Here is a 54,888-nt window from a genome sequence, read left to right as displayed (position 1 = left end):
AGTGCCAGTTCAGCGCTTCGCCGTCGCGGTAGCCCATGACATTAACGCGGGCCAGCGGGTCCTTCATCATGTGCAACGAAGGCTTGCCCATGACCGCCGCGATAAAGCGCAGCAACGGCGGGTATTCGTAGATGGCCAGCACGATGCTCTTTTCGATCTGGTCTGCGCACAAGGTGTGGTTGGTCGACTCCACCTCGCGCAGCGCCGGATGGCTCGCCTCCACACCCTTGAAGTCCGGCAGGAAATAGATGTTGTGCCGGCGCGAGTGCGTGTGCGACTGGTTGTCCATCTTCGGCTGCAGCTCGGCCACGGCCTGCTCGATGGCCTGCGGCCTCATCAGCTGCTTGAGGTTGAACATGCCCGTCTCTTGCAGCTCTGCCGCCGCCAGATCGACGGCGGCCTGCCATTCGGGGCTGCCCTCCCGATCCAGCGGATAGCGGTCCAAATCCAGGATGTCTTTCATCAGTGCCTCCCTAGTGGTTGAGGCATGAACGTACCCGGAGAAAAACTTTGTCACAACGGCATTAATTGTTAGCTTACCCTTAGAAAATCTTTCGAAGGAGTCACACATGGATCGGCTTCCTCCCCTCAATGCCGTCAAGGCTTTCGAGGTCGCCGCGCGGATGGGCAGCTTCGTGCTGGCCGCCGCGGAGCTGGGCGTGTCCGCAGCGGCGGTCAGCCAGCAGGTCAGGCTCCTGGAGCAGTTCCTGGAGCGCAAACTCTTCGTCCGCACGGGCAACCGGATCACGCTCACCGATGCCGGGCATGCGATCTTTCCGCAGACCTCCCGCGCGCTGAACGACATCGCCGCCATGACCACGCGGATCATCGAGGGCGACCTGCACTCGCGCCGGCTGGTGGTCAGCGTACCCTTCTCCCTCGCCGAACCCTGGCTGGCCCCGAAGCTGTCGGCCCTGCAGGAGATCTATCCGCACCTCTCGATCGACATACGGGTGGAAGACGACCCGGTGGACCTCGCCCGGCATGACATCGACATCAGGGTCAGCTACGGCGACTACCACTACCCCGGGGTGGAAGCCGTTCATCTGGTGCGCGACGAAGTGCTTCCGGTCTGTACGCCCGAGCTATGGGCGAAGCACGGCAACGACGCATTCAACCTCACGCAGATTCCGCAGAACCTGTTCATCCACACCCACTGGGGCGCGAGCTATGCGTCCGGGCCCACCTGGCACGACTGGTTCTCGCTGATCGCCACCAACTACTACCCCGACCCGAAACAAGGCGTGCGCTGCGGCCTCTCGAGCCTGTCGGTTTCGCTGGCACGCCTGGGGCTCGGCATTGCCCTGGGGCACCGGCTCATCGCCCAGACCGACCTCGACGCCGGACGCCTGATCGCCCTCTCCCCGGTATCACTCCCCTTGGGCCATCCTTACTGCGCCTTCGTCCCGACGACCAAGAAGGGACGCAAGGACATCGTCCAGATGATGGGACTGCTGAAGCAGTAGCGGCAGAAGAGGGGCGCGAAACACCGCTCAGAGCAGCTCGATCCCGAACCGCCGCACGAACAGGGCGAACAGGCCGAAGCACGTCATGGTGATGACGATGCAGGCGATCAGCGTCGGCCAGAAGCCCAGGCGCGGCAGTAGCAGCGGGAAGGCCAGGAACATCGGCAGCGTGGGCACCACGTACCAGAAGGTGTACCAGGCGTGGTTGGCGATCTTCTCCTGGCTCTGCTGTTCGACGTACAGCCAGATCAGCGTCAGCACGGTCACCAGCGGCAGTGCGGCCACCAGGCCGCCGAGCTTGTCGCTGCGCTTGGCCAGTTCGGACACCAGCACCACGATGCCGGCGGTCAGGAAGTATTTGGTGATGATCCAGGCCATGGCTGCTCCAGGGCGCTCGCCGGGTGGCGGCGCGTTGCGGTCTGGCTGGCATCCTATCCAGTCTTGGCGCCGCACAGAAGTCGTCTGCTCATCGACATTGGGTCGAACAGGGCGTGCCCTGCCCGACCCGTTGCCAAGGGAGGTCAGTGGCCGCCGTGCGGCGTACCACTCTCCATCAGGCGCACCGCATCGACGAAGCGCAGCCACTGTTTGCCCTGCCACTCCAGCACCGACAGCATGTGCCCCTGGATATCCCGCTGCTGGTAGCGGGGCGCGCCGGGGGTGTCGTAGTGGGCGTCGCGCAGCGCGGGCACCACCTCGTGGCACAGCCACTGCCGCAGGCTGCGGTTTTCCGGGTGGAAGAAGTACACCAGAAACAGCGCGTAGACGCCGCTTTCGCTGACCAGCAGTTCATCCTCCTGGGCGCCGGCCAGCCGCTCCCAGCGGAGCTGGTCGGCGTCGAGTTTCTGGGTGATGCGCGGGGTGACGTGGCTGTTGGTCAGCCGGGCCACGTCGCGCAGGACGAACCACGGCTGCTGTTCGATCATCAGGCCGCGCAGCCGGCGATTGTGGCGTTGGAAGGTGTGGGGCGTGAGGCCGTCATCGGCCGGGAAGGTTATCGAGGTAGTCATCTGGAGCTTCCTGCTTGATCCAAGAAGCCGCCCCCCGAAACATCCGAAAAAGGGAGGCGGACCGTGCAAGGGTGGAAAACCGGAATCTCACGCAAGACCGGTCGGGCCCAAGCCCGCCTTACACGGTCCGCCATAGACAGCCAAAGCTGACCCGGCCTTGATAACGGACGAGCTGACTTTGCTATGGCGTTAAGCGCGAGATTCACAGGTTTCCACACCTGACCACAGCTGTACTGCGGCGAAGGGAACGCTACGCAGCCGCCTTGTAGGACCGCAACGCCAAGGCTGCGTAGGGCATTTCCCGAATTAACTCCCCCCCGCCACTCCCCCGCACCGCACCTGACAGATTTGTCACCTGCGCCTCATCCAGCCGTTATCCGCGCTCCTGCACGATGCCCGTGGCCCTCGCCACGCCTGGGCGAAAACAACAACAGCAGGCGGTAACAACCACCCTGCCCTTAGGAGCAACAACATGTACCGACGCAAACTCCCCCTGGCCGCATCGCTGCTGGCCCTGGGCGTCGCCACGCCAACCGTCCACGCCGAGGCTCAACCCGAAGAGAAAGCCGAAGGCTTCCTCGAAGGCGCCAGCCTCGACATCCTCGCCCGCAACCTCTACTTCAACCGCGACGCCCGCAAAGGCCAGTCCATGCCGCCGCGCGGCAACGGCTACTCGGAAGTCTGGGCGCAAGGGATCATGGGCAAGTTCGAGTCCGGCTTCACCCAGGGCACGGTCGGCGTGGGCGTGGATGCCTTCGCCATGCTCGGCTTCCAGCTCGATACCGGCGGCGGCCGCAACGGCGCCGGCAGTTCGGTGGACGTGCTGCCCACCGACAACGAAGGCAACACCGAGAGCGACTACGCCAAGGCCGGTGGCGCCGCCAAGGTGCGCCTGTGGGACACGGTGCTGAAGGTCGGCGACGTATTCCCGGAGACGCCCGTGGTGCACTACGGCGACTCGCGCCTGCTGCCGGAAAGCTTCCGTGGCTTCACCCTGCAGAACACCAGCCTCGACGGCCTGACCCTGCAAGGCGGCCGCCTGCACTCGATGAGCCAACCGCAATCGCGGCAGATGGACGACGGCTTCGAGACCTTCTACGCAGGCCCGGTGGATTCGCCCTGGCTCGCCTACGGCGGCGGCGACTACGCCATCAACGACCACGCCAGCGTCAGCCTCTACAGCAGCCGCCTGAAGGATGCCTGGAACCAGTACTACTTCGGCACCGCGCTGAACTTCCCGCTGACCGAGTCGGTGGAGCTGTTCGGCGGCTTCAACTATTACAAGTCGCAGGACGAAGGCCGCCAGCTGCTTGGCGAGTTCGACACCAACATCTGGAGCGCCAACACCGGCGTGCACTTCGGCGCGCACCGCGTGACCCTCAGCTACCAGCGCAACAACGGCGACAACGACTTCGACTACCTGCGCCAGTCCGACTCGATCTACCTGGACAACTCCATCCAGTACAGCGACTTCAACTCGCCGAAAGAGAAGTCCTGGATGGCCCGCTACGACCTCGACATGGCCACCTACGGCGTGCCGGGCCTGAGCTTCATGACCCGCTACGCGCGCGGCAGCGACGCCGACTACTCCAACGCCAACAGCGTGTACATGCGCCAGGATGACAACGGCAACCCACTCACCGACCAGAAACGCTGGGAGCGCGACGTCGAGGCCAAGTACGTGGTCCAGACCGGCAGCCTGAAGGACCTGTCGCTGCGCGTACGCCAGGCCACCACCCGCGCCACGGCCTTCGAGTCGGACCTGGATGAGGTGCGGCTGATCGTCGAGTACCCGCTGTCGCTGATGTAAACCGATGCGCCGTGGCGCCGGGCGGGCAGATGTCGGAATTGTCAGCTTCGGCTCAGCGTCCTGTTAGGCGCCGCTGCGTATAACGGTAGTCATCACCGCCCCACGGTCTGGTGATGACCCCGCAATACCGCTCCTCTTTCTGGCGCTCCACGTGCCCCTTTGGAGAGAGAGGAACACTTGGCGCCCATCTTGGGCGCCTTTTTTTTGCGCTGGATTCGCACCCGAAGCCTTGCAGGAACGTAGGGCGGATAACGTTCGACGTTATCCGCAGTTTGACCTTGGCTGCCGGTCCGCTCGGGTCCGAGCCCGGAGCGGTGAAGACGCTGGGCTCGACCACGAAGTTGGCGATGCGATGGGTGCAGCGGCGTATAACCGCGAACGGTTATACGCCCTACACGCGGGTCAGGCTTCGGGAGCGTGGCAGACCACTTCGATGTTGTGCCCGTCCGGGCCGATGACGAACGCGGCGTAGTAGTTCACGTGGTAGCGCGGGCGCAGGCCCGGCGCGCCGTTGTCCCTGGCCCCGCCGCCAGCGCCGCCTGATGAAAGCCGTCAACCTGCTGGCGGGTCTCGGCGGTGAAGGCCAGATGCAGGTGCGCCGGCTTCTCCTCGGTCTGGAACAGGCACAGGGAGGCCTTGCCCTTGGGGCTGAGCTCGACGCCGTAGCTCTGCTCGCCCTCCGAGGCGATCTCTACGCCCAGGGGCTCGAGGGCCTTGAGGAAGAAGGCCTTGCTTGCGGCGAAGTCGCTGACACCGAATTTGACGTGGTCGAACATAGGCGCTCCTTGCGTGTGGGGTGGCGTGGGATTGGGTGCCGGGAAGACTATAGATGGCTGATGGCTGGGGGAAAATTGGCCCGCTGCTCAGGGGACAGACTGTAGGAGCGAGCTTGCTCGCGAACGGCCCCGCAGCGGGATTTGTTCGCGATCAAGCTCGCTCCTACGAAAAGCGGATTTGTCCCATGCATCCCCACGGGTGGGCGAATCAGGCTGGGGGTCCGGCCAAGCGCGGACAAGGGCTGGGTGCCGCTGTGTCTCCTACGGGAGCGCATGGGGCGGCGGGCTTTTGTAGGAGCAAGCGTCTTTTCCGGGGAGTCCGTCGCTGGGTTTTCCCCTCACCCCAGCCCTCTCCCGGAGGGAGAGGGAGCCGTCCGTGCCGGCTGACGCCATGGTTTCATCCTGTGCCGAACGGTCCCCTCTCCCGCTTGCGGGAGAGGGTTAGGGGCTCTTGATCTCGTAGGAGCGGCATTGGTCAGGCGTATAACCGCGAACGGTTATACGCCCCACGAAAAGCCACTGAGTTACGCATCCTCCGCCTTGCGATGCATCCACCGATACAACGCTGGCAATACCAGCAGCGTCAGGGTGGTGGACGAGAGGATGCCGCCGATCACCACGGTGGCCAGCGGGCGCTGCACTTCCGCGCCGGTGCCGGTGGCGAGCGCCATCGGCACGAAGCCCAGCGACGCCACCAGCGCCGTCATCAGCACCGGGCGCAACCGGGTCAACGCGCCCTCGCGGATCGCCACGTCGAGGCTGCGCCCATCCTCTCGCAAGCTGCGAATGAAGGAGATCATCACCAAACCGTTGAGCACCGCCACGCCCGACAGGGCGATGAAGCCAACGCCAGCGGAGATCGACAACGGGATGTCCCGCAACCACAAAGCCACCACGCCGCCAGTCAGGGCGAAGGGAATGCCGGTGAACACCACCAGTCCGTCGCGCAGGTTGTTGAACATCATCATCAGCAGGGTGAAGACCAGCAGCAGCGCCACCGGCACCACGACCTGCAAACGTTGCGCGGCCGATTCCAGCTGTTCGAACTGGCCGCCCCAGGTGGTCCAGTAGCCGGCCTGCAGCTTCACCTGCTGTTCGATCCTCCCACTGGCCTCGGAAACGAACGAGCCGATATCCCGCCCGCGCACGTTGGCGCTCACCACCACCAGGCGTTTGCCGTTCTCGCGGCTGACCTGGTTCGGCCCCTGGATCAGCTCCAGGCGCGCCACTTCGCCCAGGGTGATGAAGCCGATTCGCGTGTCTGTCGCGTTGGCCGGGGCCGGCACCGGGATGAGCATGCGCGACAGCGCGTCGGTGTCGCTGCGCAGGTTTTCCGGCAGGCGCACGATCAGGTCGAAGCGGCGGTCGCCCTCGAACAGCGTGCCGGCCTGGCGACCACCCACGGCCACCGCCACGGTGTCCTGGATGTCACCGACATTGAGGCCGTAGCGGGCGGCGCGCTGGCGGTCGATGTTGACGGTGAGCACCGGCAGGCCGCTGGTCTGCTCGACTTTCACTTCCGACGAGCCCTGCACCCGGCGCAACACCCCGGCGATCTGTTCGGCGGTCTGGTTGAGTACCGCCATGTCGTCGCCGAACACCTTCACCGCCACGTCGCTGCGCACCCCGGAAATCAGCTCGTTGAAGCGCAACTGGATCGGCTGCGACAGCTCGTAGGCGCTGCCCGGCACGCCGTTGGCGGCCTCCTGGATTTCCGCTTCCAGCTGCGCGCGGGGCTTGTTCGGGTCGGGCCACTGGTCCTTGGGCTTGAGCATCACGTAGGCGTCGGAGATGTTCGGCGGCATCGGGTCGGAGGCGATCTCGGCGGTGCCGGTGCGGCTGAACATGCGCTCGACCTCCGGCACCTTGGCCAGCACCTGCTGCTCCAGGCGCTCCTGCATGGCCACCGACTGCGACAGGCTGGTACCCGGCGTGCGCAGCGATTGCAGGGCGAAGTCGCCCTCGCCCAGGCTCGGCACGAACTCGCTGCCCATGCCCCTGGCCAGCAGCCCGGAGAGCACCACCAGCACGGCCGCGCCGGCGAATACCCAGCCGCGCCGCGCCATCACCGCATCCAGCACCGGCACGTAGGCGCGGCGCGCGCCGCGCATCAGGATGTTTTCCTCTTCCTTCACCTTGCCGGTGATGAACAGCGCGATGGCCGCCGGGACGAAGGTCACCGAGAGGATCATCGCCCCCAGCAGCGCCAGCACCACGGTGAAGGCCATGGGGTGGAACATTTTCCCTTCGACGCCGGTGAGGGCGAAGATCGGCAGGTACACCACCATGATGATCAGCTGCCCGTAGATCAGCGCGCGGCGCGCTTCCCTCGAGGCGGCGAAGACTTCGTGCATCCGCTCGCTGCGGGTCAGCATGCGGCCATGGTGCTGCTGCGCGTGGGCCAGGCGGCGGATGGCGTTCTCGACTATCACCACGGCGCCGTCGACGATGATGCCGAAGTCCAGCGCGCCAAGGCTCATCAGGTTGGCGCTGATGCGGTTGCCGAACATGCCGGTGAAGGTGAAGAGCATCGCCAGCGGGATCACCATGGCGGTAATGAGCGCCGCGCGGATGTTGCCCAGGAACAGGAAGAGAACCGCGATCACCAGGATCGCGCCCTCGGTGAGGTTGCGCTTGACCGTGGCGATGGCCTTGTCCACCAGTTGGGTGCGGTCGTAGACGGTGACCGCCTTCACCCCCGCCGGCAGGGTGCGGTTGATCTCGGCAAGTTTCTCGGCGGCGGCGCGGGCGACGGTGCGGCTGTTCTCGCCGATCAGCATGAACACGGTACCGAGCACTACTTCGCGGCCGTTCTCGGTGGCGGCGCCGGTGCGCAGCTCGCGGCCCAGCTCCACCTCGGCGACACTGCGCAGGCGGATCGGCGTGCCGTCGACGTTGGCCACGACGATGTTGGCGATGTCCTCGAGGCTGCCCACCTGCCCCGGTGCGCGGACCAGCAGCTGCTCGCCGTTGCGCTCGATGTAGCCGGCGCCGACGTTGGCGTTGTTGCGCTCCAGCGCCGCCACCACGTCCGCCAGGGTCAGCCGGTAGGCGGCCAGCCGGCGGGTATCCGGAGCGACCTGGAACTGCTTGGCGAAGCCACCGATGGTGTTCACCTCGGCCACGCCGGGCACGTTGCGCAGCTGCGGCTTGACCACCCAGTCCTGGATCACCCGCAGGTCGGTCGGCGTGTAGGGCGTGCCGTCCTCCTTGCGCGCGCCCTCCTCGGCCTCGATGGTCCAGAGGAAGATTTCCCCCAGCCCGGTGGAGATCGGCCCAAGCGCGGATTCCACGCCCTCGGGCAGCTGTTCGCGGGCCTGCTGCAGGCGTTCGTTGACCAGCTGGCGGGCGAAGAACAGGTCGGTGCCGTCCTTGAAGATCACCGTCACCTGGGACAACCCCGAACGGGAAATCGAGCGGGTCTGCTGCAACCCCGGCAGCCCCGCCATCGCGGTTTCCACCGGGTAGGTGACGCGCTGTTCGGTCTCCAGCGGGGTGAAGCCCGGCGACGAGGTGTTGACCTGCACCTGCACGTTGGTGATGTCGGGCACCGCGTCGATGGGCAGTTTCTGGTAGCTGGCGATCCCCAGGCCGGCCATGCCCAGTACGGCGAGCAGGACCAGGTAGCGCTGCTCGATGGCGAAACGAATGATGCGTTCGAACATGCTGGCGCCCCGTCAGTGTGCGTGGGAGGCCGAGCTTTTGCCCAGCTCCGACTTGAGGATGAAGCTGCCCTCGCCCGCCACCTGGTCGCCCGCCGAGAGCCCCGCGAGCACCTCCACCTTGCCGGCGCTGCGCATGCCCAGGTCGACCGGGCGCACGGCGAAGCCTTCGGCGTTGCGCACGAACACGCTGGGCTTGCCCTCCACCTCCTGGATCGCCTGTTCCGGCACCGCCACCGGCACCTGCCGCGCCCGGTCGCTGACCCGCACGTTGACGAACAGGCCGGGACGCCAGGCGCCGTCGGGGTTGGCCAGGGTGACGCGGGCCACGGCGCTGCGGGTCTGCTCGCCGAGCAGGTTGCCGACATAGGCCACGCGGCCGTCGACCTGCATGCCCAGGTCCGACGCCTCGACCCGCGCCGGCTTGCCCACCTGCACCCGCGCGAGGTCCTGCGGTGCGACGCTGAAGGTGGCCCAGACCCGCGACAGGTCGGACACGGTGAAGGCGGCGGTGGCCTCGCTGACCACCTCGCCCGGCACCAGATGCTTCTCCACCACCACGCCGTCGAAGGGTGCGCGCAGTTCATAGCGGTTGCCGCCAGCGCTGGCCGACACGCCGCTCAGCGCGTTGGTCTTCTGCCTGGCGTTGGCCAGGGCGATCCGGGCTTCCTCCAGATCCTGGCGCGCTTGCAGGTAGTCCTGCTCGGCGGAAATTTTCTCCTGCCACAGTTCACGCTCGCGCTCGAAGGTCTTGCTCGCCAGGCTCTCCCGGCGCTGGGCGGCGGCCAGCTCGCTGCGCAACTCGGAGACCTGCTGGCTGGCGATCACGGCCAGCAGCGCGCCCTTCTTCACGCTCTGCCCGAGCTCCACCGCCACCGACTCCACCACGCCCGGCGTGCGCGGCACGACGTGGGCGGTGCGGTCCTCGTCGAAGCCGATTTCGCCCGGCAGGCTGAAGGCTTCGTCGAGCTGACCGGGGCCGGCGCTCACCAGCTGGATACCGGCCGCGCCGATCTGCTCGGCGCTCAGGTGCAGCCCTTCACCCTCGGGTTCGGCCGACTCGGCGTGGGCGTGCTCGCCATCGGCATGGCCGGCGGATTCGCCGTGGCTGGCCGAAGCGGAGCCGCCGTGGTGCTCGCCATCGGCATGCGCCGCATCATCCTGATGCCCGGCGGGCGAGCGCTCGCCGATCTGCCAGGTGAACGCGCTGACGCCCAGTACCGACGCCAGTATCACGACGCCGGCGAGGTGGGTTCTCTTGATCATGGGGACTCCGCAAAAGGTCCGGCGGCGACGCGCGGGCGTCAGGCGCCGGGACTGATGAATAGGGGGTTCAGGTGCCGGATCAGGTCGTGGATGCACCAGTGTCCGGTGGGCCAGTGCCGGGTCGGCGCGGCGGCGGAGGTCGCCAGCAGGGCGAGCGCGAGACCCACGCCGACGCGCCAGCCGCTAGGGCGCCGCCGCGCCGACATCGCCGTAGACCCGCTCGATCCGCCCCCAGGCATCGCTGACCTGGGCCAGGGCCTGGAGGTACTGGTCGCGGGCGGTGATCAGGGTGCGCTGGGCGTCGAGCACTTCGAGGAAGCTGAACTTGCCCATCTCGAAGCCGCGGGTGGCGCTTTCCACCGCGGTCTGCGCGCTGGGCAGGATGGTGCTGCGGAAGGCATTCACCTCCACCTGCGCCGTGCTCCATTGCTGCAGGGCCTGCTGGGTTTCCTGGCGCAGGCGCAGCTCGGTGGCGTTGCGCAGGTCGCGCGCCTGGTCGGCGCGGCGGGCCTCGGCGAGGATGTTGCCCTGGTTACGGTCGAACAGCGGCAGCGGCACGCTCAGGCCGATCACCGCGATGCGGTCGCTCTTGCCGTCCTCGATGGCCTCCTGACTGCCGAGGCTGACGTCGAGATCGGGAATGCGCTGGGTCTTCGCCAGATTCAACGCCGCTTCGCCTTCTTCGATGCGGGTCTGCGCCAGGCGCATTTCCGCGCTGTCGCCCAGGCGACGCAGCAGCTCGTCGCTGCCGGGCAGGCGCGGCAGGCGGTCGGCGACGGCGCTGCGCACGGCGCTGAAGTCCGCTGCCGGCAACCCCATCAGGGCGGCCAGGTTCTGGTAGGCATCGGCCCGCTCACTCCGCGCCCGCTCCTGCTCTAGGCGCACCTCGGCCAGTTGCACCTGCGCACGGTTGGCTTCCAGCGGCGAGGCCTTGCCGGCGCGCACCCGCCCTTCCGCCGCCGTCACTCCACGCTGCGCCAGGTCAACCGACTGTTGCGCCAGGCGCTCCCGCTCCTGGGCACGCAAGGCGCCGTAGAAGCCGGCAATCACCGCGCCGCGCAGCTCATTGCGACGCACCTGCACACCCAGCGCGGCGGCGTCCTGACCGCGTTCGGCCAGGGCTACCCGCGCGCCGCGTTTGCCGCCCAGCTCCAGGGGCTGGCTGATGCCGACGGTGGTGGTGCGGTTGGCGGATTCGGTGCCCTCCTGCTCCCAGGACAAGGTCGGATTGGGCAGCAGCCCGGCCTGTTCGCGCAGGCCCTGGGCGATGCCGATGTCGCGGCCGCTGGCGGCCAGCTCGGGGTTGTTGGCGAAGGCGGCCCGCAGGGCCTCGTCGACGCCGATCTCGCGGCCCTGGGCCCAGCCGCAGAACAGCAGCAGGACCACGACCCAGCCACCCCTCGACGGCCAGCGGAAAACCTCTCCAGAACGACTCGAACGCACAGTGAACCTCGCGCAGTGGATTTAACTTCGACGGCGCACCGTCATTTCCACCGGCGAATCTAGAAGCGCCTCTCTAGCGGCAAGGTGACTGGATAATTACAAACATGTAATTGGCCAGCCGGCTCACTCTCGTTGTATGTATTTAAAAAGGACTACGCATATTTCCATGCAACTTCAGGAAACAATTGGCGAGTTTCAAGCGACCTACATCCACCCCTGAAAGCCTAGAAAACTCAGTGCCTTACAGAATCAATTCGCAACACTTCGCACGCCTCCGGCACGCTTGACCCTGAAGTCGCTACAGCTTTTAGACTGCGCGCCCTGTGCCCGGGACGGCGAACTTTCCTGCCCGCCTGAAATAGCGCGGCGCCACTCTATTCAAGTCATTACCGAGTAACTAATCCATGAAGATCCTGCTCATCGAGGACGACCACAAGACGGCCGATTATCTGCAACAGGGACTGAGCGAAAGCGGTTACGTGGTCGACCGCGCCGACAACGGCGTCGACGGCCTGCACCTGGCCCGGCAGTGCGCCTACGACCTGATCATCCTCGATGTGAACCTGCCGCAGATGGACGGCTGGGACGTGCTGGCCAGCCTGCGTCAGCACAGCGATATCCGAGTGATGATGCTCACCGCCCGCGGCCGCCTCACCGAGCGGGTCAAGGGCTTCGACCTGGGCGCCGACGACTACCTGCTCAAGCCCTTCGAGTTCCCCGAACTGCTGGCGCGGATACGCTCGCTGCTGCGCCGCAGCGAGCGCATCGAGCAGCCCCAGGTGTTGCAGATCGGCGGCCTGGAACTCGACCCCGGCCGCCACCGCGCCTACCGCGACAACCAGCGCATCGACCTGACCAGCAAGGAGTTCGCCCTGCTGCACCTGTTGATGAGCCGCAGTGGCGAAGTGCTCTCGCGCACCCAGATCATCTCGCTGGTCTGGGACATGAACTTCGACTGCGACACCAACGTGGTGGAAGTCACCGTCCGCCGCCTGCGGGCAAAGATCGACGATCCCTTCGCGGACAAGCTGATCCACACCCTGCGCGGCGTCGGCTATGTGCTGGAGGCGCGGGCATGAAACCGGCCAGCCTGTCGCTGCGCATCGGTCTGTGGGTCGGGCTGCTCGGCTCGGTGCTGATGTTCCTGCTGGTGACGCTGGCTTACCTGGCGCTCGATCACCAGCTGGACGCTCGCGCCGCGCGAGCGCTGGAGGACAAGCTCGGGCAGCTGCGCCACAGCCTGGACGTCGACCCCGGGCTTGCCGGGCTACCCCTGCTCGGCCATGCGCTGAAGGACCAACTGATGGGCCATGACAACCTGAGCGCCGTACTGCTCGACCCGCAACACGGCCAGCCGCCGCGCTTCAACAGTGGCCCGGCCGCCAACCTGGCGACCCTGGATGATCTCGCCGGCAGCGGCCAGCCGTTCAGCTGGAGCACCGAGGATGGCCGGCGCCTGCTGACCGGGCGAATCCTGGTGAAACTGCGCGACGGCAACAGCGTGCGGGTCTTCCTGAGCCTGGACCGCCGCGACGACGACGCCCTGCTCGGCGCCTTCCTGCGCTCCGCACTGCTGGCGATGCCGTTGTTGCTGCTGCTGATCGCCCTGGGCGCGCGCCTGGTGGCCAAGCGTGGCCTGCAACCGTTGCGGCGCTTCGGCAAGGTCGCTTCGCTGGTCTCCACCGAGGACCTCAGCCATCGCATCCCGGTGCAGCGCCTGCCCCGCGAACTGGGCGACGCCGCACGGGCGCTGAACCTGATGCTGCACCGCCTGGACGACGGCGTGCAGCAGCTCACCCAGTTCTCCGATGACCTCGCCCACGAGCTGCGCTCGCCGATCAGCAATCTGCTGGGCAAAGCCCAGGTGACGCTGTCACGGCCACGGGAGAATGCGGAGTACGAAGCGGTGCTGGCCTCGGGCATCGAGGAGCTGGAGCGGGTCACGCGCATCGTCAGCGACATGCTGTTCCTGGCCCAGGTCAGCCACCCCAAGGCACTGCTGCCCCGGGAGCCGGTGCAGCTGGATGAGGAAGTGCGGAAGGTCGCCGAGCTGTTCGCCTTCAGCGCCGAAGAGAAGGCCCTGGCGATCGATATCGACGGCCACGGCCGAGTGCTGGGCGACCGCCTGATGATCCAGCGCGCCATTTCCAACCTGCTGTCCAACGCCATCCGCCACAGCCCTGAAGGCGAACGCATCCGGGTGCGGGTCGACGCCGATCAGGAAGCAGTGGCGCTGCAGGTGGAGAACCCCGGCGCCGGTATCGCGCCACAGCACCTGGAGCACCTGTTCGAGCGCTTCTACCGGGTGGACAAGGGCCGCTCGCGCGCCGACGGCGGCACCGGGCTGGGGCTGGCCATCGTGCGCTCGATCATGGAGCTGCACCAGGGCACGGCCCGCGCCGAGAGTTCGGAGCAAGGCCCGACGCGCTTCTGCCTCAGCTTTCCTCCCTTGCCGGAGTGAGATTCTCAACGGGTGGTGCGGCATGCCACCCGCTCGGCGCGATACTCGACGGTCTGCTCGTCGCCGAAGGAGTCCTCGTAGCGCATCTGCACCGGCACCACGCCGCAGTCGCCGCTCATGGGCGTCACCGCCACCACGCGGGCGATGTCCAGGTTCATGCCGTAGGTGTACTGCTTCACCTCGGCCATCTGCTCCGCACTCGGCTGGCGGGCCTGCATGGCCTGCAGGCGGGCCTGCTCCATGCGGGCGAAGGTGATGTCGCCGCCGCCATCGGCCAGCGCCAGGGAAGACGTGCCCAGCAGGGCGGCGAGCAGGAGTACGCGTTGCAGTTTCATGGCAGTCACCTCGTCGGTGTGGTGGGGAATGACTCCACCTTACGGCGCCGCCCCTAACGGCAAGCTGAGGCGAGCATGACGATTCGGTAATCCGCCCGATTCAGTCGTTGACCTTCCCCCATGGGAAGGCTCTACACTGCGCGCCATGACTCGCCGTCTGCGTCTGCTCATCGTCCTGCTGCTCAGCCTTTCGCTTCCCCTGACCGGGATGGCGGGTATCGAGGCGCCGACCGAACCCTGCCCGATGCAGAGCATGGGCATGGGCCAGATGGCGGGCATGGACCAGGACTGCTGCCAGGACATGGGCAAGATGACCCAACACGGCAAGAAGGACTGCAAGAGCGGGCAGGAATGCAAGACCGGCAGCCTGCTGCAGGTCGCCGTTCTGAAAACCGCGCCCCCCGCCGCCACGCCCCAGCGTCCCGCGCCCTATAGCGACGTCGTGCTCAGCCAGGCGCCGCCCGACCTCTGGCGACCTCCCTGCGCCTGATTCCTCTCTCGATCTGAACCCTACTCGCGGCCCTCACGGCTGCCGGGTGGCTTGCGCCCATGCGCTGGTTTTCCAGAGGAATCCTCACCGTGACTCACGTCCGACTCCACCCCGGCTGGCTGCTGCTCGCGCTGCTGCCGGGCCTGTCGGCGCAGGCTGCGTCCCTGTCACTGGACGACGCCCTGTTGCTGGCCGAACGCAACGCCCCTTCCCTTCTCGCCCAGAGCGAGAAGGTCTCGGCGGCAAGAAGTGCTGCCATTCCCGCCGGAGAGCTGCCCGACCCCAAGCTCAACCTCGGTTTGCAGAACGTCCCCATCGAGGGTGACGAGCGCTGGACCACCCAGCGCGACAACATGAGCATGCAGGTGGTCGGCCTGACGCAGGAAATGCCCAACCGAGACAAGCGCAAGGCCCGCATCGAGACCGCGCAGGCCGCCGTGGAGCGCGCCGACGCCGAAGCCGGCGTCGAGCGCCTGAAGGTCCGCAGCGCCTCGGCGCAGGCCTGGATCGCGGCCTATACGCTGCAACGCAAGCTGGCCATGTTCGATGACTTCTACCGCGAGAACCGCCTGCTCGATGCCACCGTCCGCGCGCGGCTGGCCGGTGGCGGCGCCAGCACCGTGGACGCTGTCGCTCCGCGCCAGGAGGCCGCGCTGCTGGATGAGCAGAAGGACGACCTGCTGCGCCAGGCGGCCCAGGCGCGGGCGGCGCTCAAACGCTGGATCGGCCAGGACGCGCCGCCGCTGCTGGCGGGCGACTTCCCGCACTGGTCGATCGACGCCTCCCACTCGCTGCAGTCTCTGCACCAGCACCCGGAACTCGCCGCCTATGGCCCGATGACCCGCGAGGCCGAGGCCCTGGTGCGCGAGGCGGTGGCGGAGAAAAAGCCGGACTGGAGCTGGGAAGTGGACTACCAGCGCCGTGGCCGTGAGTTCGGCGACATGATGACGCTGCAGGTGAGCTTCGACCTGCCGCTGTTCACCGGCACCCGCCAGGACCCGAAGATCGCCGCACGCCGCGCCCAGGTCCGGCAGCTGGAGGCCGAGCGCGAGGCGCTGGCCCGCGAGCACGAGCAGCAGCTGGAGGACGACCTGGCGGAGTACCGGCGCCTGCAACGCGCCGTCGAGCGCAGCAGTGGCACCCTGGTGCCGCTAGCCGAGGAGAAGGTCCGCCTGGCCCTAGCCGGCTACCGCGCTGGCAAGACCGGGCTGGACGAGGTGGTCGGCGCTCGCCGGCAACAGGTCGAGGCGAGGCTCCGGCAGATCGACCTGCAAGGCGCCCTGGCGCTGGTCGCGGCGCGTCTCTACTTCACCTACGAGGAGGGCCGCGCATGAGCCGATTTCCTTTGAAGACATCCGCCATGCTGGTCCTCGCCCTGTCCGCCGGCGGCGCTGGCGGCTACTGGTACGCCCAGCGGCAGCACGTCCCCGCGCCGGAAACGGCGACCCCGACCACTCCGGAGCGCAAGCCGCTCTACTGGTACGACCCGATGGTCCCGCAGCAGCATTTCGATGCGCCGGGCAAGTCGCCGTTCATGGATATGCAACTGGTGCCGAAGTACGCGGATGACGCCGACAGTGCGGCGGCCGTTCACATCGAACCGGGCATCCAGCAGAACCTCGGTGTGCGCCTGGCCAGGGTCAGCCGTGGCAGGCTGGACCGCCAGCTGCAGGTGACCGGCCTGCTGACCTTCAATGACCGCGACGTGGCCTTGTTGCAGGTCCGCGCCAGCGGCTTCGTCGAGCGCACCTACGCGCTGGCGCCGGGCGACGTGGTAAAAGCCGGCGCGCCCATTGCCGACATCCTGGTGCCGGAATGGGCCGGCCTGCAGGAGGAATTCCTCGCCCTGCGCGGCGCCTCGGAACCGGCGCTGCTGGCGGCGGCGCGGCAACGCCTGCTGCTGGCGGGGATGCCCGCCGCGCTGGTCGAGCAGATCGCCCGCAGCGGCAAGGCCCGGCCGGTAATCACCCTGGCCTCGCCCATCGCCGGGGTGATCCGTGAACTGGATGTCCGCCCCGGCATGAGCCTCCCCGCTGGAGCGCCTTTGGCGCGGATCAACGGCCTGGGCCAGGTCTGGCTGGAAGCGGCGGTACCGGAGACCCAGGCCGGAGGGCTCAAGGTCGGTCAGGCCGTCGATGCACGCCTGCCGGCATTCCCGGATCGCCCGGTGACCGGCACCCTGGCCAGCATCCTGCCGGAGAACGATCAGCAGAGCCGCACCCTGCGCCTGCGCATCGAACTGCCCAACCCGGACGGCCAACTGCGCCCCGGCATGACCGCCCAGGTCAGCCTCGACCTGTCCGGGCAGGCCGACGTGCTGCAGATTCCCAGCGAAGCGGTGATCCGCACCGGCAAGCGCAACCTGGTGATGCTGGCCGAAGACCAGGGACGTTTCCGTCCGGTGGAGGTACGCCTGGGCCAGGAGAACGGTGGCCTGGTGGCGGTGCTGCAGGGGCTCGACGAGGGCCAGCGGGTGGTCGCTTCCGGGCAGTTCCTGATCGATTCCGAAGCCAGCCTGAAAGGCATCGAGGCGCGCACGGCGCAGGAGCCCGCAGCGGCCGTGGCCAAGCCAGCCCTGCATGAAGCGGACGGCCGCATCGTCGCCATCTCGGCACAGGGGCTGACCATCAGCCACGGTCCGTTCACCACCCTGGGCATGCCTGGCATGACCATGACTTTCGCCCTCGCCCGCCCCGAACTGGCGGAGGGCCTGAAGGTGGGCGAGCGCGTTCGCTTCGGCGTCAGCCAGGGCGACGCCGGGTTGGTCATCGAACAGGTCAGCCCGCAGGAGGACCGGCCATGATCGAGAAACTCATACGCTGGTCGGTGGCCAACCGCTTCCTGGTCCTGCTGGCCACGCTGTTCATCGTCGCCTGGGGCCTCTGGTCGCTGCGCAGTACGCCGATCGACGCGCTGCCGGACCTCTCCGACGTGCAGGTGATCATCCGCACCAGCTATCCGGGGCAGGCGCCGCAGATCGTCGAGAACCAGGTCACCTACCCGCTGGCCACCACCATGCTGTCGGTGCCCGGGGCGAAGACCGTGCGCGGCTTTTCCTCCTTCGGCGACAGCTTCGTCTACGTGCTGTTCGAGGATGGCACCGACCTCTACTGGGCACGCTCGCGGGTGCTGGAGTACCTCAACCAGGTGCAGTCGCGCCTACCCGCCAGCGCGAAGACGGCCCTTGGCCCGGACGCCACCGGAGTCGGCTGGATCTACCAGTACGCCCTGGTGGACCGCAGCGGCCGGCACGACCTCGCCCAGCTGCGCTCGTTGCAGGACTGGTTCCTCAAGTACGAGCTGAAGACGGTGCCCGACGTGGCCGAGGTCGCCACCGTGGGCGGCATGGTCCGCCAGTACCAGGTGCTGCTCGACCCGGTGCGGCTGGCCAGCCTGGGCATCACCCAGGGCCAGGTGATCGAGGCCATCGGCAAGGCCAACCAGGAAACCGGCGGCGGCGTGCTCGAACTGGGCGAGGCCGAGTTCATGGTGCGCGCCTCGGGCTATCTGAAAACCCTGGCCGACTTCCGCGCGATTCCGCTGCGCCTGGCCGGCAACGGCAGCCCGGTCACCCTGGGCGACGTTGCCAGCATCCAGCTCGGCCCGGAAATGCGCCGGGGCATCGGCGAGCTGGACGGCGAAGGCGAAGCGGTCGGCGGGGTGATCGTCCTGCGCAGCGGCAAGAACGCCCGCGAAGCCATCCTCCGGGTGAAGGACAAGCTTCAGGCGCTGAAGAAGAGCCTGCCCGAGGGCGTGGAGATCGTCACCACCTACGACCGCAGCCAGCTGATCGACCGCGCGGTGTCCAACCTCAGCCACAAGCTGATCGAGGAATTCATCGTGGTCGCGCTGGTCTGCGCCGCGTTCCTCTGGCACCTGCGCTCGTCGCTGGTGGCCATCGTCTCGCTGCCGGTCGGCGTGCTGATTGCGCTGATCGTGATGCGCCACCAGGGGATCAACGCCAACATCATGTCTCTGGGCGGCATCGCCATCGCCATCGGCGCGATGGTCGATGCGGCGGTGGTGATGATCGAGAACGCGCACAAGCGGGTCGAGGCCTGGCAGGAACGGCACCCCGGCACGCCGCTGGTGGGCGAGCAGCACTGGAAGGTGATGACCGAGGCGGCAGCGGAGGTCGGGCCGGCGCTGTTCTTCAGCCTGCTGATCATCACCCTGTCGTTCATCCCGGTGTTCACCCTGCAGGCACAGGAAGGCCGCCTGTTCGGCCCGCTGGCGTTCACCAAGACCTACGCCATGGCCGGCGCCGCCGGGCTGTCGGTGACCCTGGTGCCGGTGCTGATGGGCTACTGGATTCGCGGCCGCCTGCCGTCGGAACAGCGCAACCCACTCAACCGCTGGCTGATCCGTATTTACCAGCCGGCGCTGGACGCGGTGCTGCGCCGCCCTCGAATGACGCTGGCGGCCGCGGTGGTGATCTTCCTCACCACGCTGTGGCCGCTGTCCCGACTGGGCGGCGAGTTCCTGCCGCCGCTGGACGAGGGCGACCTGTTGTACATGCCCTCGGCCCTACCCGGGCTCTCCGCGCAGAAGGCCTCGGAACTGCTGCAGAGCACCGACCGCCTGATCCGCAGCGTGCCGGAGGTGGCCAGTGTGTTCGGCAAGGCCGGACGCGCCGAGTCGGCCACCGACCCGGCGCCGCTGGAGATGTTCGAGACCACCCTCCGCTTCAAGCCCAAGGACGAGTGGCGGCCAGGGATGACCAGCGAAAAACTGGTGGAGGAACTGGACCGCGTGGTGAAGGTGCCGGGCCTGACCAACATCTGGATTCCGCCGATCCGCAACCGCATCGACATGCTCGCCACCGGCATCAAGAGCCCCATCGGGGTGAAGATCGCCGGCACCGACCTCGCCGAGATCGACCGCGCCGCCCAGGCGGTGGAGCGGGTGGCCAAGGGCGTGCCGGGGGTGACCTCGGCGCTGGCGGAACGCCTCGCCGGCGGGCGCTACATCGATGTCGACATCGACCGCCAGGCGGCGGCACGCTACGGCATGAACATCGCCGACGTGCAGGCCATAGTCGGCAGCGCCATCGGCGGCGAGAACGTCGGCGAGACGGTGGAAGGCCTGGCCCGCTACCCGATCAACGTGCGCTACCCGCGCGAGTGGCGCGACTCGGTCGACGCCCTGCAGCAACTGCCGATCTACACCGCCCAGGGCGGCCAGATCACCCTCGGCAGCGTGGCGCGGGTGCGCATCAGCGAAGGGCCGCCGATGCTCAAGAGCGAGAATGCCCGCCTCTCCGGCTGGGTCTACGTCGACGTGCGCGGCCGCGACCTGGCCTCGGTGGTGGCGGACCTGCGCCAGGCAGTGGAGCGCGACGTGCGGCTCGCGCCCGGCATGAGCCTGAGCTATTCGGGCCAGTTCGAGTACCTGGAGCGCGCCAACGCCCGGCTCAAGCTGGTGGTGCCGGCGACCCTGGCGATCATCTTCGTGCTGCTCTACCTGACCTTCGGGCGCTTCGACGAGGCGCTGCTGATCATGGCCACCCTGCCCTTCGCCCTCACCGGCGGCGTGTGGCTGCTGTACCTGATGGGCTTCAACCTGTCGGTCGCCACCGGGGTCGGCTTCATCGCCCTCGCCGGAGTCGCGGCGGAGTTCGGGGTGATCATGCTGGTCTACCTGAAGAACGCCTGGGCCGAACGCCCGGAGGCCAGCGATCCCGCCGCGCTGCTCGACGCCATCCGCGAAGGCGCGGTGCAGCGCGTGCGCCCCAAGGCCATGACCGTGGCCGTGATCGTCGCCGGCCTGCTGCCGATCCTCTGGAGCAGCGGCACCGGCAGCGAGGTAATGAGCCGCATCGCCGTGCCCATGGTCGGCGGCATGATCACCGCGCCACTGCTCTCCCTCTTCGTCATCCCCGCCGCCTATTGGCTGATGCGCCGTCGTCAGGCCGCTGCGGCAACCCAATCTCACTCAGGAGAAATCGCATGAACATTCGCTACCTCTCGGCAGCCGCCCTACTGCTCGCCCTTTCCGCCCCGGTGATCGCCGAGGACACATCCGGTATGAACATGAGCGGCATGGACATGAGCGGCATGTCGATGGGTGCCCCTCAGACGGCACCCAGCGCCCACGCCGAAGGCACGATCAAGGCGATCGATGCCGCCCACGGCACGGTCACGCTGGCCCATGGCGCAGTGCCGGCCTTGCAGTGGCCGCCGATGACCATGGCGTTCAAGACCCGTGCGGGGCAACTGGACGGCCTGAACGTTGGCGACAAGGTGGCGTTCGACTTTCGTACCGGCAACGGTGGCGCGTCGATCGTGAACATTCGCAAGCAATGACGCCCGACTGAGGGCAGCACCTGTCCGCCTCCGATGCGGCGGGCAGGTGTCTCGGCGGCGCCGATCTTTTATTTCCTAAACATCATATCAATCGAATATATATTCCATAAGGTTATCAGGTAGACCGATTCATTCTTTCTCCGCATACCCCGCTTCCTGCCATATTCGGCCTCGCCGACGGGCCACCCCCGCGGCTCTATCGCGGGCCTCTCACACCCTGAACGCCCGCTCTCGATCATAGGGAAGCGCGCCGGATTGGCGCGTTCCGAAAGGAGCTGGAAGTCCATGAAGAAACTCACTGCCGTTACCGCCCTCGCCCTGGCCATACTCTCCGGCCTGGCCCACGCCGACCGCCTGGAAGACATCAAGAAAGCCGGCGTACTGCGCGTCGCCGCCTTCGACAGCAACCCGCCGTTCGGCTTCGTCGATGCCAAAAGCAAGCAGATCGAAGGCCTGGACGTGGATTACGCCAAGGCCCTGGCCGACAAGCTGGGGGTGAAGCTGCAGGTGCTGCCGACCAACCCGGCCAACCGCATTCCGCTGCTGACCGCGAACAAGGTCGACCTGGTGCTGGCCAACTTCACCATCACCCCCGAGCGCGCCCAGCAGGTGGATTTCAGCATCCCCTACTTCTCGTCCGGCCAGCAGTTCATCGTCAAGAAAGGCAGCCTGAAATCGCCGGAAGACCTGAACAAATGGCGCGTCGGCGTGGACAAGGGCACGGTCAACGAAGGCGTGCTGCGGGAGAAATTCCCCGGCGCCAAGGTCATCGCCTACGACGACACCCCCTTCGCCTTCACCGCCCTGCGCAACGGCCAGGTCCAGGCCATCACCCAGGACGGCCCCAAGCTGATCGGCCTGCTGGCCAACGTGCCGGACAAGGACAAGTACGAAGTGCCGCCCTTCACCATCTCCAATGACCTGATCGGCGTCGGCATTCCCAAGGGCGAGACGGCCCTGACCGAGTTCGTCAACCAGAGCCTGAAGGACCTGGAGGCCAAGGGTCAGGCGCAGAAGATCTACGACACCTGGTTCGGCCCGGACACCAAGACGCCCCTGTCGCGCCTTTACAAGATCGGCGACAAGAGCTGATCCCGCCGCCAGTACCGCACTACCGCACGCCCCACGTACCGTGGGGCGTTGCTGTTTCTCCCCCTGCACGATGGAAACCTTCCGATGTTCGGCGAACTGCTCGCCCAAACCTATCTGAGCTGGTTGCTCGACGGCTTCCTGCTCACCCTCGGCATTTCCCTGTTCTGCTGCGCATTTGCCACCTTGCTCGGCGCGCCGTTGGCCGTGGCGCGGCAGGCGAAATCCCGCTGGCTGGCCTGGCCGGCGCGAGCCTATCTCGCGCTGTTTCGCAATACGCCGCTGCTGGTGCAGCTGTTCTTCTGGTACTTCGGCGTGCCGGCGCTGCTGCCGGAAGAGTTCGTGGTCTGGCTCAACACGCCCCATGGGCTGGGCGGGCTGAGCTGGCCGTCCTTCGAGTTCCTCGCCGCCGCCTGGGGCCTGACGCTCTACACCTCCGCCTTCATCGCCGAGGAATTCCGCGCCGGCATCGCCTCGGTCAGCCCGCAACAGCGCGAAGCCGGGATGGCACTGGGTTTGCGTCCGCTGCAGGTGTGGCGCTGGGTGATCCTGCCGCAGGCATTGCGCACCGCGCTGCCGCCGCTGATGGGGCAATACATGAACGCGCTGAAGAACTCCTCCCTGGCCATGGCCATCGGGCTGGCCGAGCTGTCCTACGCCTCGCGCCAGGTGGAGACGCAGACCTTCAAGACCTTCCAGGCCTTCGGCATCGCCACCCTGCTGTACATCGGCGCCATCGCCTTAATCGAGGCGCTGGGCCAGGCACTCCAGCAGACCCGCCGCTACCGCCAGGGAGCCTGACATGGACTTCTCCGTCATCCAGGACAACCTGTCCTACTTCCTCCTCGGCGCCTATCCCGACGGCCCGCTGGGTGGCGCCGCGCTCACGGTCATCCTCGCGCTGGCCTCCGGCATCGCCTCGGCGGTTCTCGGGCTGGCGCTAGGCATCGCGCTCTCGGTGCTGCGCGGCAGGCCGCGCCTGGTGCTGGTGGCGTTCCTCGGATTCTTCCGCGCCATCCCGGTGCTGATGCTGATCTTCTGGACCTACTTCCTGCTGCCCATCGTCCTGCACATCGACGTGCCGGCGTTAGGCACCGTGGTCTGCGCGCTGTCGCTGATCGGCGGGGCTTATCTCGCGCACTCGGTGCATGCCGGCATCGAGAGCCTGCCCAATGGCCAGTGGGACGCCGCCCGTGCCCTTGGCCTGCGCCCGTGGCAGGTGCTGCGCCTGGTCATCCTGCCGCAGGCGCTGCCGATCATGCTGCCGTCCTTCCTCAACCAGTGGGTCTCGCTGATCAAGGACACCTCGCTGGCCTATGTGATCGGCGTTGGCGAGCTGTCCTTCGTCGCCACCCAGGTGAGCAACCGGGTGATGGTGCACCCTACGGAAGTCTTCCTGTTTGTCGCCCTGCTCTACTTCGTGCTGTGCTCGGCGCTGGACCTCGCCGCCGCGCTGCTGGCGCGGCTGACGCCGGACTACCGCAGGGCCGGCTGAACGCCGTTCGTCTCCTGTCGCCGGAGTCACTTGCGCAAAGCAAGTCACCAGATTAGATTACAACCATAATATTTAGCCGAAGCGCTTTGCCCTCCGCTATGCAGAGGCCGTTACAGAGCGCCCAGATTAGATGACGACCTTAATCCAAAAGAGGTTGACCGCCATGCGCAGAAGCCGCTTCGACCACATGCCCTGCCCCGTCGCCCAGGCCCTGGATCTGGTCGGCGACAGCTGGAACGTGCTGATCCTGCGTGAAGCCTTCTATGGCTCCAGCCGCTTCGAGCAGTTCAGCGCCCACCTGGGCATCGCCAGCAACGTGCTCACCCGCCGGCTGCGCGCCCTGGTCGACAGTGGGTTGCTTGCGCGCAGTCGCTACAACGACCACCCGCCGCGCTACGAGTACCTGCTCACCGACGCTGGCCGCGACCTGCGCCCGGTGATCCTCACCTTGCTGCAGTGGGGCAAGCGCCACGCCGCCCACCTGACGGACGCCGTGCAGCTGATCGATACGCGCAACGGCCAGCCGGTGCAGATCGTGCTGGTCGACGCCGGCAGCGGCGAGCCCATCGGGCCGCAGCACCAGATTCGCCGTCGCGACGGCGCCCCGCTTTCCCCCACCCACGCCTGAACGGTAGCCGCCATGAACCAGCCCGCCAGCATTGTCGTCACCCCGGCCGCCGACACGGCCAAACCCAAGTCCCGCAAGGCCCTCAAGCTGGCCATCGCCGGCGCGGCGCTGCTCGGCGTCGCCGCCTATGCCGGCCACTGGTGGCTCGACACCCGCTTCCTGGAAGAAACCGACGATGCCTATGTCGGGGGCGACGTCACCGTCATCAGCCCGCGCGTGGCCGGCTACATCACCGAGTTGAAAGTCAGCGACAACCAGTTCGTCCACGCCGGCGACCTGCTGGCGCGCATCGACGACCGCGATTACCGCGCGGCGCTGGCCAAGGCCGAAGGCGCGGTGCATGCCGAACAGGCGCTGCTGATCAACGTCGATGCACAGGCGGCGCTGCAGGACGCGCTGATCCGCCAGAGCCAGGCGGAAATCGACGCGGCCAGCGCCGAGGAAACCCGCACCCGCGACGACCAGCGCCGCTACGCCACCCTGGTGCGCACCAATGCCGTTTCGGTGGAGGCCGCGCAGCGCGCCGACGCCAGCTGGAAGACCGCCCGCGCCAACAGCGACAAGGCGCGCGCCACGCTGCTCGCCTCGCGCCGGCAGCTGGACGTGATCCAGAGCCAGCGCCAGCAGGCCCAGGCCGCCCTGGAGCAGGCTGTCGCCGAGCGTGACCGGGCCCAACTGGACGTGGGCTACACCGAGCTGCGCGCGCCGGTGGACGGCTATATCGGCAACCGCCGTGGCCGGGTGGGCGGCTATGTCGCCGCCGGCACCCAATTGCTCGCGGTGGTGCCCGCGCAAGGGCTGTGGGTGGACGCCAACTTCAAGGAAGACCAGTTGGCGCATATGCAGGCCGGCCAGGCGGTGACCATCGAGGCCGACATCCTGCCGGGCAAGGTCTTCCACGGCCACCTGGACAGCCTGGCGCCGGCCACCGGCGCACAGTTCAGCATCCTGCCGCCGGAGAATGCCACCGGCAACTTCACCAAGATCGTCCAGCGCGTGCCGGTGCGCGTCTACCTCGACGCAGAGGACGGCAAACTGGGTGACCTGCGTCCCGGTCTCTCAGTGGTGGTCGAGGTGGACACGCGCGCGCAGCGCCACGAGGCCGACCCGCGTGTAGCCCAGGAGCTGCGGCCGTGAACTTCTGGTCGGATGAGGTGGTACCGGTCGAGAGCCTGTCCACCCGGCAGAAGGTGATCGCCTTCGCCTGCATGTGCGTGGGCATGTTCATCGCCCTGATCGACATCCAGATCGTCTCCGCCTCGCTGCGCGACATCGGCGGCGGCCTCTCGGCGGGCGCGGACGATACCGCCTGGGTGCAGACCAGCTACCTGATCGCCGAGATCATCGTCATCCCGTTGTCCGGCTGGTTGTCCAAGGTGATGTCCACCCGCTGGCTGTTCGCCGCCTCGGCCCTGGGCTTCACCCTCACCAGCCTGCTCTGCGCCATGGCCTGGAACATCCAGAGCATGATCGCCTTCCGCGCACTGCAGGGCTTTCTCGGCGGCTCGATGATCCCCATGGTGTTCACTACCGGCTTCATGTATTTCGACGGCAAGCAGCGCGTGGTGGTGGCCGCCACCATCGGTGCCATCGCTTCGCTGGCGCCCACGCTCGGCCCGGTGGTCGGCGGCTGGATCACCGACATTTCCTCCTGGCCCTGGCTGTTCTACATTAACCTGGTGCCCGGCCTGTTCGTCACCGTCGTGGTGCCGATCATGGTGCGCATCGACAAGCCTGACTGGTCGCTGGTGAAAGGCGCCGACTACCCGGCCATGCTGCTGATGGCGGTGTTCCTCGGCTGCCTGGAATACACCATGGAGGAAGGCCCCCGGTGGAACTGGTTCAGCGACGACACCATCCTCGCCACCGCCTGGATCTCCGGCCTCACCGGCGTGGCCTTCATCGCCCGCAGCCTGACCTCGCAGAACCCCATCGTCGACCTGCGTGCCCTCAAGGAACGCAACTTCGCCCTGGGCTGCCTGTTCTCCTTCGTCACCGGCATCGGCATCTTCGCCACCATCTACCTGACCCCGCTGTTCCTCGGCCGGGTGCGCGGCTACAGCGCCCTGGACATCGGCCTGGCGGTGTTCTCCACGGGCATTTTCCAGGTGATGAGCATCCCGCTCTACGCGGCCCTGGCGAAGCGTTTCGACCTGCGCTGGATACTGGCGCTGGGCCTGGGCATGTTCTCCCTGTCGATGTGGGAGTTCTCTTCCCTCACCCATGACTGGGGCGCCGCCCAGCTGATGCTGCCGCAGGCGTTGCGCGGCATGGCGCAGCAATTCAGCGTGGCGCCCACCGTGACCCTGGCGCTCGGCTCGCTGCCGCCGGCACGGTTGAAACTGGCTTCCGGGCTGTTCAACCTGATGCGCAACCTCGGCGGCGCCATCGGCATCGCGGCGTGCGCCACGGTGCTCAACGACCGCACCAACCTGCACTTCCTGCGCCTGGCCGAACACCTCAACGCACGCAACGAAGCACTCGGCGACTGGCTGGCGCCGCACTGGAACGCGGCCGGGGAAGTCAGCCAGCAGGCCCTGCGGCAGCTGTGGAACCTGACCTTCCGCGAGGCGCAGACCATGACCTTCTCCGACGCCTTCCTGATCATCGGCGTGTGCTTCGCGGTCACGCTGCTGCTGATCCCGCTGATGCACAAGATCGCCCCGCCGTCGCAGCCGTCGGCCGACGCCCACTGATCACGGAGCAGTGCCGGAAATGAAAACAGGGTGATCCCCGATCACTCGGGAATCACCCTGTCGTCGTTACCTCAACTCAGGTCGGCAGCAGACCGGCCTTGGCGGCCATGGTCAAGGCCAGGTCCTCGATCATGTCTTCCTGGCCGCCCACGGTGCCACGGCGCCCCAGCTCCACCAGCAGCTCGCGGGCGGAGATGCCGTAGCGGGCCTCGGCGCGCTTGGCGAACAGCAGGAAGGAGCTGTACACACCGGCATAGCCCAGGGTCAGCGCATCGCGGTCGAGGCGGATCGGGTGGTCCATCATCGGCACCACCAGGTCCTCGGCGACGTCCATGATGCGGTACAGGTCCACGCCGCTGTCCACGCCCATGCGCTTGAGCACGGCGACGAAGACTTCCAGCGGGGTGTTGCCGGCGCCGGCGCCCAGGCCCGCGACCGAGCCGTCGATGCGCGCAGCACCGGCCTCGATGGCCGCCAGGGAGTTGGCGATGGCCATGCCCATGTTGTGGTGGCCGTGGAAGCCGACCTCGGTGTTCGCTTTCAGCTCGGCACGCAGCAGGCCGATCTTCTCGCTGACTTCATCGGGCAGCATGTAGCCGGCCGAGTCGGTGCAGTAGATGCAGTTGGCGCCGAAGCTTTCCATCAGCCGCGCCTGTTCCAGCAGCTGCTCGGCGCTGACCATGTGCGCCATCATCAGGAAGCCCACGGTGTCCAGGCCCATCTCGCGGGACATGCCGATGTGCTGCTCGGAGACGTCCGCCTCGGTGCAGTGGGTCGCCACGCGAATGGTGGACACGCCACAGCCGTGCGCCATCTTCAGGTGCTCGACGGTGCCGATGCCCGGCAGCAGCAGCGCCGAGACCTTGGCCTGCTTGAGCTTGGGAATCACCGCCTCGAAGTATTCGCGGTCGGTGTGGGCCGGGAAGCCGTAGTTCACCGAGGCGCCGCCCAGGCCGTCGCCGTGGGTGATCTCGATCAGCGGCACGCCGGCTTCGTCCAGGCCCGTGGCCACGGAAACCATCTGCTCCAGGCTGATCTGGTGGCGCTTGGCGTGCATGCCGTCGCGCAGGCTCATGTCGTGCAGGCGGACCTTCTTACCTTGCAGGTTCATGGTGATTCTCCTTAGCGGGCCGGCAGTTGCAGGGCGCCCTGGTGGGCTTGTTCGGCGAACATCTCGGCCGTGCGCAGGCCAGCGGCGGTCATGATGTCGAGGTTGCCGGCGGACTTGGGCAGGTAGTCGCCCAGGCCTTCCACTTCCAGGTACACCGAGACGCGGTTGCCATCGAACACCGGGCCGTTGATCAGCTTGTAGCCCGGCACGTAGCGCTGCACCTCGCGGATCATCTCGTGCACCGAGGCACGAATGGCCGCCTGGTCCGGCGCGGTCGCGGTCAGGCAGTGGATGGTGTCGCGCATCATCAGCGGCGGCTCGGCCGGGTTGATGACGATGATCGCCTTGCCCTGCTTCGCGCCGCCCACTTGCTCGATGGCGCCGGCGGTGGTGCGGGTGAATTCGTCGATGTTCTTGCGCGTGCCCGGGCCGACCGAACGGGAGGACACGGTGGCGACGATCTCGGCGTAGTCCACCGGCTGCACCCGCGACACCGCCGCCACCATCGGGATAGTGGCCTGGCCGCCGCAGGTGACCATGTTGACGTTCATCGCCAGGTTGCCGGCGTGCTCGGCGAGGTTCACCGGCGGCACGCAGAACGGGCCGATGGCGGCCGGGGTCAGGTCGACCATGATCACGCCCAGCGCATTGAGCTTGCGACTGTTCTCGGCGTGCACGTAGGCGGAGGTGGCATCGAAGGCGATGCGGATGTCGTCGTCCAGCACGTGCGGCAGCAGGCCGTCGACGCCGTCCGAGGTGGTCTTCAGGCCGAATTCACGGGCGCGCGCCAGGCCGTCGGAAGACGGGTCGACGCCGACCATCCAGACCGGTTCGATCCATTCGGACCTGCGCATCTTCATCAGCAGGTCGGTGCCGATGTTGCCGGGGCCGATGATCGCGGCCCTGAGTTTCTTGCTCATGGATGACTCCTATGCACGGAAGGACACCTGGGCGCTGCCCAGGCCGTCGATGTCCAGTTCGAAACGGTCGCCCGCTTTCGCCGGCTCCAGTGGAACCAGCGAGCCGGAGAGAATGATTTCGCCGGCCTTGAAGGGGATGCCGAAGGCGCCCAGGGTGTTGGCCAGCCAGGCCACGGCGGTGAGCGGGTTGCCCTGCACCGCGGAGCCCAGGCCTTCGCTGATCTGCACGCCGTTCTTGCGCACGCGCATGCGCAGGTTGGGGAGGTCCAGCTCGCGCGGGTCGCGCTCAACCTCGCCGAGCACGAACACGCCGCAGGAGGCGTTGTCGGCCACGGTGTCCTGGATGCGGATCTTCCAGTCGTGGATGCGCGAGTCGACGATCTCGAAGCAGGCCATCACGCATTCGGTGGCCTCCAGCACGTCGGCCTCGGTGACGCCGGGCCCCTTGAGGTCGCTCTTCAGGCGGAAGGCGATCTCGCCTTCGGCGCGCGGCTGGATCAGGCGGTTTTCCGACAGCGAGATGTCGGCGCCGTTGGCGAACCACATCTTGCGGGTGATGAAACCGAAGTCCGGCTGGTGCACGTTGAGCATGCGCTGCACGGCCTCGGAGGTGACGCCGATCTTCTTGCCCACCAGCTCGTCGCCGTCGGCCAGGCGCCGTTGCAGCATGTGCTGGGAGATGCGGTAGGCGTCCTCGATGCCGATCTGCGCCCAGCGCTCGGTCAGCGGCGCCAGGGTGCGGCCCTCGACCAGGGCGGCGTAGAGTTCGTCGGCGTGCTGCCGCTGGAGAACCTCGCTCATGCCGCGTCCTCCCCGAGGAAGGCCAGGACCTCGCGGTTGAACACCGCGCGGTGCTCGACCATCACCCAGTGCCCGCACTCGCTGAGCAGCACGAAGCGGATGTTGCGGCAGGCGTCCATCAGCGTCTGCGCGCCGCTGGCGGGGCAGAACTTGTCGTTCATGCCCCAGAAACCGAGGATCGGACAGGACAGTTCGGCCACGCGCCCGGCCAGGTTCGGCACCTGCATGCGGGTCAGCACGCAGCGCGGCTGTTCCAGCACCACGGCGACGCGCTCGTTGACCGTCTCGTCGCTGATCTGCGAGGCATCGAAGAGCTGCAGCGAGAGCAGGCGGCGCATGCCGGCGGCGTCGTTCAGCTCGCCGTTGGCGAAGGCGGCACCCATCTTCTGGATGCCTTCCATCTGCAGGTAATACTGCTCCTTCTCCATCAGGCCACCGGGCGCCATCAGCACCAGGCGCGCGATGCGCTGCGGCTGGTCGAGGGCCATCTTGATGGCGATGGCGCCGCCCAGGGAGTTGCCCACCAGGGTGCAACGGGCGATGTCCAGCGCATCGAGCAGGCCGAACATGGCGTCAACGAAGAAGTCGAGGGTGTAGTCGGTTTCCGGCTTGTCGCTGACGCCGTAGCCGGGCAGGTCCGGCACCAGCACGCGGTGACCGGCGGCGGCGAATTCCGGGTAGTTCAGCTTGAAGTTGCTGTGGCCGCTGGCGCCAGGGCCGCTGCCATGGATGAACAGCACGGGGGCGCCGCTGCCGTTGTCCAGGTAATGCAATCGGAGTCCGTCATTGAGGGTGACGAAGTGCCCTTGCGGCAAGGCGGCCATGGCGTCGCTCCAGGGAGGGGAATGTGCCGGGATTATTCGGGCGCCTTGGCGGGGGCCACATCGTCCGAGAGGACTACGGGGGAATTGCTGCTTTTCGTAGGAGCGGACTCCGTCCGCGATGTTCAGCTGCCGCGCCTGGATCGCGGACGGAGTCCGCTCCTACGCAAGATCGGCCCATTCACGCCTGGGCCGGCACCGAGCGAAGTGTGGCGAAGGTCAAACGGCGTATAACGCGGAGCGTTATACGCCCTACGCCTGCATCCATGCAGTCGTCTCCCTCAGAGAGAGGGGGCCGTTCGGCGTTGCCGGGAGGCATAGCGTTCGCCGGATGCGATGCCAGTCCCCTCTCCCCCCGGGAGAGGGTTAGGGTGAGGGGGCCGCAGGCCAACGCCCAGCTCGCCGCTAACGTAGGGCGTACAACCGTTCGCGGTTGTACGCCGATACACCTCACTTACCGCCAACACCATGATCGAACCGAGGCGCCGTCCCTAGTCCCTTCGGACGTGGGCGCGAGAGGCCGTCGCACCTAGGCTGGAAGCCTTCCCCATCGAGGAGCGGACATGACACGAGCATTGGATTTCAGCGGCCAGGTGGTACTGGTCACCGGCGGCGGCAAGGGCGTTGGCCGGGGCATCAGCCAGCGTTTCCTGGAACAGGGCGCCGAGGTGGTGATCTGCGGACGCGAAGCCCCGGCACAGCTGCCCAGCCACAATGGGCGTGAAGCCGGGTTCGTGCCCTGCGACGTGCGCGACTTCGAGCAACTGCAGGCGCTGATGGCCGCCATCGACGAGCGCCACGGGCGCCTCGACGTGCTGATCAACAATGCCGGCGGCGCGCCCTATGCGGATGCGGCCGAGGCCTCGCCGCGCTTCTCCGAGGCCATCGTGCGCCTCAACCTGCTGGCCCCGCTGAACCTCTGCCAGCTGGCCAACCAGCGCATGCAGAAGCAGGCCGGCGGCGGCGCCATCGTCAACATCTGCAGCGTCAGCGCCGTGCGCCCCTCCCCCGGCACCGCCGCCTATGGCGCGGCCAAGGCCGGGCTGCTCAACCTGGGCCGTTCGCTGGCGGTGGAATGGGCGCCGAAGGTGCGGGTGAACGCCGTGATCGGCGGCCTGATCCGCACCGAACAGAGTCACCTGCATTACGGCAATGAAGAGGGCGTGCAACGCGTGGCCGATACCATTCCGCTGGGGCGCCTGGCGGAGCCGGGCGATATCGGCGATGCCTGCCTGTACCTGGCCTCGCCGATGGCCTCCTACGTCAGCGGCGCCGAAATCGCCGTGCACGGCGGCGGCGAGCGTCCGGCCTTCCTCGAAGCGGCGCAGGGGTAAGAGCATGCTCAGCGCCCGTCACGAACTCATTCTCGACCTCAACCCGGAGGCCGCCTGGGCCCGTCTGCGCGATCTGAGCCTGGCCCCGCACTACGTGCCCGGCCTGACCGGCTGCGAATTCCACCCCGGCCCGCGCGACGGGCTGGGCGCCAGCCGTCGGGTGCTGATGAAGCGCGGCTTCCTCGACGAAAGCGTGGTCGAATGGCGCGAAGGCCAAGGGCTGGTGCTGCGCCTGCACCGCGCCGAGCAAGGACCGCCCTTCCCCTTCCGCGAAGCCAGCTTCCGCTACGCGCTGCATCCCGAAAGCGGCGGTCGCACCCGTCTGAGCCTGAGCCTGGATGGCGACCTGCGCGGCGGGCGTTTTGGCGAATGGCTGCTGGCCGGTGCGCTGAAGAAGACCGTGGCGAAGATCGCGGTGAACCTCAAGGCGTTCTACGAGACGGGCAAGAGCCAGAATCCGGATTACGCTGGCTGACCTTGAATGTCGTCCGTGAGATGGACTGTGCGTAGGAGCGGACTCCGTCCGCGATAGCCCTGCGCCCGGCCCGGATCGCGAACGGAGTCCGCTCCTACGGGCGCCCCGCTCAACCTCGGAGTTGACGATGGGTTGGGTGTATCGGCGTATAACCGCGAACGGTTATACGCCCTACGCCAAGGTTGAACTCCCGTAGGGCGTATAACGCTCCGCGTTATACGCCGTTTGCCCGTGCACTATGGCCGCCGGCTTCCTGTAGGAGCGAGCTTGCTCGCGAACAAACCTCGCCGCGGGGCCTGGGTTCGCGAGCAAGCTCGCTCCCACGAAGAACAAAAGCATGTCCCGACGGTCAGTCCCGCGCCACCTCGAAATGCCCACGGAAGATCGTCTCGACGATCCGCCACTGGCCGTCCACACGCCGGTAGCGATCCTGGTAGAAGCCACCAAGCTGGCGGGTGGCACCGGTCTCACCGTCGCGGTTCTGGTAATGCAGGGCCCAGCGCGCGCTGGCGTTGTCGGCGTCCTCCAGCTCGATCTCCGGGTTGGCCGCATGGTGCAGGTCGATCACCCGCGGCACGCAGGCCAGTTCCTGGTACAGCGCCAGGAACGGCTCGCGGTCACGGAACACGCCCAGCGGGCCGTAGTCGATCAGCACCTCGCCACCGACGAAGCAGGCGCGGATCGCGTCCACGTCCTTCAGGTCGCAGGCATTGAGGTAGCGGTGCTTGAGCTGGCGGATGGCTTCGAGCGCCTCCAGGCGCTCGACACGTTGTTCCAGGTTCATTCCGGTCTCCGTTCCACGTTGAGGTCTCCCCAGTAGGCTTTCATCGAACGAATTCGGCCGTGGGCGTCGAATTCCATCACATCGATCACATGCAGGCTGCACGGCTCGCCTTTCCAGTTCAGGTCGACGCGGAACGGCATGGCCCCGCAGCCGTTGCCGGTGACCCGCACCGGCCCGGTGAGCTGGGCGCTGGCCTCGGCGCGGCCCAGACCCTCGCGGTAGAACCGGGCGATGGCCTCGATCCCGACCAGGGGCTTGGCACCCACCGGGTCCTCGACCACCGCGTCATCGGCGTAGAGCGACAGGATGCCGTCGATATCGCCGGCATCCACCAGCTCCACGTAGCGCGCCATGCGCCGGCGGACCAGTTGGGCGTCCATCAGGCCACCTCGAACAGCGCGGCCGCGCCCATGCCACCGCCGATGCACATGCTCACCACCACGTAGCGCACGCCGCGACGGCGGCCTTCGAGCAGCGCGTGGCCGGCCATGCGCGCACCGGACATGCCGAACGGATGGCCGATGGCGATGGCGCCGCCGTTGACGTTCAGGCGCTCGTCGGGGATGCCCAGCTTGTCCTGGCAGAACAGCACCTGGCAGGCGAAGGCTTCGTTGAGTTCCCACAGGCCGATGTCGTCCACCTTCAGGCCATGGCGCTTGAGCAGCTTGGGCACCGCGAAGACCGGGCCGATGCCCATCTCGTCGGCGTTGCAGCCGGCCACTGCCAGGCCGCGATAGATACCCAGCGGCTGCAGGCCACGGCGTTCGGCGTCGCGGGCCTCCATCAGCAGCGACGCCGAGGCGCCGTCGGAGAGTTGCGACGCGTTGCCGGCAGTAATGAATTGGCCCGCCCCAGTCCACTGGCCGCCCTGCCATACCGGCTCCAGCGCGGCAAGGCTGGCCAGGGTGGTATCGGCGCGGTTGCATTCGTCGCGGTCGATCAGCACGGATTCGTGACGGCTTTCGCCGGTGGCCTTGTCCAACACCAGGCGCTGCGCGTGCATCGGCAGGATCTCGTCGGCGAACAGGCCATCGCGCTGCGCGGCGGCGGTGCGCTGCTGGCTGCGCAGCGAGTAGGCGTCCTGGGCTTCGCGGCTGATGCCGTAGCGGGCGGCGACGATCTCGGCGGTCTCGATCATCGGGATGTAGGCCGCCGGGTCGCGCTCCAGCACCGCCTGGGACTGGTTGCGGTAGGCGTTCTTGTGCTTGTTCTGCACCAGCGAGATGGACTCCAGGCCACCGGCCACGGCGATGTCCAGCTCGTTGCAGACGATCGACTTGGCGGCGATGGCGATGCTCATCAGGCCGGAGGCGCACTGGCGCTCCACCGCCATGCCGGCCACGCTCGACGGCAGGCCGCCGGCGATGCCGCAAAGACGGCCGAGGTTGTACGCCTGGGTGCCCTGCTGCGCGGCGGCGCCGATGATGACGTCCTCCACTTCGCCCGGCTCGATGCCGGCGCGACGGACCACCTCGGCCACCACCGCACCGCCCATGGCAGGGGCCTCGGTGTCGTTGAAGGCGCCGCGGAAGGCCTTGCCGATGGCGGTACGGGCGGTGGAGACGATTACGGCTTCTCTCATGATGGGTTCCTTCGGTTGTTCTGGGTTGGCACCCTTGTAGGAGCGAGCTTGTGACCCACATGGATGTGGGGAATGCCGAGATCCGTCGGGAACGGATTCGGCCTCGCGAACAGCCCCGCTGCGAGGCCAGTTCGCGAGCAAGCTCGCTCCTACGAAGAGCCCGTTATGCGGGGTAATAGCGGCTGATGGTGTCCACCACGCAGCCGGGGCGCTCTTCGCCCTCGATCTCGACGCTGACGCGCACGGTGGACTGCACGCCGCCCTTCACCGCCTCGGCGGCGACCAGTTCAGCGCGGCCGCGCACGCGGGTGCCGGCCTTGACCACGTTGGGGAAGCGCACACGGTCGCAGCCGTAGTTGACGCCCATGGAAATGCCGCGCACCTCGACGATCTGCGGCAGGAACAGGTTGACCAGCGACAGCGTCAGGTAGCCGTGGGCGATGCAGGTGCCGTAGGGGCCGCTGGCCGCGCGCACGGGGTCGACGTGGATCCACTGGTGGTCGCCGGTCGCTTCGGCGAACTGGTCGATGCGCGACTGCTCGACGGTGAGCCAGTCGCTCTCGCCGAGGACTTCGCCGACGCAGGCCAGCAGCTCTTGGGGATGCTCGAAGATGCGCGCCATGTCAGGCCCTCTGGCTGGAGACCGACAGCACTTCGCCGGTCATGTAGGAGCTGTAGTCGCTGGCCAGGAACATCATCACGTTGGCGATTTCCCAGACCTCGGCGGCACGGCCGAAGGCTTCGTTGGCGGCCAGCTTGTCCAGCAGTTCCTGCGGCGCGGATTTGCGCAGGAAGTCGTGCAGCGCAATGCTCGGGCTCACCGCGTTGATGCGGATGCCGTGCTCGGCCGCTTCCACGGCAGCGCAGCGGGTCAGCGCCATCACCCCGGCCTTGGCCGCGGCGTAGTGGCTCTGCTCCTTCTGGGCGCGCCAGCCGAGCACCGAGGCGTTGTTGACGATGGCGCCGGCGCGGCGCTCCATCATGTACGGCAGCATGGCGCGGGTCATGCGCATGGTGCCGGTGAGGGTGACGTCGAGGACGCGGTTCCACTCCTCGTCGGTCATTTCCACCAGCGAGCGGGAGCCGCCCAGGCCTGCGTTGTTGATCAGCACGTCGACGCCGCCCAGGCGTTCCTCGGCGGCCGCCACCAGGGCGCGCACCTGCTCCTCGTTGGTGACGTTGCAGACCTGCCCGTACACCGCCTGCAGCCCGCAGGCCTGGCGGATGCGCTCGACGGCTTCGTTCAGGCGGCCCTCGTGGATGTCGCTGATCATCAGCGCGCGGCAGCCTTCCTCGGCGGCGCGCAGTGCGGCGGAGAAGCCGATGCCGGCGCCCGCGGCGGCCGTGATCAGCACCGACTTGCCGCGCAGCAGGCCGCGGCCGGATACGTATTCGGGTTTGAGCATGGTGTGTCTCCTTACTGCGCGCCCTGACGGGGCGCCTTGGGTTCTTTGGGCAGGCCGAGGGCGCGCTCGGCGATGAGGTTGCGCTGGATCTCGTTGCTGCCGCCGTAGATGGTGTCGGAGCGGCTGAACAGGAACAGGCCCTGCAGGCGGCTCAGCTGGTAGGGGCCGCCGTCGAGGATTTCCGCCTCGGCGCCGAGCACGTCCATGGCCAGCTTGCCCAGGCGCGCGTGCCAGTCGGACCAGCACAGCTTGTAGATCAGCGCCTCGCGGCGCAGGCCGCTGTCCTGGCCACCCGAGAGCATCCGCAGCGAGTTGTAGCGCAGCACCTTGAGCCCGCCCCAGGCCTCGGCCAGGCGCTGGCGCAGCAGCGGGTCGCGGGCGGCGCCGTTGGCGCGGGCGATGCGGATGATCTCGTCCAGCTCGTTCTGGAACTGCATCTGCTGGCCGAGGGTGGACACGCCACGCTCGAAGCCCAGCAGCGCCATGGCGATCTTCCAGCCGTCGCCCGGCGCGCCGAGCAGGTTCTCGGCGGCGGTCTCGGCGTCGTCGAAGAACACCTCGTTGAATTCGGAAGTACCGGTGAGCTGCTCGATCGGCCGCACGGTGATGCCCGGCTGGCTCATCGGCACCAGCAGGAAGGCCAGGCCGTGATGGCCGACGCTGCCCTGCTCGGAGCGGGCAATGACGAAGCACCACTCGGATTCGTGGGCCAGCGACGTCCACACCTTCTGCCCGTTGATGCGCCACACATTGCGCTCGGCGTCGAAGGTCGCCCGGGTCTTCACGGCGGCAAGGTCGGAGCCGGCGCCCGGCTCGGAGTAACCCTGGCACCAGAACTCACGGCCGCTGACGATACCCGGCAGCAGCCGGCGCTTCTGTTCGTCGGTGCCGAACGCGGCGATGGTCGGACCGGCCAGGCCCTCGCCGATGTGCCCCATGCGGCCGGGGCCGCCGACGCGGGCGTATTCCTCGTGGAAGATCACCTGCTGGTTGATCGACAGGCCGCGCCCGCCGTGCTCTTTCGCCCAGCCCACGCAGGTCCAGCCGCCTTCGGCGAGCTTGCGCTCCCAGGCCTTGCGCTCCTCGGGGAAGCTGTGTTCGTCACCCGGGCCGCCACGGAAGCGCAGCGGCTCGAACTCGCCACGCAGGTTGTCCGCCAGCCACTGGGCGACTTCGGCGCGGAAGGCCTCGTCGGCGGCGTCGAATCCGATCTTCATGGGCGTTCCTCCAGGATGGCGGCGGCGATGCGTTCGCGGTGCCAGGCCGGCGTGCCGAACAGGCTCTCGCTGGCGCGGGCGCGCTTGAAATACAGGTGCGGGTCGTATTCCCAGGTGAAGCCGACGCCACCGTGCAGCTGGATCGACTCGGCCGCGCCGTGGAAAAAGGCCTCCGAGGCCTGGGACTTGGCCAGCGCGGCGGCCAGCGGCAGTTCGGCGGCAAGGGCGCTGTCGCCCTGCCCGTCCAGCGCTTCCTGGGCCACGCAGGCGGCGTAATAGAGCGCGGAGCGCGCGCATTCCACCTGCAGCATCATGTCCGCCATGCGGTGCTTGAGCGCCTGGAAGCTGCCCACCGGGCGACCGAACTGGCGACGCTCCTGGGTGTAGGCGACGGTCAGGTCGAGCGCCTGCTGGGCCCCGCCGACCTGCTCGGCGGCCAGGGTCACGGCGGCCAGTTGCAGGACCTTGTCCAGCGCCGGCCAAGCGGTGCCGGCCGTGCCCAGCAGGGCGTCGGCAGGCAGGTAGAGACCGTTCAGTTCGACCTCGGCCAGCTGGCGGGTCTGGTCCAGCGTCGGCAGTGCGCGGCGCTGCAGACCTTCGCTGGCGGCGGGCACGGCGAACAGGCAAACGCCTTCCTCGCCCCGGCTGCCGGCCAGGCGCGCGGGGATCAGCAGCAGGTCGGCGCTGTGACCGTCGAGCACCGGACGCAGGCGGCCTTCAAGGACGAAGCCGTCGCCTTCCCGGCGGACCTGCACCTGGACCGCGCTCGCCTGCGGCGCACCCTCGGCGCCCAGCGCCAGGGTGGCGGTCAGGCTGCCTTCGGCCAGACCGGGCAGCCAGCGGGCCTGCTGCGCCTCGCTGCCGAGCACGCGCAGGGCGCACACGGCCAGGGTGCTGGCGAAGAACGGCAACGACGCCAGACGGCGCCCCAGCTGCTCCTGGACAATGGCCAGCTCGACGAAGCCCAGGCCCAGGCCGCCGTGGGCCTCGGGCACCAGCAGCGCCTGCCAGCCGAGTTCGTCGCGAATGCGCTGCCAGAGCGCCAGGTCATGGCCGCCGGCGGCCATCGCCGCGCGCACGGCGCTGGAGGGTGAAGCATCGGCGAGGAAGCTTTCCGCGCTGTCGCGGATCATCTCCTGCTCGTCGGTAAAGGCGAATTCCATGGGAAGCGGCCCTGTGGGTTCAGATGCAGGGCAGTCTGGCGGGAGATGGTCAGGCGGGAATCGTCCGAATGGACGTGGGGGAATACGCGCGGATGCCCGCCTGAGCGTAGGGCGTATAACGCTCCGCGTTATACGCCGATTGACCTGGGTCGTGCCCCGCTCGGGTTCGATCTGGGAATCATTGGCCAGGCTCAGCCATGAAGTCTGCGATGAGGCAGGTGAATCGGCATACAACCGCGAACGGTTGTACGCCCTACGTCATGGCTGAATCTTTCGTAGGGCAAATGGCGCTATGCGCTATCCGCGATTCGGCCGGGATAGGCTCCAGAACCTCTCTTCAGACGCAAGAACAGCCCAGATGCCCAACTATCGACGCGCCTGGGTGCCCGGCGGCACCTACTTCTTCACCGTTACGCTACTCGACCGCCACTCCGACATCCTGGTGCGCGAAATCGAACTGCTGCGCCGAACGATTGCAACGTGCAAACGCCGCCACCCATTCCGCATTGATGCCTGGGTGGTGCTGCCGGACCACATGCATTGCCTTTGGACGTTACCCACCGGTGATGCCGACTTTTCTACGCGCTGGAAAGTCATCAAATCAGGCTTCTCGCGGCATCTCGCCGAGGGAGAGCCGGACTCCACGGCCAAACGTCGACGGGGACAGCGGAGTCTCTGGCAGTCCCGCTATTGGGAACACCTGATCCGTAGCGAACCGGATTTTCGGCGGCACTTCGATTACATCCATATCAACCCGGTGAAGCATCGGCTGGTCGAAGCAGTGAAGGACTGGCCGTACTCCACCTTTCACCGAGCGGTTATCAAAGGTGTCTATCCACTGGACTGGGCGGGTAATCCGTCCCTGAATCTGCATGGTACGGAGCGTGATTGAATGGTTGGGACGGTTGCCAAGCTCGACCATGGAGTTGGCAAGACGTTAGGTGTATCGACGTACAACCGCGAACGGTTGTACGCCCTACGCCAGGCCAAAACGTAGGGCGTATAACGCTCCGCGTTATACGCCGGTTAACCTTTGCCGTGCCTCCGCTCGGGTTCGATCTGAGAAGAGTTGGCCAGGCTCGGCCACGGAGCTGGCGATGGGTCAGGCGAATCGGCGTATAACCGCGAACGGTTATACGCCCTACGCGAGCGACGTTAGGTGCCATACACCTTCTGTGCCGGCACGGCACTGTCGATCAGTTCTGCCACCACGCCGCCGATCTCCTCCGGCAGCCAGCGCGCACCCTTGTCGCGCAGCGGGCCCCGACGCCAGCCGTCGCCGATGGAGAGCTTGCCGCCTTCCACTTCGAACAGGCGGCCGGTGACGTGCTGGGAGTCCTCGGAAACCAGCCAGGCAATCAGCGGCGCGACGTTTTCCGGGGCGAAGTGGTCGAAGCCGTCTTCCGGCTTCTTCATCACGTCGGCGAACACCTGCTCGGTCATGCCGGTGCGCGCAGCCGGGGCCAGGGCGTTGGCGGTGATGCCGTAGCGCGCCAGTTCCGCCGCCTGGACCAGGGTCAGGGAGGCGATGCCGCCCTTGGCCGCCGAGTAGTTGGACTGGCCGATGGAGCCCTGCAGGCCGGCGCCGGAGCTGGTGTTGATGATGCGCGCCTGCACTTTCATACCGGCCTTGGCCTGGTCGCGCCAGTGGTGCACGGCATGGCTGGCGATGCAGAAATGCCCCTTGAGGTGCACGTTCATCACCGCGTCCCAGTCGGCCTCGGTGAGGCTGGCGAACATGCGGTCGCGGCAGATGCCGGCGTTGTTGACCACGGCGTGCAGGTCGCCGAAGGCGTCGATGGCGGCGCGGACAATCTCGCCGGCTTCGCTGTAGTTCGTGATGTCGTGGCTGTCGCCGATGGCCTGGCCGCCCTGGTCGCGGATCAGGGCGACCACGCCAGCGACGGCTTCGCGGTTGATGTCGTTGACCACGACCTTGGCGCCTTCGGCGGCCAGGGCCAGGGCATAGGCGCGGCCAAGGCCGCCGCCGGCGCCGGTGATGATCACGACGCGGTCTTTGCAGATGGACATGGGGTTCTCCAAAGGGTTGCGCTGGTGCGCGCAGAGAAAATCTTCAGGGCGTAGCGAGCGACGACCGGCATTCCAACGCCGCATGGCCTAGCGCAGTAGCCCCGTCACAGCCGTTCGATGATGGTGACGTTCGCCTGCCCACCGCCTTCGCACATGGTCTGCAGGCCATAACGGCCGCCGCTGCGCTCCAACTCGTGGAGCAGCGTGGTCATCAGGCGGGTGCCGGTGGCGCCCAGCGGGTGGCCGAGGGCGATGGCGCCGCCGTGGACGTTGGTGCGTTCGTGCGGGTAGCCGGTTTCCTGCAGCCAGGCCATGACCACCGAAGCGAAGGCTTCGTTGATCTCCACCCGGTCGATGTCGTCCAGGCGCATGCCGGCCTTCTTCAGCGCGTACTCGGTGGCCGGGATCGGCGCGGTGAGCATCCACACCGGGTCGTCGGCGCGCACGCTGATGTGGTGGATGCGTGCGCGCGGCGTCAGGTTGTAGCGCTTCAGGGCGCGTTCGGAGACGATCAACATCGCGCTGGCGGCGTCGCAGGTCTGGCTCGAAACACCGGCGGTGACGCGGTCGCAGCCGAACAGCGCTTCCAGTTCGGCCATCTTCGCAAGGCTCGTCTGGCGCGGCGTCTCGTCGTGCTGGACGCCCGCCAGCGGAACGATCTCGCGGGCGAAGTAGCCGGCTTCGATGGCGTGCAGCGCGCGGCGGTGCGACTCCAGCGAGTAGGCTTCCAGCGCCTCGCGGCTGAGCTTCCAATTCTCGGCGATCATCTGCGCGGAGCGGAACTGGCTCGGCGGCGTGGAACCGTAGCGCTTCACCCAACCCTCGGAGCCGCTGAAGGGATCGCTGAAGCCCAGCGGCTCGGCGGCGGTCATGGCCGAGGAGATCGGGATCTGCGTCATGGTCTGCACGCCACCGGCGATCACCACGTCCTGGGTGCCGCTCATCACCGCCTGGGCGGCGAAGTGCACGGCCTGCTGCGAGGAGCCGCACTGGCGATCGATGGTGGTGCCGGGCACGCCCTGGTCAAGGCCGGCGGCCAGCCAGGCGGTGCGGGCGATGTCGCCGGCCAGCGGGCCAATGGTGTCGACGCAGCCGAAGATGACGTCGTCGTAGTCCGCGTCGGGGATGCCGTTGCGCTGCACCAGTTCGCGCAGCACATGGGCGCCCAGGTCGGCGGCGTGGATCTGCGACAGGCCACCCTTGCGCTTGCCGGTGGGCGTGCGCAGGGCGTCGACTATATAGGCTTCTGCCATTTCATTCTCCTCAGACGGCGAAGGTGTGGCCGGCGCCGGCGCTGACCGCCCCGCCGAACAGCGCCTGGCACAGCCGCGCCTTGTGCAGGCTGCGGTCGCCCCAGACCTTGTCCAGGGCCCAGGCGCGCTTCATGTAGAGCTGCAGGTCGACTTCCCAGGTGTAACCCATGGCGCCGTGCACCTGGATGGCGTTCTTGGCCGCCAGCTGGGAGGCCTCGGAGCAGGCCAGGGCCGCCTGGGACACGTGCAGCGCGGCCTGCGGATGGCCCTGCGCAAGGGACTGCGCGGCGCGGTACAGCGGCGCCTTGGCGAACTCGATGAGCACCGCGACGTTGGCCATCAGGTGCTTGACCGCCTGGAAGCTGCCGATCGGCTTGCCGAACTGCTTGCGTTCGAAGCTGTAGTCCACCGCCAGGTCCACCATGCGCCGGGCCAGGCCCAGCTGCTGCGCGGCGCAGGCCAGGGCGCCACGCTCGAAGGCGGCGTTCCACAGGGCGCGGGCCGCATCGCCACCGGCCACGCGGGTGGCGTCGCTCGGCGTCCAGGTCACGCTGTACAGATGGCGCGACGGGTCCAGTGCCGGGTTGCGGGTGAGCTGCACGGCCTCACGGGGTACCGCGTGGATTTCGTCCCGGCTGCCGAGGATCAGCAGGTCGGCGACGTGGGCGTCGGCCACCAGCAGGTTGTCCGGGTGCCCCACCGCCAGGCGTGCTTCGCCCGAGGCGATGCGGCCCAGCCACTCGCTCTTCAGCCCTTCGTGCTCGGCGCCCAGCGCCGCCAGCAGCGGCGCGCCCACCAGCACGGTGTCGAGCAGCGGTTCGGCCAGCGCGGCGTAGCCGCATTCCTGGGCCGGCAGCATCCAGTCGGTCTCGTTCAGGCCCAGGCCGCCGTAGTTCTCGGGCAGGTTCAGGGCGGTCAGGCCCAGCTCGGCGAGCTGCGCCCAGAGTTCGTCGCTGCGGCCGCTTTCGCTGTCCCACAGTTCGCGCAGGCGCTCGGGGGTCACCTGGTTGGTGAGGAAGGCGCGCACGCTGTCGTGGAAGCTCAGTTGGTCATCGTTGAAGGTGAAGTCCATGGTCCTGGCTCCTCAGGCGCGCGGCATGCCGAGCATGCGTTCGGCGATGATGTTGCGCTGGATTTCGTTGGTGCCGGCGTAGATCGGGCCGGCCAGGGAGAACAGGAAGCCGTCCAGCCAGCGGCCGACCTCGCCCGCCAGCGGCGCTTCGGGCAGCAGTTCGGCGCGGGCGCCGAGGATGCTCAGGGCGGTGTCGTGCATGCGCTGGTCCAGCTCCGACCAGAAGATCTTGTTGGTCGAGGATTCCGGGCCGATGCGGCCGCCCTGCTGCAGGCGCGAGGCGGTCATGTAGGTGCTCAGGGTGTAGGCCTCGGCATCCAGCCAGGCGCGCATCACCGCCTCGCCGATGGCCGGGTCGCGGTCGGCGGCTTCGCGGTTTTCCAGGTACAGCTGCAGCAGGCGCCGCGCGGTTTCCTGGAAGCGTGCCGGGGAACGCAGCATCAGCCCGCGCTCGAAGCCGGCGGTGGACATCGCCACGTGCCAGCCCTGCCCTTCGCCACCCAGGACGTTCTCCACCGGCACCTTGACGTCGTCGAAGAAGATTTCGGCGAAGCCCGGCAGGCCATCGAGCTGGGCGATCGGGCGGACGGTGATGCCCGGCGAGTTCAGCGGCACCAGAATGAAGGTCAGGCCGTGGTGGCGACTGGAGGCCGGGTCGGTGCGGAACATGCCGAACAGCCAGTCGGCCCAGACCGCGCGGGTCGACCAGGTCTTCTGGCCGTTGATCACGTAGTGGTCGCCGACGCGCTCGGCACGCGAGCGGATGGCCGCCATGTCGGAGCCTGCTCCCGGCTCGGACCAGCCCTGGGCCCAGACGTCCTGGCCACGCGCCATGCGCGGCAGGAAGCGCGCCTTCTGCTCCTCGGTGCCGAACTCCATGAGGGTCGGGCCGAGCAGGAAGATGCCGTTCTGGTTGACCCGGCCGGGGGCGCCGGCGCGGTAGTACTCTTCTTCGAAGATCAGCCACTGGATCAGGTCGCAGCCGCGGCCACCGTAGGCTTCGGGCCAGGTCACCATGCCCCAGTGGCCGTCATGCAGGCGAGCTTCCCACTCGCGGTGCAGGCGGAAACCCTCTTCGGTGTCATAAGAGGGCAAGGGGTTCTTCGGCACGTTGGCCGCCAGCCAGGCGCGGACTTCCTCGCGGAAGGCCTGTTGCTCTTTGTTGTAGTTAAGGTCCATGGGCTGCTGCCTGTGGTTGATCAGTTGAATTGCGCTTCGCGCTTTTCCACGAAGGAGTCGCGCGCTTCCTGGGAATCCAGCGAGCGGTAGGCCTCCAAGGTGAAGCCCTGCTCCCAGCGGTATTTGTCTTCGAGGTTGCCGTCCTCGATGCCGGTCAGCGCCTCCTTGGCCAGGGCGATCATGGCCGGGCTCTTGGCGGCGATCTTGCGTGCCACGTCCAGCGCTGCGTCACGCAGCTTGTCGCGCGGCACCACGCGCTCCACGGCGCCCAGGCGATAGGCCTCGTAGGCGTCGATGGGCTCGCCGGTGAAGTACATGTGGCGCACCTTCTGTACCGGGAACAGGCGCTGCAGGTGGGCGCCGCCACCCATGGCGCCACGGTCCACCTCGGGCACGCCGAAGGTCGCGCATTCGCTGGCGACGATAATGTCCGCCGCGCCGCACAGGCCGATGCCGCCCCCCAGGACGAAGCCATGCACGGCGGCGATCACCGGCTTGGGATTGCGGTGCACGGCCTTGAAGCTGTCGTAGTTGCCCTTGTTCACCGCGACGATCAGGTTGCCGTCGGCGGCCAGTTCCTTGATGTCGACGCCGGCGCAGAAGCCCCGGCCCTCGGCGCGGATGATGATGACCCGCACCGCGTCGTCGCGGCCCAGGCGCGCAAGCTCCTCGGCGATGGCCGCCCAGCCGGCGCAGTTGAAGGCATTCACCGGCGGACGGTCGAACACCATCTCGGCGATGTGCTCGTTGATCTCAACGCGAAACGGCTGCATGGAGGCTCTCCTGGGACTGTTGCGGTTCTACCCGGCGGGCCAGCTCGGCGAGCCGTGCCTCGGCCTGGGCGACGATGTTCTGGATGATCTCGGCGCACGACAGGCGGCTGCCGAGCAGCGCGGCGACCTGGCCGGCGGGCAGCACGCCGTCTTCGGGGTGGCCGTCGACCATGGCCTTCTGGATCACCATGGGCGCGTTGGCGGCCAGCAGCGCCTGGGAAAGGGTCAGCTCGCCACGGTTGCGCAGGGCCTGGAGCATCTGCATGACGCTGATGCCGGAGTGGCGGCGGTAGGCCAGCGCGCACTGCACGGCGAGGCCCAGGCGACGCCAGGAGCCGGCGGCTTCCAGGGCGTCGAGCAATTCATTGCGGATCATCCGCTGCGGCAGGCCGTCGAGGGCGCGGCTGACGATCACTTTCGCCGGGTCCTTCACGCCCAGGTAGCGCGCCAGGGTGGCGTCCGGAACCGGGCTCTCCTGGCTCATCAGGAAGCGCGTGCCCATGGCCACGCCCTCGGCCCCCAGGGCCAGCGCAGCCACGAGGCCTGCGCCGTCATGGAAGCCGCCGGCGGCGACCACGGGCACCTGCACCGCTTCGCGCACCTGGGCCAGCAGCAGCGAGGTGGGCACCGAGCCGGTGTGGCCGCCGCCCTCCCCACCCTGCACGGTGACGACATCGGCGCCCATCTCCACGGCCTTCTGCGCGTGCTTGAGCGCGCCGACGGTGGGCATGCAGATCACCCCGGCTTCTTTCAGACGGGCGACCATCTGTTTGCCGGGCGAACGGCTGTAGCTCACCGCCTTCACGCCATGGCGCAGCACCAGTTCGACGATCTCGGCGGCGTTGGGCTGGTACATGTGGAAGTTGACGCCGAACGGAGCGGACGTCAGCGACTTGGTTTCCAGGATCGCCGCTTCCATCTGGTGCGGCTCGATGGTGGCGCCGGCGAGGAAGCCGAACGCGCCGGCGTTGCCGGTGGCGGCCACCAGGCGCGGCTCGGCCACCCAGCCCATGGCGGTCTGGATGATCGGGTAGCGGCAGCCGAGCAGCTGGGTGACGCGGGTGCTCAGGTCCAGGCTCATCGGCCGCCCTCCACCGGCTCGCGCTGCGAGCTGGCCATGGCGCGGGCATCGTAGCCGCCCAGACGGTCGCCGCTGACCAGTTCGTTGTGGGCGTGGGCGAAGTGGTGCAGGCCGAACACCATGTCCATGGTGGCGCGCTTGCCCATCAGGTCCTCGGCGTTGTTCACCGCCTGCTTGGCCAGCTGCAGGCCCAGGCGCGGCATCTCGGCGATGCGCCGGGCCATGTCCAGGGTCACGTCCAGCAGCACGTCGCGCGGCACCACCTTGTTGACCATGCCCAGTTGCCAGGCGCGATCGGCGCCCAGTCGCTCGCCGAGGAAGAGGAACTCCTTGGCGATGCGCGGGCTGAGTTCATGCACGTGGGCGAAGTACTCGACGCCGGGGATACCCATGCGCACCACCGGATCGCGGAAGTAGGCATCGTCGCTGGCGACGATCAGGTCGCAGACCCAGGCCAGCATCAGCCCGCCGGCGATGCAGGCGCCCTGCACCATGGCCACGGTCGGCTTGGGCATTTCCCGCCAGCGCCGGCACATGCCCAGGTAGACCTCCTGCTCGCGGGCATAGAGGAACTCGCCGCCGGGCTTGTTCACGTGGTCGTACCACAGGCTCGCGCGGTCGAAGCTTTCGTGCACGTCGCGGCCCGGCGTGCCGATGTCATGGCCGGCGGAGAAGTGCTTGCCCTCGCCACGCAGAACGATGACCTTGACCGAATCGTCGTCGCAGGCGCGGCGGAAGGCCGCGTCCAGCGCGTAGGTCATCTTCGAGTTCTGCGCATTGTGGTACTCGGGACGGTTCATGGTGACCAGGGCCACCGGGCCCTGCACCTCGTAGAGAACGACCTCTTCGACTTCGCTCATGACTACGCTTCCTTGGCGCTGCGCAGCGCCGGCGGGTTGTCCTTGAGCTGGCGGCCACGCAGGTTGTGCGGGTCGAGGCGCTGCAGGATTTCCAGTTGCGAGGCCGTGGGCATGGCAGTGGTCGGGATCTGCGCCGGCAGGGCCAGGTCGAAGCTGGTGTTGTCCAGCACCTGCGCCAGTTCCACGCCCGGATGCAGCGAGCGAACGCGCATCTGGCGCTGCGGGCCGTTGAAGTCGAGCACGCAGAGATCGGTGACGATCAGGCGGATGTCGATGTCGTCCAGCGACCAGCCACGGGCCAGGCGCGCCGGGTTGTAGCCGACCGAGGCGACCATGTCGACCTCGCCTTCGACGAACACCCGGCGGCTGTGCGACGGCACGAAGAAGGAGTTGGCGTGGCTGATGGAGTTGCCCGGGAAGCCGCGCACGCCGAGCATCTGCGCCTTGGGCTTGGCGTAGTCGCCGATGCAGGAGATGTTCGCCTGGCCGAAGCGGTCGATCTGGGTCGGGCCGACCAGCGCGTGGCGGCGACCGCCCCAGACGTTGTCGAAGATGCGCGAGAAGCCCATCCAGCTGTCGAACTTCGGCACATAGCCGTTGCGGGCACCCAGCGGCACCGGTTCGGCGACCATGAAGGCCTCGGAATCGGTCATCAGCAGGTCCGGGTTGCTGGTCAGCATGGCCAGGGAGGCGGCCAGGCGCGGGACCACGCCGATGCCGGTGGCGAGCACTTCGCCATCATCACGCCAGCATTCGCTGGCGGCGCAGATCAACAGCTCGGCGAGGCTGCAGGAAGCGGTTGCGTCAGTCATGGTCAGAACACCGGCAGTGGCAGCTTGCGGAGAGACTCGAGCCCACCCACCTTTTCCAGGTAGGCGGCTTCGCCGTCGCGGATGAATTCGTCGTAGTAGCGCTGCCAGCCGTCCTCTTCCTGGACCGAGGCGTTGTAGCGCTGGAAATGCGGCACGTCGAAGCCGTACAGCGGTGCACAGGAGCTGGGGTGGGCGCCACCGGGGACGTGCACCACGCCGTCGGTGAGGTTGCGTTCCCAGAACACCGTGCGTGCCGCCTGCGGGTTCGCGTGGAAGTGTTCGGACTCCACCAGCTCGTCGCAGCAGACGAAGGTCTTGGCCGCGGCGCGGACGAACAGGTCGTCCATGTAGTGGTCCGGTCCCTCGATCTGGCAGACGCCACGGGCATCGGCACGGTCGACGTGGACCAGCGCCGCGTCCAGCTTCAGCGCCGGCATGGCGACCCAGTCGCGGCCGTCGGCGTAGGGCGAGGACACCAGCTTGATCTGCGGGTTGTACTTCAGCACGTCGGTGCCCAGGCCCACCGCGGTGGGAATGAACGGCACGTTCATGGCCGCCGCGCGCAGGCCCAGCAGCATCATCCCCTCGTCGATCTCCATCACGTCCAGCTCACCCGCCTGGCGGGCCTTGCGGAAGTAGGGTTCGAGCGGGATGAAGTCCAGCGAGACGAAGGCGAACACCAGCTTTTTCACCTTGCCGGCGGCACAGAGCATGCCGACGTCGGCGCCGCCGTAGGCAACGATGGTGAGGTCCTTGAGGTCCGAACGAAGGATCTCGCGGATCAGGGCCATGGGTTTGCGGCGCGGGCCCCAACCACCGATACCGATGGTCATGCCGTCGCACAGCTGGGCGACCATCTCGGCCGCCGTCATGCGTTTATCCATGTTGTGCTCCTTACTGGCGACCGACGCTGAAGTCGTGGCCCCAATGGCTGACCACGGTGCTTTCGAAAGGCGTGTGCGCCTCCCAGTCCACTTCCAGGCCGCCGTGGCCATATTCGATGTCAAAGCCACCGGGGCTCTGCATGTAGAACGAGACCATGTGGTCGTTGGTGTGCTTGCCGAGGGTCGCCGAGAGCTTCACGCCGTTGGCGTGCATGCGGTCCAGGGCGCGGCCGACGTCGTCCAGCGACGCGGTCTCGAGCATCATGTGCACGCAGCCGCTGGGGATCGGGCACTCGAAGATCGCCAGGGAATGGTGGCGGGCGTTGTTGCAGTGCATGAAGTGGATGCGCTTCTCCGGCTCCTGCGGATCGGGGGTGAAACGGACCTTCATCAGGTCGGAGAGACCGAAGCCCAGCACCTGCTCGTAGAAATCGCGGCAGCGCTCGAAGGACGGCGCCGGCAGTACCACGTGGCCCATGCCCATGGAGCCGGTGACGAAGCCGCTGACACCCGCCGGGGAAACGAACGGACGGAAGTCCTGGCACGGCCCCCAGAACAGCTCGTGTCGGTTGCCGTCCGGATCGCGGAACAGCGCCAGTTCCTGAACCTTGCGCACTTTGCAATCGGCGGCGCTGCCACGGACAACCTCGACATCGGCCTGGGCAAGCTCGGCGATGGCCTGCTCGAAGGCGGCCTTACCGGCCACTTCCCAGCCGCTGGCACCGTAGCCGTCGCGCTCGTCCTGCAGCACCAGCACGCGGTAGTGACGCTCGTCCATCTTCAGGTACAGCGCGCCTTCGGGCGCGGCGTCGTCCACCATCATGCCCAGCACCTGGCTGGCATAGCTGCTCCAGCGCTCAAGATCGCTGGCCAGGACGGTCACGTAGCCCAGTCCTCGGATATCCATGGGGTGTTCTCCTCATCGTTATTGCCGCTCCGCCTGGCGGAGTGGCCGGTGATGAGGATTCAAACAGCGCGGGCAAAGCCGAACATCGTCCAATGGGACTAGCGCCAAAGGGGCATGGCGCGGGCGATTCAGGGCAACCGGGGGATATTCGGGAGGACCATCACACTCTAGGCCGAACGGACGATTTGCCGGCGGCAGGCGGCATCGATACTCCGCCCACGACAATAAAGGACGGGCACGGCACACATGACCCCTTCCATCCCCGACAGTCAGGCGCTGTGCACCAGCGCCGGCATCGACGCCGCCGCCATGGGCGAACTGCTCGACCTGGTCTACCGCGGCCCGCAGGAAAGCACCCCCTGGGCGAGCCTGCTGGAGCACCTGCGCCAGCGCTGCGGCGCCAGTTACTTCACCCTGGTGCTGCGCAACCCCGCGCAACAGCGGCCGGGGCTGATCGTCAACGCTTCGATACACGGCCCGCACCTGCCCGGCGAGCCCTCGTACAGCGAGCACTACTATTCCATCTGCCCCTTCCTCGACTGGCCGGTCGGCCAGGTCGCCAGCGCCGACCAGGTGATGGGCAGCGGCGCCTGGCTGGAGCACGACTTCTACCGCCAGTACCTGGCGCCGCTGGACCTGCGCTACGTGCTGGTCGCCCACATGCGCACCCCGGGCGGCATGCACTGTGCGTTGTTCGCCTGCCGGGGCCCCGAGGGCGAGGATTTCAACGAGGCGGAACAGGCCCTGGTGCGCCTGCTGCTGCCGCATCTGCAACAGGCCGTGGACCTGCACTCCACCGTCGATCAGCTGGAGTCCGAGCGTCGCCTCTATGCGCTGACCATCGACCGCCTGCTGGTGGGCACGGCGATCCTCGACACCCACGGCCGGCTGATGCGCTGCAACGACGCCGCGCAACGCCTGCTCGACAGCCGCGACGGCCTGGAATGCCGGCAGGAGCGCCTGCACGCCTTCGGTCGCCAGGACAACCGCAACCTGCAGAACTCCATCCAGGCGCTGCTGCAAGGACGTGAAAACGTCGACGACGTCGAAGTCCTGGCGCTGGCCCGGCCCAGCGGCGGGATGCCGCTGAACCTGCTGCTGCGGCCCCTGGCGCTGAACCACGAAAGCCACGGCGACGCCCGCCAGCCGGCGCTGGTGGTGTTCATCCGCAACCCGGCCGACTCCCCCCGGGCGTCGCGCACCCTGCTGCGCAGCCTGTTCCAGCTGACCCGCACGGAAACCGAGGTGGCGATGCAGATGATGGACGGCCTGACCCTCGACGAAACCGCCGACGCCCTCGGCGTGTCGCGCAACACGGTACGTGCGCACCTGCGCGGCGTGTTCGCCAAGACCGGCGTGACGCGGCAGGCGGAGTTGGTGAAGACGCTGCTCAACAGCGTGGCGTCGTTGGCGTAAGGGCTGGCGCGATCCGCATCGTACCGTGCGGTTCGCGAACGCGGATTGGGCGTCCCTCTCGGTCCTACAGGATGGCGGCAAAGACCTGCGCATTGCTGGCAGCACACATTCCGCCGCGATGGATTTCGCGGACAAGGTCCGCTCCTACGAGATAGACCTGCGCTCGGGTCGGCCCTCACCCTAACCCTCTCCCAAAGGGAGAGGGGATCATTCGGTGCAGGAGGAAATCTCGCCCTCAGCCGGCACGGACAGCTCCCTCTCCCTCTGGGAGAGGGCTGGGGTGAGGGGAAGGGCAGGCACGGCCTTACCCGAAAGCAGACAGTTGCTCCTACGGGGCTACGACAATCAGACCGGCAACCCCTCCGGCACATTGAACGCATAGCTCTTCTCCTCGCTGCGCCGCTCGATACGCCACCCCTCGGCGGTACGCCGATAGCGATCGTGATACCAGAGCCCAAGGAAGAAGGTCTGCCGCGTACCATCGGCCAGGTCCACCTGCATCGGGTTGAAGCAGAGGATGCGGCCGCTGGCCTGGTCGCCCTCCAACTGGATGGCGACGTTCGAAATCATGTGCTGATAGGCCGGGAAGTTGCCCAAGGCTCCGCGCAGCCAGTCCTTCATCGCCGGGTAATGCCCATCGACGCCGCCCATGGCGCGGTAGTCGATATAGGCGTCGGCGCTGAACACCCGGTCCAGTGCATCGAAGTCGCGGCTGTCGATGGCCGTGGAATAGTCGACCGCCAGTTGCTGGATCTCCAGCCGATCCGAGATTTCCTGCAGGGACAGCATGTCATCCTCCTCCGAGTTCAATCACGACGTGAGCGATAACCCCGGAGTAACGGCGTACAACCGCGAACGGTTGTACGCCCTACGCCGAGGTTGAGCGTTGTGTAGGGCGTATAACACTCCGCGTTATACGCCGATTGACCTGGACAATGTCCCGCTCGGGGTCGAGCCGGAAACCACCACCCAGCCCGACCACGCCACATGCAACGACCTCAGCCGAAGGTCGCGCCAGCCAGCATGCCCCCGTCGACCACGAACTCGGCGCCGGTGCAGTAGCTGGACTCGTCGCTGGCGAGGAACAGCACCAGCCTGGCCACCTCCTCCGGCTTGCCGATACGCGGAATCGGCAGACCGCTGTAGAAGGCCGACGCATCCATCTCGGCCATCTCCGGCGGCCGCGCCATGGGCGTGTCGATGCCACCCGGGTGCACCGAGTTGACGCGGATGCCATAGCGGCCCAGTTCCAGCGCGGCGGACTTGGTCATGCCACGCACGGCGAACTTGCTGGCGACGTAGGCGCTGCCACCGGCCACACCCTCCATGCCCGCCGTCGAGGAGAGGTTGACGATGGAGCCGCCACCGGCACGCTTGAGCGCCGGCAATACCGCCTTCATGCCCAGCCAACAGCCGACCTGATTGACCTCGATGACCTTGCGGTAGCTCTCCAGCGAGCACTCCTCCAACGGCACCAGCAGCAGGATGCCGGCGTTGTTGACCAGCACGTCGAGCCGGCCGAAATGCGCTTCCGCCGCTTGCACCGCTGCGGCCCACTGCGCTTCCGAGGTCACGTCCAGGTGCTGGTAGAGCGCGGCATCACCCAGTTCGTCGGCCAGGCGCGCGCCCTCCGCGTCGAGCAGATCGGCGATCACCACACGGCCGCCCTGCTCGACGAACAGGCGCGCTTCCGCCGCGCCCTGCCCGCGCGCGGCGCCGGTGATCAGGGCTACCTTTCCATCCAGTCGCTTCATGCACTTGCCTCCAGGGTGGCAGCCTGCGCTGCCTGTTGCGGATAGCTGGCCAGCAGACGGCTGGCCAGTTCGTCCAGTTGATCGTCGTCGAGATGATTGATGCCGGCCGCGCGGGCTCGCCCGCCGCCAGTGGGGAAGCCCCGGCAGAAGGCGTCCGCCGCCAATTCCACGCCCGCCGGTACACGCAGGCTGAACAGCCAGCCACCCTCGGCCTTGGCGCTGAGCAGGCCGATGGCCCGCTGCGGTTCGCGGCTCGCCAGCTGGTTGGCCAGCACCCCGCTCACCCGCCGCGCCCAGGCTTCGGTGGGCAGGCGGTAGAGCAGCGCGTCCGGCCCCTCGCGCCACGGGCTCTGGCCTTGCGCGGCCGCCATGTCGGCGGCGTGCGCCGCACGCAGGGTGGTGAAGCTCGGGCTTTCGCGAATGAAATCCAGCGGGTCCGCATAGGGCAGCAGCTCGGCGGCCAGCACCAGTGGGTCGAAGTGCAGGTCGGCCAGGCTTTCGCCATAGGCGTTGTAGTTCAGCAGCAGGCCCAGTTCCTCCAGCGCCGCCACGTCCTCGGCAGCCACGCCGTGACGTTGCGCCAGGGCCCGAGCCGAGCCGGCCAGGCCGTCGCCGAAGGCCGCCGCCACCGCCCAGCGGTGGAAGCGGCCTTCGAGGTGACGGTCGACCAGGATGCTGGTGCAGACGTCGGCGGCGGTATCGATGAAGGACTCGAACGCCGGGTGTTCAGGCAGGTCGCCGGCATGGTGGTGGTCGAAGTAGCGCAAGGCGGCGCCGGACTCCAGCAGGCGCCGGGTGTCGTCGTGGTTCTGCGCGTGGGAGATGTCCAGCACGGTGACCCGCTCGCCAGCCCCGGCCCGCACCCGCCGCAGCAGGTCGATGTCGCGCTTCACCCCGCTGACCAGGCGCACGCCCGCCTCCAGCTCGCCGGCCAGGCGCAGCTGTTGCAGGGCGCAGAGGCCGTCGGCGTCGCCGTTGAAGGCGCAGTGGTCGATCAGGCTCATGTCCGCCCCTCAGACCATCAGCTCGCCGCCATTGGCGTCGAGCTGCGCGCCGTTGATCGCGCTGGCGTAGTCCGAGGCGAGGAACAGCGCGGCACGGGCACATTCCTCATCCGTGCGCATGCGCCCGCCGGGAATGCCGGCGCTGAACTCGGCGCGTACCTGTTCCTCGCTGACGCCACGGGCAACGGCGGTCTGGCGCACCACCGCCTGCACCGGCTCGCCCCACATCCAGCCGCAGGCCAGGGCGTTGACGCGCAGGCCGTGTACCGCCTGCTCCGCCGCCAGGTAGCGCACTGAAGCCGCCAGCGCCGCCTTGGACGCCGAGTAGGCGGCACCGCCCTGGTAGGGTTTGCGCACGCCGAGGGTATTGATCATGACGATGGCGCCGGCGCGTTGTGCCTGCATCGCCGGCAGTACCGCGCGGCTCATGTTCAGCGAACCCAGCAGGTTGACCTCCAGGGCCTCGCGCAGCGGTTCGTTGTCGCCCTCCTCCACGGCCTGGAAACCACCGTGGGAGTAGGCGCTGTTGATCAGCGCGTCGATGCGCCCGAAACGCGCCAGGGTGGCCTGGGCGAAATCATTGCAGGCCGCGGTGTCGGTGACGTCGGTGGGCAGGCGCAGCACCGCGCAGTCGGGGGCGATGGCGTGGATGCGCGCCTCGGCCTCGATCAGCCGCGCTTCGTTTCGCGCGCCGATGGCCAGGGCACGCGCGCCTTCGCGGGCGGCTTCCAGGGCCAGCTTGATGCCCAGTCCCGGACCGATGCCGGAAACCATCACAATCTTGTCTTTCAGCAACATGGGAACCTCTCCTGTGTAGGGTCAGGCTTGGATATGACGGCGGCGGTATTGGGCGTAGTCGCGCTCGAGGGTGGCCTCGTCGAGGCCGAACTGCTCGGCGCTGTACTGGTGGGCGGCGCGTTTCTCGCGGCCGTTGTCGGCGAGCCAGCCCTGCATGGCGGCGCGGCAGTCCGGCGTCAGGTCGAGGCCGGCGAAGGCGTAGATGCGCTCGACCACGCCGAGCGGGTCGCTCAGGGTGTCCTCGAAGCGCACGTCGAGGAAGCGCCCGGCCGGCACGCCTTCGCGCACCTGCATGGTGTGGCGCAGGGCGCGGGCCATGCGCTGGTTCCACTGGCCGCCGACGGCGCGCGGGTCAACCTGCTCGCTGTAGAGCTGCCAGAGGGTGTGGATGAAGCTGGCCAGGGACGGAATGGTCTTGCCCGGATCGCGGTGGGTCAGCACCACCTGGGCGCGGGGGAACACCTCCAGCAGCAACTCCACGGTGTGCAGGTGCTGCGGGCTCTTCAGCAGCCAGCGAC

The 54,888-nt window shown here is 67.6% G+C and carries 54 protein-coding genes (2 of these 54 only partly in view); 19 read left to right on the top strand and 35 right to left on the bottom strand.

Annotation, left to right across the window (positions count from 1 at the left end):
* On the bottom strand, window positions 1-463 hold the 5' portion of the coding sequence (locus ACNFBT_RS20785; RefSeq protein WP_416752577.1) for a 2OG-Fe(II) oxygenase. 326 nt of this gene lie to the left of the window's left edge; the window shows 463 of its 789 coding nt (coding positions 1-463); the start codon lies at window positions 461-463; its stop codon lies beyond the left edge, outside the window.
* A gap of 106 nt (window positions 464-569) precedes the next feature.
* Between ACNFBT_RS20785 and ACNFBT_RS20780 the strand changes: the two genes are divergently transcribed.
* Complete coding sequence (locus ACNFBT_RS20780) at window positions 570-1,466, top strand: LysR substrate-binding domain-containing protein (RefSeq protein WP_416752575.1); 897 nt, start codon at window positions 570-572, stop codon at window positions 1,464-1,466.
* A 27-nt stretch (window positions 1,467-1,493) separates the two neighbouring features.
* Here the strand turns inward: ACNFBT_RS20780 and ACNFBT_RS20775 are convergent, their stop codons facing one another.
* Both ACNFBT_RS20775 and ACNFBT_RS20770 read right to left on the bottom strand, forming a co-directional pair.
* A complete protein-coding gene (locus tag ACNFBT_RS20775; protein WP_416752573.1) occupies window positions 1,494-1,844 on the bottom strand; it encodes a DUF3147 family protein in 351 nt (116 codons plus the stop codon).
* A gap of 143 nt (window positions 1,845-1,987) precedes the next feature.
* Window positions 1,988-2,476, bottom strand: coding sequence for a Bro-N domain-containing protein (locus tag ACNFBT_RS20770; RefSeq protein WP_416752571.1), 489 nt, complete (start codon window positions 2,474-2,476; stop codon window positions 1,988-1,990).
* A 472-nt stretch (window positions 2,477-2,948) separates the two neighbouring features.
* Here ACNFBT_RS20770 and ACNFBT_RS20765 point away from each other — a divergent pair, with 472 nt between their 5' ends.
* On the top strand, window positions 2,949-4,286 hold the full coding sequence (locus tag ACNFBT_RS20765) for an OprD family porin (RefSeq protein ID WP_416752569.1): 1,338 nt from the start codon (window positions 2,949-2,951) through the stop codon (window positions 4,284-4,286).
* A gap of 476 nt (window positions 4,287-4,762) precedes the next feature.
* Here ACNFBT_RS20765 and ACNFBT_RS20760 read toward each other — a convergent pair whose 3' ends face one another.
* From ACNFBT_RS20760 to ACNFBT_RS20740, 5 genes are all read right to left on the bottom strand, one after another.
* Window positions 4,763-5,062 carry a VOC family protein gene (locus ACNFBT_RS20760; RefSeq protein WP_416752567.1) on the bottom strand — a complete coding sequence of 100 codons (300 nt, stop codon included), beginning with the start codon at window positions 5,060-5,062 and terminating at the stop codon, window positions 4,763-4,765.
* A 524-nt stretch (window positions 5,063-5,586) separates the two neighbouring features.
* Window positions 5,587-8,727, bottom strand: coding sequence for a CusA/CzcA family heavy metal efflux RND transporter (locus tag ACNFBT_RS20755; RefSeq protein WP_416752565.1), 3,141 nt, complete (start codon window positions 8,725-8,727; stop codon window positions 5,587-5,589).
* A 12-nt stretch (window positions 8,728-8,739) separates the two neighbouring features.
* On the bottom strand, window positions 8,740-9,990 hold the full coding sequence (locus ACNFBT_RS20750) for an efflux RND transporter periplasmic adaptor subunit (RefSeq protein ID WP_416752563.1): 1,251 nt from the start codon (window positions 9,988-9,990) through the stop codon (window positions 8,740-8,742).
* 38 nt (window positions 9,991-10,028) lie between these two features.
* A complete protein-coding gene (locus tag ACNFBT_RS20745; RefSeq protein WP_416752562.1) occupies window positions 10,029-10,157 on the bottom strand; it encodes a hypothetical protein in 129 nt (42 codons plus the stop codon).
* 16 nt (window positions 10,158-10,173) lie between these two features.
* Window positions 10,174-11,376: a TolC family protein gene (locus ACNFBT_RS20740; protein WP_416752560.1), complete on the bottom strand. Its 1,203-nt coding sequence runs from the start codon at window positions 11,374-11,376 to the stop codon at window positions 10,174-10,176.
* Window positions 11,377-11,837: 461 nt separating this feature from the next.
* Here ACNFBT_RS20740 and ACNFBT_RS20735 point away from each other — a divergent pair, with 461 nt between their 5' ends.
* Window positions 11,838-12,512, top strand: coding sequence for a heavy metal response regulator transcription factor (locus tag ACNFBT_RS20735; protein ID WP_416752558.1), 675 nt, complete (start codon window positions 11,838-11,840; stop codon window positions 12,510-12,512).
* Complete coding sequence (locus ACNFBT_RS20730) at window positions 12,509-13,894, top strand: heavy metal sensor histidine kinase (RefSeq protein WP_416752556.1); 1,386 nt, start codon at window positions 12,509-12,511, stop codon at window positions 13,892-13,894. The genes ACNFBT_RS20735 and ACNFBT_RS20730 overlap by 4 nt, the downstream gene beginning before the upstream one ends.
* Window positions 13,895-13,899: 5 nt before the next feature.
* On the opposite strand, the gene ACNFBT_RS20725 is transcribed toward ACNFBT_RS20730, so the two are convergent.
* Window positions 13,900-14,229, bottom strand: coding sequence for a DUF2790 domain-containing protein (locus ACNFBT_RS20725; protein WP_416752554.1), 330 nt, complete (start codon window positions 14,227-14,229; stop codon window positions 13,900-13,902).
* 145 nt (window positions 14,230-14,374) lie between these two features.
* On the opposite strand from ACNFBT_RS20725, the gene ACNFBT_RS20720 reads away from it, so the two are divergent.
* The 11 genes from ACNFBT_RS20720 (at window position 14,375) to ACNFBT_RS20670 (ending at window position 26,932) form a co-directional block, all read left to right on the top strand.
* Complete coding sequence (locus ACNFBT_RS20720) at window positions 14,375-14,719, top strand: hypothetical protein (protein WP_416752552.1); 345 nt, start codon at window positions 14,375-14,377, stop codon at window positions 14,717-14,719.
* 89 nt (window positions 14,720-14,808) lie between these two features.
* A complete protein-coding gene (locus ACNFBT_RS20715) occupies window positions 14,809-16,053 on the top strand; it encodes a TolC family protein (protein WP_416752550.1) in 1,245 nt (414 codons plus the stop codon).
* Entirely contained in the window at window positions 16,050-17,522 is a 1,473-nt protein-coding gene (locus tag ACNFBT_RS20710) for an efflux RND transporter periplasmic adaptor subunit (protein ID WP_416752548.1), read from the top strand. The genes ACNFBT_RS20715 and ACNFBT_RS20710 overlap by 4 nt, the downstream gene beginning before the upstream one ends.
* Window positions 17,519-20,671 carry an efflux RND transporter permease subunit gene (locus ACNFBT_RS20705; RefSeq protein ID WP_416752547.1) on the top strand — a complete coding sequence of 1,051 codons (3,153 nt, stop codon included), beginning with the start codon at window positions 17,519-17,521 and terminating at the stop codon, window positions 20,669-20,671. The genes ACNFBT_RS20710 and ACNFBT_RS20705 overlap by 4 nt, the downstream gene beginning before the upstream one ends.
* Window positions 20,668-21,024, top strand: coding sequence for a copper-binding protein (locus tag ACNFBT_RS20700; protein WP_416752546.1), 357 nt, complete (start codon window positions 20,668-20,670; stop codon window positions 21,022-21,024). Before ACNFBT_RS20705 ends, ACNFBT_RS20700 begins: the two co-directional genes overlap by 4 nt.
* Window positions 21,025-21,309: 285 nt before the next feature.
* Window positions 21,310-22,116, top strand: coding sequence for an ABC transporter substrate-binding protein (locus tag ACNFBT_RS20695; protein WP_416752545.1), 807 nt, complete (start codon window positions 21,310-21,312; stop codon window positions 22,114-22,116).
* Window positions 22,117-22,200: 84 nt separating this feature from the next.
* Window positions 22,201-22,914: an amino acid ABC transporter permease gene (locus ACNFBT_RS20690; RefSeq protein WP_416752543.1), complete on the top strand. Its 714-nt coding sequence runs from the start codon at window positions 22,201-22,203 to the stop codon at window positions 22,912-22,914.
* 1 nt (window position 22,915) lies between these two features.
* A complete protein-coding gene (locus ACNFBT_RS20685; protein ID WP_416752541.1) occupies window positions 22,916-23,608 on the top strand; it encodes an amino acid ABC transporter permease in 693 nt (230 codons plus the stop codon).
* A 163-nt stretch (window positions 23,609-23,771) separates the two neighbouring features.
* A complete protein-coding gene (locus tag ACNFBT_RS20680; RefSeq protein WP_416752539.1) occupies window positions 23,772-24,236 on the top strand; it encodes a winged helix-turn-helix transcriptional regulator in 465 nt (154 codons plus the stop codon).
* Between the two features lie 12 nt (window positions 24,237-24,248).
* Window positions 24,249-25,373, top strand: coding sequence for an HlyD family secretion protein (locus ACNFBT_RS20675; RefSeq protein ID WP_416752537.1), 1,125 nt, complete (start codon window positions 24,249-24,251; stop codon window positions 25,371-25,373).
* Between the two features lie 71 nt (window positions 25,374-25,444).
* Entirely contained in the window at window positions 25,445-26,932 is a 1,488-nt protein-coding gene (locus ACNFBT_RS20670; RefSeq protein ID WP_416752666.1) for a DHA2 family efflux MFS transporter permease subunit, read from the top strand.
* 76 nt (window positions 26,933-27,008) lie between these two features.
* Here the strand turns inward: ACNFBT_RS20670 and dmpG are convergent, their stop codons facing one another.
* Genes dmpG through ACNFBT_RS20650 form a run of 4 tightly spaced genes read right to left on the bottom strand, consistent with a single transcriptional unit; the run spans window position 27,009 to window position 30,588 of the window.
* Entirely contained in the window at window positions 27,009-28,043 is a 1,035-nt protein-coding gene (gene dmpG / locus ACNFBT_RS20665; RefSeq protein WP_416752535.1) for a 4-hydroxy-2-oxovalerate aldolase, read from the bottom strand.
* 11 nt (window positions 28,044-28,054) lie between these two features.
* Window positions 28,055-28,963 carry an acetaldehyde dehydrogenase (acetylating) gene (locus ACNFBT_RS20660; RefSeq protein WP_243807799.1) on the bottom strand — a complete coding sequence of 303 codons (909 nt, stop codon included), beginning with the start codon at window positions 28,961-28,963 and terminating at the stop codon, window positions 28,055-28,057.
* Window positions 28,964-28,972: 9 nt separating this feature from the next.
* Window positions 28,973-29,764, bottom strand: coding sequence for a fumarylacetoacetate hydrolase family protein (locus ACNFBT_RS20655; RefSeq protein WP_416752532.1), 792 nt, complete (start codon window positions 29,762-29,764; stop codon window positions 28,973-28,975).
* A complete protein-coding gene (locus ACNFBT_RS20650; protein ID WP_416752530.1) occupies window positions 29,761-30,588 on the bottom strand; it encodes an alpha/beta fold hydrolase in 828 nt (275 codons plus the stop codon). The genes ACNFBT_RS20655 and ACNFBT_RS20650 overlap by 4 nt, the downstream gene beginning before the upstream one ends.
* A 560-nt stretch (window positions 30,589-31,148) precedes the next feature.
* Here ACNFBT_RS20650 and ACNFBT_RS20645 point away from each other — a divergent pair.
* Both ACNFBT_RS20645 and ACNFBT_RS20640 read left to right on the top strand, forming a co-directional pair.
* The gene (locus ACNFBT_RS20645) at window positions 31,149-31,919 is read left to right on the top strand and encodes an SDR family oxidoreductase (RefSeq protein WP_416752528.1); all 771 of its coding nucleotides are present in this window, start codon (window positions 31,149-31,151) and stop codon (window positions 31,917-31,919) included.
* A 4-nt stretch (window positions 31,920-31,923) separates the two neighbouring features.
* The gene (locus ACNFBT_RS20640) at window positions 31,924-32,394 is read left to right on the top strand and encodes an SRPBCC family protein (protein ID WP_416752526.1); all 471 of its coding nucleotides are present in this window, start codon (window positions 31,924-31,926) and stop codon (window positions 32,392-32,394) included.
* Window positions 32,395-32,743: 349 nt separating this feature from the next.
* On the opposite strand, the gene ACNFBT_RS20635 is transcribed toward ACNFBT_RS20640, so the two are convergent.
* From ACNFBT_RS20635 to ACNFBT_RS20605, 7 genes are all read right to left on the bottom strand, one after another.
* A complete protein-coding gene (locus tag ACNFBT_RS20635) occupies window positions 32,744-33,178 on the bottom strand; it encodes a nuclear transport factor 2 family protein (RefSeq protein WP_416752524.1) in 435 nt (144 codons plus the stop codon).
* On the bottom strand, window positions 33,175-33,561 hold the full coding sequence (locus ACNFBT_RS20630) for a nuclear transport factor 2 family protein (protein WP_416752664.1): 387 nt from the start codon (window positions 33,559-33,561) through the stop codon (window positions 33,175-33,177). The genes ACNFBT_RS20635 and ACNFBT_RS20630 overlap by 4 nt, the downstream gene beginning before the upstream one ends.
* Entirely contained in the window at window positions 33,558-34,760 is a 1,203-nt protein-coding gene (locus ACNFBT_RS20625; protein WP_416752522.1) for an acetyl-CoA C-acyltransferase, read from the bottom strand. The genes ACNFBT_RS20630 and ACNFBT_RS20625 overlap by 4 nt, the downstream gene beginning before the upstream one ends.
* 163 nt (window positions 34,761-34,923) lie before the next feature.
* Window positions 34,924-35,382 carry a MaoC family dehydratase gene (locus ACNFBT_RS20620; RefSeq protein WP_416752520.1) on the bottom strand — a complete coding sequence of 153 codons (459 nt, stop codon included), beginning with the start codon at window positions 35,380-35,382 and terminating at the stop codon, window positions 34,924-34,926.
* A gap of 1 nt (window position 35,383) precedes the next feature.
* The gene (locus ACNFBT_RS20615; protein ID WP_275607285.1) at window positions 35,384-36,166 is read right to left on the bottom strand and encodes an SDR family oxidoreductase; all 783 of its coding nucleotides are present in this window, start codon (window positions 36,164-36,166) and stop codon (window positions 35,384-35,386) included.
* Window positions 36,167-36,177: 11 nt separating this feature from the next.
* Window positions 36,178-37,383, bottom strand: a complete 1,206-nt coding sequence (locus ACNFBT_RS20610; protein WP_416752518.1) for an acyl-CoA dehydrogenase family protein — start codon at window positions 37,381-37,383, stop codon at window positions 36,178-36,180.
* Window positions 37,380-38,546 carry an acyl-CoA dehydrogenase family protein gene (locus ACNFBT_RS20605; protein ID WP_416752516.1) on the bottom strand — a complete coding sequence of 389 codons (1,167 nt, stop codon included), beginning with the start codon at window positions 38,544-38,546 and terminating at the stop codon, window positions 37,380-37,382. The genes ACNFBT_RS20610 and ACNFBT_RS20605 overlap by 4 nt, the downstream gene beginning before the upstream one ends.
* Window positions 38,547-38,904: 358 nt before the next feature.
* Here ACNFBT_RS20605 and ACNFBT_RS20600 point away from each other — a divergent pair, with 358 nt between their 5' ends.
* On the top strand, window positions 38,905-39,438 hold the full coding sequence (locus ACNFBT_RS20600) for an REP-associated tyrosine transposase (RefSeq protein WP_416752514.1): 534 nt from the start codon (window positions 38,905-38,907) through the stop codon (window positions 39,436-39,438).
* 263 nt (window positions 39,439-39,701) lie between these two features.
* Here ACNFBT_RS20600 and ACNFBT_RS20595 read toward each other — a convergent pair whose 3' ends face one another.
* From ACNFBT_RS20595 to ACNFBT_RS20550, 10 genes are all read right to left on the bottom strand, one after another.
* Entirely contained in the window at window positions 39,702-40,577 is an 876-nt protein-coding gene (locus ACNFBT_RS20595; RefSeq protein WP_416752512.1) for an SDR family oxidoreductase, read from the bottom strand.
* Between the two features lie 104 nt (window positions 40,578-40,681).
* The gene (locus ACNFBT_RS20590) at window positions 40,682-41,830 is read right to left on the bottom strand and encodes an acetyl-CoA C-acetyltransferase (RefSeq protein WP_416752510.1); all 1,149 of its coding nucleotides are present in this window, start codon (window positions 41,828-41,830) and stop codon (window positions 40,682-40,684) included.
* Window positions 41,831-41,840: 10 nt separating this feature from the next.
* Window positions 41,841-42,902: an acyl-CoA dehydrogenase family protein gene (locus tag ACNFBT_RS20585; protein WP_416752509.1), complete on the bottom strand. Its 1,062-nt coding sequence runs from the start codon at window positions 42,900-42,902 to the stop codon at window positions 41,841-41,843.
* Window positions 42,903-42,914: 12 nt separating this feature from the next.
* A complete protein-coding gene (locus tag ACNFBT_RS20580) occupies window positions 42,915-44,081 on the bottom strand; it encodes an acyl-CoA dehydrogenase (protein WP_416752507.1) in 1,167 nt (388 codons plus the stop codon).
* A 20-nt stretch (window positions 44,082-44,101) separates the two neighbouring features.
* Complete coding sequence (locus ACNFBT_RS20575) at window positions 44,102-44,854, bottom strand: enoyl-CoA hydratase family protein (protein WP_416752505.1); 753 nt, start codon at window positions 44,852-44,854, stop codon at window positions 44,102-44,104.
* Entirely contained in the window at window positions 44,835-45,935 is a 1,101-nt protein-coding gene (locus ACNFBT_RS20570; protein WP_416752503.1) for an NAD(P)H-dependent flavin oxidoreductase, read from the bottom strand. Before ACNFBT_RS20570 ends, ACNFBT_RS20575 begins: the two co-directional genes overlap by 20 nt.
* A complete protein-coding gene (locus ACNFBT_RS20565; protein ID WP_416752501.1) occupies window positions 45,932-46,795 on the bottom strand; it encodes an enoyl-CoA hydratase in 864 nt (287 codons plus the stop codon). Before ACNFBT_RS20565 ends, ACNFBT_RS20570 begins: the two co-directional genes overlap by 4 nt.
* Before the next feature lie 2 nt (window positions 46,796-46,797).
* The gene (locus ACNFBT_RS20560; protein WP_416752499.1) at window positions 46,798-47,607 is read right to left on the bottom strand and encodes a CoA-transferase subunit beta; all 810 of its coding nucleotides are present in this window, start codon (window positions 47,605-47,607) and stop codon (window positions 46,798-46,800) included.
* A 2-nt stretch (window positions 47,608-47,609) separates the two neighbouring features.
* Window positions 47,610-48,491, bottom strand: coding sequence for a CoA transferase subunit A (locus ACNFBT_RS20555; protein ID WP_416752497.1), 882 nt, complete (start codon window positions 48,489-48,491; stop codon window positions 47,610-47,612).
* Window positions 48,492-48,501: 10 nt separating this feature from the next.
* The gene (locus tag ACNFBT_RS20550) at window positions 48,502-49,398 is read right to left on the bottom strand and encodes a VOC family protein (RefSeq protein WP_416752495.1); all 897 of its coding nucleotides are present in this window, start codon (window positions 49,396-49,398) and stop codon (window positions 48,502-48,504) included.
* A gap of 246 nt (window positions 49,399-49,644) precedes the next feature.
* On the opposite strand from ACNFBT_RS20550, the gene ACNFBT_RS20545 reads away from it, so the two are divergent.
* Entirely contained in the window at window positions 49,645-50,814 is a 1,170-nt protein-coding gene (locus ACNFBT_RS20545) for a helix-turn-helix transcriptional regulator (protein ID WP_416752493.1), read from the top strand.
* Window positions 50,815-51,159: 345 nt separating this feature from the next.
* Here the strand turns inward: ACNFBT_RS20545 and ACNFBT_RS20540 are convergent, their stop codons facing one another.
* From ACNFBT_RS20540 to ACNFBT_RS20520, 5 genes are all read right to left on the bottom strand, one after another.
* The gene (locus ACNFBT_RS20540; RefSeq protein WP_416752491.1) at window positions 51,160-51,603 is read right to left on the bottom strand and encodes a nuclear transport factor 2 family protein; all 444 of its coding nucleotides are present in this window, start codon (window positions 51,601-51,603) and stop codon (window positions 51,160-51,162) included.
* Between the two features lie 209 nt (window positions 51,604-51,812).
* A complete protein-coding gene (locus tag ACNFBT_RS20535) occupies window positions 51,813-52,568 on the bottom strand; it encodes a glucose 1-dehydrogenase (RefSeq protein ID WP_416752489.1) in 756 nt (251 codons plus the stop codon).
* Window positions 52,565-53,572 carry a DHH family phosphoesterase gene (locus ACNFBT_RS20530; protein WP_416752488.1) on the bottom strand — a complete coding sequence of 336 codons (1,008 nt, stop codon included), beginning with the start codon at window positions 53,570-53,572 and terminating at the stop codon, window positions 52,565-52,567. The genes ACNFBT_RS20535 and ACNFBT_RS20530 overlap by 4 nt, the downstream gene beginning before the upstream one ends.
* Before the next feature lie 9 nt (window positions 53,573-53,581).
* A complete protein-coding gene (locus ACNFBT_RS20525; RefSeq protein ID WP_416752486.1) occupies window positions 53,582-54,370 on the bottom strand; it encodes an SDR family oxidoreductase in 789 nt (262 codons plus the stop codon).
* A gap of 21 nt (window positions 54,371-54,391) precedes the next feature.
* On the bottom strand, window positions 54,392-54,888 hold the 3' end of the coding sequence (locus tag ACNFBT_RS20520) for a sulfotransferase family protein (RefSeq protein ID WP_416752484.1). Its footprint extends 667 nt past the window's final position; only the last 497 of its 1,164 coding nucleotides appear in the window; its start codon lies off the right edge, out of view; its stop codon occupies window positions 54,392-54,394.

It is taken from the genome of Pseudomonas sp. NY15181 (genome assembly GCF_048068055.1).
GTDB lineage: Bacteria > Pseudomonadota > Gammaproteobacteria > Pseudomonadales > Pseudomonadaceae > Pseudomonas.
This window is presented reverse-complemented; position numbering and strand designations above follow the sequence as displayed.

What these genes read in the sequence shown, in the direction of transcription:
- ACNFBT_RS20580 (WP_416752507.1), bottom strand. Translation starts at nt 44,081, where the DNA reads ATGGACCTTAACTACAACAAAGAGCAACAGGCCTTCCGCGAGGAAGTC.
- ACNFBT_RS20650 (WP_416752530.1), bottom strand. Translation starts at nt 30,588, where the DNA reads ATGGCCGCCTTGCCGCAAGGGCACTTCGTCACCCTCAATGACGGACTC.
- ACNFBT_RS20675 (WP_416752537.1), top strand. Translation starts at nt 24,249, where the DNA reads ATGAACCAGCCCGCCAGCATTGTCGTCACCCCGGCCGCCGACACGGCC.
- ACNFBT_RS20605 (WP_416752516.1), bottom strand. Translation starts at nt 38,546, where the DNA reads ATGGAATTCGCCTTTACCGACGAGCAGGAGATGATCCGCGACAGCGCG.
- ACNFBT_RS20590 (WP_416752510.1), bottom strand. Translation starts at nt 41,830, where the DNA reads ATGGCAGAAGCCTATATAGTCGACGCCCTGCGCACGCCCACCGGCAAG.
- ACNFBT_RS20735 (WP_416752558.1), top strand. Translation starts at nt 11,838, where the DNA reads ATGAAGATCCTGCTCATCGAGGACGACCACAAGACGGCCGATTATCTG.
- ACNFBT_RS20765 (WP_416752569.1), top strand. Translation starts at nt 2,949, where the DNA reads ATGTACCGACGCAAACTCCCCCTGGCCGCATCGCTGCTGGCCCTGGGC.
- ACNFBT_RS20680 (WP_416752539.1), top strand. Translation starts at nt 23,772, where the DNA reads ATGCGCAGAAGCCGCTTCGACCACATGCCCTGCCCCGTCGCCCAGGCC.
- ACNFBT_RS20725 (WP_416752554.1), bottom strand. Translation starts at nt 14,229, where the DNA reads ATGAAACTGCAACGCGTACTCCTGCTCGCCGCCCTGCTGGGCACGTCT.
- ACNFBT_RS20565 (WP_416752501.1), bottom strand. Translation starts at nt 46,795, where the DNA reads ATGAGCGAAGTCGAAGAGGTCGTTCTCTACGAGGTGCAGGGCCCGGTG.
- ACNFBT_RS20620 (WP_416752520.1), bottom strand. Translation starts at nt 35,382, where the DNA reads ATGGCGCGCATCTTCGAGCATCCCCAAGAGCTGCTGGCCTGCGTCGGC.
- ACNFBT_RS20710 (WP_416752548.1), top strand. Translation starts at nt 16,050, where the DNA reads ATGAGCCGATTTCCTTTGAAGACATCCGCCATGCTGGTCCTCGCCCTG.
- ACNFBT_RS20705 (WP_416752547.1), top strand. Translation starts at nt 17,519, where the DNA reads ATGATCGAGAAACTCATACGCTGGTCGGTGGCCAACCGCTTCCTGGTC.
- ACNFBT_RS20670 (WP_416752666.1), top strand. Translation starts at nt 25,445, where the DNA reads ATGTGCGTGGGCATGTTCATCGCCCTGATCGACATCCAGATCGTCTCC.
- ACNFBT_RS20775 (WP_416752573.1), bottom strand. Translation starts at nt 1,844, where the DNA reads ATGGCCTGGATCATCACCAAATACTTCCTGACCGCCGGCATCGTGGTG.
- ACNFBT_RS20640 (WP_416752526.1), top strand. Translation starts at nt 31,924, where the DNA reads ATGCTCAGCGCCCGTCACGAACTCATTCTCGACCTCAACCCGGAGGCC.
- ACNFBT_RS20760 (WP_416752567.1), bottom strand. Translation starts at nt 5,062, where the DNA reads ATGTTCGACCACGTCAAATTCGGTGTCAGCGACTTCGCCGCAAGCAAG.
- ACNFBT_RS20550 (WP_416752495.1), bottom strand. Translation starts at nt 49,398, where the DNA reads ATGGATATCCGAGGACTGGGCTACGTGACCGTCCTGGCCAGCGATCTT.
- ACNFBT_RS20575 (WP_416752505.1), bottom strand. Translation starts at nt 44,854, where the DNA reads ATGCAGCCGTTTCGCGTTGAGATCAACGAGCACATCGCCGAGATGGTG.
- ACNFBT_RS20600 (WP_416752514.1), top strand. Translation starts at nt 38,905, where the DNA reads ATGCCCAACTATCGACGCGCCTGGGTGCCCGGCGGCACCTACTTCTTC.
- ACNFBT_RS20595 (WP_416752512.1), bottom strand. Translation starts at nt 40,577, where the DNA reads ATGTCCATCTGCAAAGACCGCGTCGTGATCATCACCGGCGCCGGCGGC.
- ACNFBT_RS20780 (WP_416752575.1), top strand. Translation starts at nt 570, where the DNA reads ATGGATCGGCTTCCTCCCCTCAATGCCGTCAAGGCTTTCGAGGTCGCC.
- ACNFBT_RS20615 (WP_275607285.1), bottom strand. Translation starts at nt 36,166, where the DNA reads ATGCTCAAACCCGAATACGTATCCGGCCGCGGCCTGCTGCGCGGCAAG.
- ACNFBT_RS20570 (WP_416752503.1), bottom strand. Translation starts at nt 45,935, where the DNA reads ATGAGCCTGGACCTGAGCACCCGCGTCACCCAGCTGCTCGGCTGCCGC.
- ACNFBT_RS20660 (WP_243807799.1), bottom strand. Translation starts at nt 28,963, where the DNA reads ATGAGCAAGAAACTCAGGGCCGCGATCATCGGCCCCGGCAACATCGGC.
- ACNFBT_RS20690 (WP_416752543.1), top strand. Translation starts at nt 22,201, where the DNA reads ATGTTCGGCGAACTGCTCGCCCAAACCTATCTGAGCTGGTTGCTCGAC.
- ACNFBT_RS20535 (WP_416752489.1), bottom strand. Translation starts at nt 52,568, where the DNA reads ATGAAGCGACTGGATGGAAAGGTAGCCCTGATCACCGGCGCCGCGCGC.
- ACNFBT_RS20625 (WP_416752522.1), bottom strand. Translation starts at nt 34,760, where the DNA reads ATGAGAGAAGCCGTAATCGTCTCCACCGCCCGTACCGCCATCGGCAAG.
- ACNFBT_RS20635 (WP_416752524.1), bottom strand. Translation starts at nt 33,178, where the DNA reads ATGAACCTGGAACAACGTGTCGAGCGCCTGGAGGCGCTCGAAGCCATC.
- ACNFBT_RS20555 (WP_416752497.1), bottom strand. Translation starts at nt 48,491, where the DNA reads ATGGATAAACGCATGACGGCGGCCGAGATGGTCGCCCAGCTGTGCGAC.
- ACNFBT_RS20685 (WP_416752541.1), top strand. Translation starts at nt 22,916, where the DNA reads ATGGACTTCTCCGTCATCCAGGACAACCTGTCCTACTTCCTCCTCGGC.
- ACNFBT_RS20655 (WP_416752532.1), bottom strand. Translation starts at nt 29,764, where the DNA reads ATGAGCGAGGTTCTCCAGCGGCAGCACGCCGACGAACTCTACGCCGCC.
- ACNFBT_RS20585 (WP_416752509.1), bottom strand. Translation starts at nt 42,902, where the DNA reads ATGGACTTCACCTTCAACGATGACCAACTGAGCTTCCACGACAGCGTG.
- ACNFBT_RS20730 (WP_416752556.1), top strand. Translation starts at nt 12,509, where the DNA reads ATGAAACCGGCCAGCCTGTCGCTGCGCATCGGTCTGTGGGTCGGGCTG.
- ACNFBT_RS20645 (WP_416752528.1), top strand. Translation starts at nt 31,149, where the DNA reads ATGACACGAGCATTGGATTTCAGCGGCCAGGTGGTACTGGTCACCGGC.
- ACNFBT_RS20700 (WP_416752546.1), top strand. Translation starts at nt 20,668, where the DNA reads ATGAACATTCGCTACCTCTCGGCAGCCGCCCTACTGCTCGCCCTTTCC.
- ACNFBT_RS20755 (WP_416752565.1), bottom strand. Translation starts at nt 8,727, where the DNA reads ATGTTCGAACGCATCATTCGTTTCGCCATCGAGCAGCGCTACCTGGTC.
- ACNFBT_RS20720 (WP_416752552.1), top strand. Translation starts at nt 14,375, where the DNA reads ATGACTCGCCGTCTGCGTCTGCTCATCGTCCTGCTGCTCAGCCTTTCG.
- ACNFBT_RS20540 (WP_416752491.1), bottom strand. Translation starts at nt 51,603, where the DNA reads ATGCTGTCCCTGCAGGAAATCTCGGATCGGCTGGAGATCCAGCAACTG.
- ACNFBT_RS20750 (WP_416752563.1), bottom strand. Translation starts at nt 9,990, where the DNA reads ATGATCAAGAGAACCCACCTCGCCGGCGTCGTGATACTGGCGTCGGTA.
- ACNFBT_RS20770 (WP_416752571.1), bottom strand. Translation starts at nt 2,476, where the DNA reads ATGACTACCTCGATAACCTTCCCGGCCGATGACGGCCTCACGCCCCAC.
- dmpG (WP_416752535.1), bottom strand. Translation starts at nt 28,043, where the DNA reads ATGAACCTGCAAGGTAAGAAGGTCCGCCTGCACGACATGAGCCTGCGC.
- ACNFBT_RS20545 (WP_416752493.1), top strand. Translation starts at nt 49,645, where the DNA reads ATGACCCCTTCCATCCCCGACAGTCAGGCGCTGTGCACCAGCGCCGGC.
- ACNFBT_RS20560 (WP_416752499.1), bottom strand. Translation starts at nt 47,607, where the DNA reads ATGACTGACGCAACCGCTTCCTGCAGCCTCGCCGAGCTGTTGATCTGC.
- ACNFBT_RS20530 (WP_416752488.1), bottom strand. Translation starts at nt 53,572, where the DNA reads ATGAGCCTGATCGACCACTGCGCCTTCAACGGCGACGCCGACGGCCTC.
- ACNFBT_RS20695 (WP_416752545.1), top strand. Translation starts at nt 21,310, where the DNA reads ATGAAGAAACTCACTGCCGTTACCGCCCTCGCCCTGGCCATACTCTCC.
- ACNFBT_RS20610 (WP_416752518.1), bottom strand. Translation starts at nt 37,383, where the DNA reads ATGAAGATCGGATTCGACGCCGCCGACGAGGCCTTCCGCGCCGAAGTC.
- ACNFBT_RS20525 (WP_416752486.1), bottom strand. Translation starts at nt 54,370, where the DNA reads ATGTTGCTGAAAGACAAGATTGTGATGGTTTCCGGCATCGGTCCGGGA.